Annotated in this window: 50 protein-coding genes and 1 tRNA gene (2 of these 51 running past the window's edge); 20 read left to right on the top strand and 31 right to left on the bottom strand. The window is 69.3% G+C overall.

Annotated features, from left to right (window positions below; translation table 11 throughout):
* The 4 genes from IEY31_RS01365 to mbhE form a co-directional block, all read right to left on the bottom strand.
* Positions 1–1,227: the 5' portion of a proton-conducting transporter transmembrane domain-containing protein gene (locus tag IEY31_RS01365; protein WP_229723242.1), read on the bottom strand. It extends 330 nt beyond the left edge of the window; 1,227 of the gene's 1,557 nt are visible here — the first part of the coding sequence; it begins with the start codon at positions 1,225–1,227; its stop codon lies beyond the left edge, outside the window.
* Positions 1,224–1,673, bottom strand: coding sequence for a Na+/H+ antiporter subunit C (locus IEY31_RS01370; protein ID WP_188968259.1), 450 nt, complete (start codon positions 1,671–1,673; stop codon positions 1,224–1,226). The genes IEY31_RS01365 and IEY31_RS01370 overlap by 4 nt, the downstream gene beginning before the upstream one ends.
* A 139-nt stretch (positions 1,674–1,812) precedes the next feature.
* The gene (locus tag IEY31_RS01375; protein WP_188968261.1) at positions 1,813–2,307 is read right to left on the bottom strand and encodes an MnhB domain-containing protein; all 495 of its coding nucleotides are present in this window, start codon (positions 2,305–2,307) and stop codon (positions 1,813–1,815) included.
* A complete protein-coding gene (gene mbhE, locus IEY31_RS01380; protein ID WP_188968263.1) occupies positions 2,304–4,661 on the bottom strand; it encodes a hydrogen gas-evolving membrane-bound hydrogenase subunit E in 2,358 nt (785 codons plus the stop codon). Before mbhE ends, IEY31_RS01375 begins: the two co-directional genes overlap by 4 nt.
* A 367-nt stretch (positions 4,662–5,028) precedes the next feature.
* On the opposite strand from mbhE, the gene IEY31_RS01385 reads away from it, so the two are divergent.
* Positions 5,029–6,153: a 3-deoxy-7-phosphoheptulonate synthase gene (locus IEY31_RS01385; RefSeq protein WP_188968266.1), complete on the top strand. Its 1,125-nt coding sequence runs from the start codon at positions 5,029–5,031 to the stop codon at positions 6,151–6,153.
* 73 nt (positions 6,154–6,226) lie between these two features.
* On the opposite strand, the gene mglA is transcribed toward IEY31_RS01385, so the two are convergent.
* Both mglA and mglB read right to left on the bottom strand, forming a co-directional pair.
* The gene (gene mglA / locus IEY31_RS01390) at positions 6,227–6,817 is read right to left on the bottom strand and encodes a GTPase MglA (protein ID WP_188968267.1); all 591 of its coding nucleotides are present in this window, start codon (positions 6,815–6,817) and stop codon (positions 6,227–6,229) included.
* Positions 6,818–6,877: 60 nt separating this feature from the next.
* Positions 6,878–7,363 carry a GTPase-activating protein MglB gene (gene mglB, locus IEY31_RS01395; protein ID WP_188968269.1) on the bottom strand — a complete coding sequence of 162 codons (486 nt, stop codon included), beginning with the start codon at positions 7,361–7,363 and terminating at the stop codon, positions 6,878–6,880.
* A 125-nt stretch (positions 7,364–7,488) separates the two neighbouring features.
* Between mglB and IEY31_RS01400 the strand changes: the two genes are divergently transcribed.
* Positions 7,489–9,507 carry a phosphodiester glycosidase family protein gene (locus tag IEY31_RS01400; RefSeq protein WP_308424300.1) on the top strand — a complete coding sequence of 673 codons (2,019 nt, stop codon included), beginning with the start codon at positions 7,489–7,491 and terminating at the stop codon, positions 9,505–9,507.
* A gap of 110 nt (positions 9,508–9,617) precedes the next feature.
* Positions 9,618–10,859: a S8 family peptidase gene (locus tag IEY31_RS01405; protein ID WP_188968271.1), complete on the top strand. Its 1,242-nt coding sequence runs from the start codon at positions 9,618–9,620 to the stop codon at positions 10,857–10,859.
* Positions 10,860–10,878: 19 nt separating this feature from the next.
* Here IEY31_RS01405 and IEY31_RS01410 read toward each other — a convergent pair whose 3' ends face one another.
* The 5 genes from IEY31_RS01410 to IEY31_RS01430 all read right to left on the bottom strand — a co-directional run bounded on the left by IEY31_RS01410 (position 10,879) and on the right by IEY31_RS01430 (position 13,748).
* Entirely contained in the window at positions 10,879–11,421 is a 543-nt protein-coding gene (locus IEY31_RS01410; protein ID WP_188968273.1) for a 3'-5' exonuclease, read from the bottom strand.
* Between the two features lie 67 nt (positions 11,422–11,488).
* Positions 11,489–12,406 (bottom strand): UV DNA damage repair endonuclease UvsE, encoded by a 918-nt coding sequence (gene uvsE, locus IEY31_RS01415; protein ID WP_188968275.1) that lies wholly within the window; start codon positions 12,404–12,406, stop codon positions 11,489–11,491.
* Positions 12,403–12,582 carry a DUF2256 domain-containing protein gene (locus IEY31_RS01420; RefSeq protein WP_188968277.1) on the bottom strand — a complete coding sequence of 60 codons (180 nt, stop codon included), beginning with the start codon at positions 12,580–12,582 and terminating at the stop codon, positions 12,403–12,405. Before IEY31_RS01420 ends, uvsE begins: the two co-directional genes overlap by 4 nt.
* Positions 12,572–13,069 carry a gluconokinase gene (locus IEY31_RS01425; protein WP_188968279.1) on the bottom strand — a complete coding sequence of 166 codons (498 nt, stop codon included), beginning with the start codon at positions 13,067–13,069 and terminating at the stop codon, positions 12,572–12,574. The genes IEY31_RS01420 and IEY31_RS01425 overlap by 11 nt, the downstream gene beginning before the upstream one ends.
* A gap of 124 nt (positions 13,070–13,193) precedes the next feature.
* Entirely contained in the window at positions 13,194–13,748 is a 555-nt protein-coding gene (locus IEY31_RS01430; RefSeq protein WP_188968796.1) for a VUT family protein, read from the bottom strand.
* Between the two features lie 108 nt (positions 13,749–13,856).
* Here IEY31_RS01430 and IEY31_RS01435 point away from each other — a divergent pair, with 108 nt between their 5' ends.
* A complete protein-coding gene (locus IEY31_RS01435; protein WP_229723243.1) occupies positions 13,857–14,423 on the top strand; it encodes a C39 family peptidase in 567 nt (188 codons plus the stop codon).
* Here IEY31_RS01435 and IEY31_RS01440 read toward each other — a convergent pair.
* The 4 genes from IEY31_RS01440 to IEY31_RS01455 form a co-directional block, all read right to left on the bottom strand.
* Positions 14,420–14,944, bottom strand: a complete 525-nt coding sequence (locus IEY31_RS01440; RefSeq protein ID WP_188968281.1) for an AAA family ATPase — start codon at positions 14,942–14,944, stop codon at positions 14,420–14,422. The genes IEY31_RS01435 and IEY31_RS01440 overlap by 4 nt on opposite strands.
* Positions 14,941–16,137, bottom strand: a complete 1,197-nt coding sequence (locus tag IEY31_RS01445) for an AI-2E family transporter (RefSeq protein WP_188968283.1) — start codon at positions 16,135–16,137, stop codon at positions 14,941–14,943. The genes IEY31_RS01440 and IEY31_RS01445 overlap by 4 nt, the downstream gene beginning before the upstream one ends.
* Before the next feature lie 103 nt (positions 16,138–16,240).
* On the bottom strand, positions 16,241–18,364 hold the full coding sequence (locus tag IEY31_RS01450) for a TRAP transporter permease (protein WP_188968800.1): 2,124 nt from the start codon (positions 18,362–18,364) through the stop codon (positions 16,241–16,243).
* Between the two features lie 146 nt (positions 18,365–18,510).
* On the bottom strand, positions 18,511–19,488 hold the full coding sequence (locus IEY31_RS01455; protein ID WP_188968285.1) for a TAXI family TRAP transporter solute-binding subunit: 978 nt from the start codon (positions 19,486–19,488) through the stop codon (positions 18,511–18,513).
* Positions 19,489–19,690: 202 nt separating this feature from the next.
* Between IEY31_RS01455 and IEY31_RS01460 the strand changes: the two genes are divergently transcribed.
* Positions 19,691–20,455 (top strand): amino acid ABC transporter ATP-binding protein, encoded by a 765-nt coding sequence (locus IEY31_RS01460; RefSeq protein ID WP_308424301.1) that lies wholly within the window; start codon positions 19,691–19,693, stop codon positions 20,453–20,455.
* A gap of 39 nt (positions 20,456–20,494) precedes the next feature.
* On the opposite strand, the gene IEY31_RS01465 is transcribed toward IEY31_RS01460, so the two are convergent.
* Positions 20,495–23,434: a tetratricopeptide repeat protein gene (locus IEY31_RS01465; protein ID WP_229723244.1), complete on the bottom strand. Its 2,940-nt coding sequence runs from the start codon at positions 23,432–23,434 to the stop codon at positions 20,495–20,497.
* Positions 23,435–23,611: 177 nt separating this feature from the next.
* On the opposite strand from IEY31_RS01465, the gene IEY31_RS01470 reads away from it, so the two are divergent.
* The 4 genes from IEY31_RS01470 to IEY31_RS01485 all read left to right on the top strand — a co-directional run bounded on the left by IEY31_RS01470 (position 23,612) and on the right by IEY31_RS01485 (position 26,680).
* Positions 23,612–24,319 (top strand): tetratricopeptide repeat protein, encoded by a 708-nt coding sequence (locus tag IEY31_RS01470; protein ID WP_188968287.1) that lies wholly within the window; start codon positions 23,612–23,614, stop codon positions 24,317–24,319.
* Positions 24,320–24,473: 154 nt separating this feature from the next.
* The gene (locus tag IEY31_RS01475) at positions 24,474–25,376 is read left to right on the top strand and encodes a PhzF family phenazine biosynthesis isomerase (RefSeq protein ID WP_188968289.1); all 903 of its coding nucleotides are present in this window, start codon (positions 24,474–24,476) and stop codon (positions 25,374–25,376) included.
* Between the two features lie 100 nt (positions 25,377–25,476).
* On the top strand, positions 25,477–26,271 hold the full coding sequence (locus IEY31_RS01480) for a Cof-type HAD-IIB family hydrolase (protein WP_188968291.1): 795 nt from the start codon (positions 25,477–25,479) through the stop codon (positions 26,269–26,271).
* A 19-nt stretch (positions 26,272–26,290) separates the two neighbouring features.
* Positions 26,291–26,680, top strand: coding sequence for a DUF1622 domain-containing protein (locus IEY31_RS01485; protein WP_188968293.1), 390 nt, complete (start codon positions 26,291–26,293; stop codon positions 26,678–26,680).
* A gap of 36 nt (positions 26,681–26,716) precedes the next feature.
* On the opposite strand, the gene recQ is transcribed toward IEY31_RS01485, so the two are convergent.
* Positions 26,717–28,972 carry a DNA helicase RecQ gene (gene recQ, locus IEY31_RS01490; RefSeq protein WP_188968295.1) on the bottom strand — a complete coding sequence of 752 codons (2,256 nt, stop codon included), beginning with the start codon at positions 28,970–28,972 and terminating at the stop codon, positions 26,717–26,719.
* Positions 28,973–29,105: 133 nt separating this feature from the next.
* On the opposite strand from recQ, the gene IEY31_RS01495 reads away from it, so the two are divergent.
* Positions 29,106–31,319 (top strand): MMPL family transporter, encoded by a 2,214-nt coding sequence (locus IEY31_RS01495; RefSeq protein ID WP_188968297.1) that lies wholly within the window; start codon positions 29,106–29,108, stop codon positions 31,317–31,319.
* A gap of 7 nt (positions 31,320–31,326) precedes the next feature.
* On the opposite strand, the gene map is transcribed toward IEY31_RS01495, so the two are convergent.
* Complete coding sequence (gene map / locus IEY31_RS01500; RefSeq protein ID WP_188968299.1) at positions 31,327–32,070, bottom strand: type I methionyl aminopeptidase; 744 nt, start codon at positions 32,068–32,070, stop codon at positions 31,327–31,329.
* Positions 32,071–32,145: 75 nt separating this feature from the next.
* Between map and IEY31_RS01505 the strand changes: the two genes are divergently transcribed.
* The gene (locus IEY31_RS01505) at positions 32,146–32,754 is read left to right on the top strand and encodes a GNAT family N-acetyltransferase (protein ID WP_188968301.1); all 609 of its coding nucleotides are present in this window, start codon (positions 32,146–32,148) and stop codon (positions 32,752–32,754) included.
* A gap of 86 nt (positions 32,755–32,840) precedes the next feature.
* Here the strand turns inward: IEY31_RS01505 and IEY31_RS01510 are convergent, their stop codons facing one another.
* The 3 genes from IEY31_RS01510 to hpf all read right to left on the bottom strand — a co-directional run bounded on the left by IEY31_RS01510 (position 32,841) and on the right by hpf (position 35,019).
* Positions 32,841–33,215 carry a hypothetical protein gene (locus IEY31_RS01510; RefSeq protein WP_188968805.1) on the bottom strand — a complete coding sequence of 125 codons (375 nt, stop codon included), beginning with the start codon at positions 33,213–33,215 and terminating at the stop codon, positions 32,841–32,843.
* 40 nt (positions 33,216–33,255) lie between these two features.
* On the bottom strand, positions 33,256–34,344 hold the full coding sequence (locus IEY31_RS01515; protein WP_188968303.1) for a butyrate kinase: 1,089 nt from the start codon (positions 34,342–34,344) through the stop codon (positions 33,256–33,258).
* Between the two features lie 108 nt (positions 34,345–34,452).
* Positions 34,453–35,019, bottom strand: coding sequence for a ribosome hibernation-promoting factor, HPF/YfiA family (gene hpf / locus IEY31_RS01520; RefSeq protein ID WP_188968807.1), 567 nt, complete (start codon positions 35,017–35,019; stop codon positions 34,453–34,455).
* A 293-nt stretch (positions 35,020–35,312) separates the two neighbouring features.
* Here hpf and IEY31_RS01525 point away from each other — a divergent pair, with 293 nt between their 5' ends.
* From IEY31_RS01525 to IEY31_RS01535, 3 genes are all read left to right on the top strand, one after another.
* The gene (locus IEY31_RS01525) at positions 35,313–35,996 is read left to right on the top strand and encodes a TetR/AcrR family transcriptional regulator (RefSeq protein WP_188968305.1); all 684 of its coding nucleotides are present in this window, start codon (positions 35,313–35,315) and stop codon (positions 35,994–35,996) included.
* A 123-nt stretch (positions 35,997–36,119) separates the two neighbouring features.
* Positions 36,120–36,716 (top strand): Holliday junction branch migration protein RuvA, encoded by a 597-nt coding sequence (gene ruvA / locus IEY31_RS01530; RefSeq protein WP_188968307.1) that lies wholly within the window; start codon positions 36,120–36,122, stop codon positions 36,714–36,716.
* Between the two features lie 46 nt (positions 36,717–36,762).
* The gene (locus IEY31_RS01535; RefSeq protein ID WP_188968309.1) at positions 36,763–38,082 is read left to right on the top strand and encodes a low temperature requirement protein A; all 1,320 of its coding nucleotides are present in this window, start codon (positions 36,763–36,765) and stop codon (positions 38,080–38,082) included.
* Here IEY31_RS01535 and fni read toward each other — a convergent pair.
* Positions 38,043–39,062 carry a type 2 isopentenyl-diphosphate Delta-isomerase gene (gene fni, locus IEY31_RS01540; protein WP_188968311.1) on the bottom strand — a complete coding sequence of 340 codons (1,020 nt, stop codon included), beginning with the start codon at positions 39,060–39,062 and terminating at the stop codon, positions 38,043–38,045. The two genes, IEY31_RS01535 and fni, sit on opposite strands and share 40 nt — an antisense overlap.
* A 160-nt stretch (positions 39,063–39,222) precedes the next feature.
* On the opposite strand from fni, the gene IEY31_RS01545 reads away from it, so the two are divergent.
* A tRNA-Met gene (locus IEY31_RS01545) sits at positions 39,223–39,299 on the top strand.
* Between the two features lie 104 nt (positions 39,300–39,403).
* Positions 39,404–39,904, top strand: coding sequence for a DUF456 domain-containing protein (locus tag IEY31_RS01550; protein ID WP_188968313.1), 501 nt, complete (start codon positions 39,404–39,406; stop codon positions 39,902–39,904).
* Here the strand turns inward: IEY31_RS01550 and IEY31_RS01555 are convergent.
* From IEY31_RS01555 to fusA, 5 genes are all read right to left on the bottom strand, one after another.
* Entirely contained in the window at positions 39,901–40,662 is a 762-nt protein-coding gene (locus IEY31_RS01555; protein ID WP_229723245.1) for a hypothetical protein, read from the bottom strand. The genes IEY31_RS01550 and IEY31_RS01555 overlap by 4 nt on opposite strands.
* Before the next feature lie 45 nt (positions 40,663–40,707).
* Positions 40,708–41,685, bottom strand: coding sequence for a CPBP family intramembrane glutamic endopeptidase (locus IEY31_RS01560; RefSeq protein ID WP_188968315.1), 978 nt, complete (start codon positions 41,683–41,685; stop codon positions 40,708–40,710).
* A gap of 100 nt (positions 41,686–41,785) precedes the next feature.
* The gene (locus tag IEY31_RS01565; protein WP_188968317.1) at positions 41,786–42,799 is read right to left on the bottom strand and encodes a threonine aldolase family protein; all 1,014 of its coding nucleotides are present in this window, start codon (positions 42,797–42,799) and stop codon (positions 41,786–41,788) included.
* A 38-nt stretch (positions 42,800–42,837) separates the two neighbouring features.
* On the bottom strand, positions 42,838–44,277 hold the full coding sequence (locus tag IEY31_RS01570; RefSeq protein ID WP_188968319.1) for a carboxypeptidase-like regulatory domain-containing protein: 1,440 nt from the start codon (positions 44,275–44,277) through the stop codon (positions 42,838–42,840).
* A 159-nt stretch (positions 44,278–44,436) separates the two neighbouring features.
* A complete protein-coding gene (fusA, locus tag IEY31_RS01575) occupies positions 44,437–46,452 on the bottom strand; it encodes an elongation factor G (protein WP_188968321.1) in 2,016 nt (671 codons plus the stop codon).
* Between the two features lie 382 nt (positions 46,453–46,834).
* Here fusA and metG point away from each other — a divergent pair, with 382 nt between their 5' ends.
* Positions 46,835–48,850: a methionine--tRNA ligase gene (gene metG / locus IEY31_RS01580; protein ID WP_188968322.1), complete on the top strand. Its 2,016-nt coding sequence runs from the start codon at positions 46,835–46,837 to the stop codon at positions 48,848–48,850.
* Between the two features lie 78 nt (positions 48,851–48,928).
* Here the strand turns inward: metG and IEY31_RS01585 are convergent, their stop codons facing one another.
* Positions 48,929–49,141, bottom strand: a complete 213-nt coding sequence (locus IEY31_RS01585) for a hypothetical protein (protein WP_188968325.1) — start codon at positions 49,139–49,141, stop codon at positions 48,929–48,931.
* A 386-nt stretch (positions 49,142–49,527) separates the two neighbouring features.
* On the opposite strand from IEY31_RS01585, the gene rapZ reads away from it, so the two are divergent.
* The 3 genes from rapZ to IEY31_RS01600 all read left to right on the top strand — a co-directional run bounded on the left by rapZ (position 49,528) and on the right by IEY31_RS01600 (position 53,219).
* Positions 49,528–50,367 (top strand): RNase adapter RapZ, encoded by an 840-nt coding sequence (gene rapZ, locus IEY31_RS01590; RefSeq protein ID WP_188968326.1) that lies wholly within the window; start codon positions 49,528–49,530, stop codon positions 50,365–50,367.
* Positions 50,368–50,424: 57 nt separating this feature from the next.
* Positions 50,425–51,819, top strand: a complete 1,395-nt coding sequence (locus tag IEY31_RS01595) for a gluconeogenesis factor YvcK family protein (RefSeq protein WP_308424302.1) — start codon at positions 50,425–50,427, stop codon at positions 51,817–51,819.
* A gap of 104 nt (positions 51,820–51,923) precedes the next feature.
* Positions 51,924–53,219 (top strand): glutamate-5-semialdehyde dehydrogenase, encoded by a 1,296-nt coding sequence (locus IEY31_RS01600; RefSeq protein WP_188968329.1) that lies wholly within the window; start codon positions 51,924–51,926, stop codon positions 53,217–53,219.
* Between the two features lie 51 nt (positions 53,220–53,270).
* Here the strand turns inward: IEY31_RS01600 and dxs are convergent, their stop codons facing one another.
* The 3 genes from dxs to lipA form a co-directional block, all read right to left on the bottom strand.
* Positions 53,271–55,175, bottom strand: coding sequence for a 1-deoxy-D-xylulose-5-phosphate synthase (dxs, locus tag IEY31_RS01605; RefSeq protein WP_188968812.1), 1,905 nt, complete (start codon positions 55,173–55,175; stop codon positions 53,271–53,273).
* 26 nt (positions 55,176–55,201) lie between these two features.
* Complete coding sequence (locus IEY31_RS01610; RefSeq protein ID WP_188968331.1) at positions 55,202–55,879, bottom strand: hypothetical protein; 678 nt, start codon at positions 55,877–55,879, stop codon at positions 55,202–55,204.
* A gap of 238 nt (positions 55,880–56,117) precedes the next feature.
* Positions 56,118–56,269: the 3' end of a lipoyl synthase gene (gene lipA / locus IEY31_RS01615; RefSeq protein WP_188968333.1), read on the bottom strand. The gene runs 862 nt beyond the window's last position; the window shows 152 of its 1,014 coding nt (coding positions 863–1,014); its start codon lies beyond the right edge, outside the window; it ends in the stop codon at positions 56,118–56,120.

Genomic DNA, 56,269 nt, shown 5'->3' on the forward strand with positions numbered 1-56,269 from the left:
GGCCAGCGTGGTGCCGCCCTCCAGCCCGGCGCGGACCAGATCGAACTTGGCGACGAAGCCCGCGCTGGGCGGCAACCCCGCCACGGTCAGGGCACACAGCAGAAAGCACGCGGCCAGCAGCGGCAGAAACTCGATAAAGCCGCGTGCCCGCACCAGCCGGGTGCCGCTGGCCCGCTCCGCGACGGCGGCGATCAGGAACATCGCCAGGGTCACCACCACGCTGACCGCCAGGTACGCCAGGCTGGCCCGCAGGGCGTCCGGCGAGTTCAGCCCCAACCCGAAGGCCAGGTATCCCACCGACCCCACCACCGTGAATGACAGGATGCGCCGCCACTCGCGCTGGCTGACCGCCCCCAGCGCCCCGTACAGCATGGTCACGGCGCCCAGCATCAACAGCAGCGTGTTGGGCAGTTCCGGATCCTGGTTGAAGACGGTGGTGAACACCCGGATCAGGGCGTACAGCCCCACCTTGGTCAGCACCGCTGCGAAGAACGCGCCGGTGGCCGGGGGAACCGCCGGATAGGTGCCGGGCAGCCAGAACCCCAGCGGAAACAGCGCGCCCTTGGCCGCGAACACGATCAGCAGCAGCACGCCCACGGCGGTCACGGTGGTGTTTGGCCCCAGCGCCGCGCTGCGCTGTGCCAGATGCGCGAAATTCAGCGTCCCCAGCGTGCCGTAGGTCAGCCCGCAGGCCACCACCAGCAGCGCCGAGGCCGACAGATTCATCACGATGTAGCGGAAACCCTCGCGCAGCTGTTCGCGGGTGGACCCCAGCACGGTGAGGGCGTAGCTGGCCACCAGCATGACCTCGAAGGCGACGAACAGGTTGAACAGGTCCCCCGTCAAAAAGGACAGCTGCACCCCCGCGAACAGGAACGAGGTCAGGGCAAACGAGTGGTGCCGCTCGCGCACCGGGTCCGGCTGCGCGGCCATCAGCCAGACGGTGAACACGCCGCACACGGCGGCCAGCGTGCTCATGAAAGACCCCAGCCGGTCCGCCGCCATCACGATGCCGAAGGGGGCCTTCCAGCCGCCCAGTTCGCTGACCAGCACGCTGCCCAGCGTCGCGTTCATCAGCAGCAGCGCGAAGACCAGCGTGAGCAGGGCCGAAGCCAGCGCCAGCGACACGCGCCAGCCGCGCCGCATCGGCAGCAGCAGCAGCAGCCCCAGCCCCAGCGGCGTCAGGATCGGCGCGAGAGGCAGCGCCGAGAGCAACACGCCGTTCACCGCATCACCCCCCGCAGCCGCTCAAGCTCGGCCACATCGCCGTGGTCCGCTTCCGGCGTGTCGGGGCTGAGGTGTTCGGGGTCGGCGTGCTGGCCGTCGGGGCCGTCGGGGTTGCGGGCCAGATTGTCCCCAAAGGCCGCCACGTCGTCGTGCCCGGCCACCTGATAGGCCCGCAGCGCCACCGTCAGCAGCAGCGCCGTGGTGCCAAAGCCGATCACGATGGCGGTCAGCACCAGCGCCTGCGGCAGCGGGTCCACGTACGGTCCCTCCAGCGTCAGCAGCGGCGGCGACTCCTCGCGCAGCCCGGCCACCGTCAGGATCGCCAGATTGACCCCGTAGGCGATGAAGGTCAGCCCCAGCACCACACGAATGATCGTGCGCGACAGCAGCAGAAAGACGCCGGCCGACACCAGCAGACCGATCAGAACAGCAAAAAGGGTTTCCATTACGTGGCCTCCGGCAGGGCGGCCCGCTGGTTCAGACTGGCGCAGCAGCCGCCAGCCCGGTCCGGCCTTCTCTCGCCACGGATGCACGGCGTCCCGGCCTTGAACTTCTGTACTCTCCTGACGCTCAGAGTCCTGCTCCTCATCCGTCCCCCTCCACCCGTTCGGTGGGCTGCACCTCGATCAGGTCGTAGGCCAGCGAGAGCCCCACGCCCACCACCACCAGAAACACGCCCAGATCGAACAGCAGGGCCGTGGCCCACTCGAACTCGCCGGTCAGGGCGGTGGTGATGTAGCCGTAGTCGGACTTCAGGAAGGGGCCGCCCAGCAGATACGGCACCAGCCCGGTCGTCAGCGACAGGGCCAGCCCCCAGGGAATGACCTTCGTGGGATCGGCCCGCAGGGCGCTGTCGCCGTTGGCGATGCGGTGCAGGATCAGGGCACCCACGGTCATCAGGCCCGCGATGAAGCCCCCGCCGGGGGCGTTGTGCCCGCGCCACAACAGCAGCAGCGCGAACAGGATCACCAGCGCGAAGGCGGCGCGGCTGATGGTCTTGAGGATTGGATCGTTGATCAGCAGATCGCCCGGCCCCGGCTCTGCCTTCGGCGCCTTCTTCGGCACGCGCCGGGGACTCATGGCCGCCTCTTCTGAAGGTCCAGCAGGTCCTGGGTGGCCGGGGCCGTGTCCCTCTCGCTGCGGGCCTCGCCCCGGCGGCCCAGGCGCACCAAGCTGCCCACTGCCAGCGCCACCATTGCCACCACCATGATCTCGCCCAGCGTGTCGAAGCCCCGGAAGTCCACCAGAATCACGTTCACCACGTTCTTGCCACCGCCCGCCTTGTAGGCGTTTTCCAGGTAGTACGGCGAGATCGGCGGCGACAGGAAGCGGATGCTGGCCAGAATCAGCAGCGTGGTTCCAATGCCCGCCGCCCCGGCCAGCCCCACGTCAATCACCTGCCGCACCCGGCCACGCGGCAGGCTGCGAAAGCCCGGCAGGTAACGGAAGACCAGCAGAAACAGGATCACCGTGACCGCCTCGATCAGCAGCTGGGTCAGCGCCAGGTCCGGGGCACGCATCGACAGAAAGGCGACGGCGCTGCCGAAACCGGTCAGGCCGGTCAGGACCACAGCGGTCAGGCGGTTGCGCGACAGCAGCACCCCCAGCGCGCCGGCCACCAGCAACACGGCGATAGGCAGGGTGCTGAGGGGCAAGGCCTCGAACGGCTGAAACACCTGCGGCGCCCGCCATACCGCGTAGCCGCCCATCAGCCCGGCGGCGGCCAGCGTGATGCGAAGCTGGTCCGGCAGCGCTAGCCCCTGCGTGCCTGCGATCAGGCGCGAGGAGAAGGTGTCCAGCCCGCCCAGCAGCGCCCGGTAACCGCGGTTGGAACTCAGGGGGGACTCCAGATGCACCTGGAAAAAGTACACCCGCGCCGCCTGCCACACCAGCAGCGCGGCCAGCCCCCAGGTCAGCACGGTCAGCAGCAGGGCCGGAGTCACGCCGTGCCACAGCAACAGGTGGCCGTCATACTCCGCAAACGCCAGCGCCGCCCCGGCCCGGCGGGCCAGCCACTCGGCGCTGGCGGGCCACACCCCGAACAGCAGCGCCGCCCCGGCCAGCAGCGCGGGCGGCAGCAGCAGGCCGGGGCCCGCCTCGTGAATGGCGGGTTTCAGGGGCTGGCCGCCATCGTCCAGCGGAACCTCGAACCCGCCGAAGAAGATGCGGATCAGCCGCGCGCAGTACGCCAGCGTGAGGGCACTGCCGATCACGGCCACCGCGATAAAGCCCGGCCCGGCGTGCAGCATTGCCTCGTAGAACAGTTCCTTGGAGATAAAGCCGCCCAGCGGCGGTAGCCCGGCCATGCTCAGGGTGGCAAGCAGGGCCACCACGAAGGTCAGCGGCAGTTTGCGCCGCAGCCCCGACAGCCGGAAGGTCTCGCGCGTGCCGGTCTCATGGTCGATGATGCCCACCACGAAAAACAGCGCTGCCTTGAAGGCCGCGTGGTTCAGCAGGTGGGTGGTGGCGGCAAAGCGTCCTTCCGGGTCGGCCAGCCCGTACAGCGCCATCAGCAGCCCCAGCTGCGACACCGTGGAAAAGGCCAGCAGCGCCTTGAGGTCCGTCTGCTTCAGCGCCCGCCACGAGCCCCAGAACATCGTCGCCAGCCCCAGCGGCACGATGATCCCGCCCCAAAGCGCGCTGCCGCCGAAGATCAGGCCAAACTTGGCCACCAGCACCACGCCCGCCTTGACCATCGTGGCCGAGTGCAGAAAGGCGGAGACCGGGGTGGGCGCTTCCATCGCGGTGGGCAGCCACAGGTGAAACGGCAGCTGCGCGCTCTTGGTAAACGCCGCCAGCAGCGTGAGCAGCAGCGCCGGCACGAACATCGGCGAGGCCCGCACCGCCGCCAGGTCCAGTTCGGACAGGTTGGTGCTGCCCCCGGCCACCGACAGCAGCGCCACCGCCGCCAGCAGGCCCAGGCCCCCCAGCGCGCTGACCAGAAACGCCTTGATGGCACCGTCACGCGCCTCGCTGCGGGTGTGCCACAACCCGATCAGCAGGAAACTGGTCACGCTGGTCATCTCCCAGAAGGCGAACAGCGCCACGAGGTTGTCGCTGAGAACCAGCCCCAGCATGGAGCCGCCGAACAGCAGCAGGTACGGGTAGAAGCGCCCGAAGCGCTCGCGTTCCGACAGGTACGCCACCGAGTACAGCGAGGCCAGCGCCCCGATCACGCCGATCAGGACCGCGAACAGCAGCGAGAAGCCGTCGCCCCGGAAGACGAAATTCAGGCCCAGTTCCGGCACCCAGTTCGTGAGCTGGGTCTGCGGGGTACTGCCGACTTCCACGCTGTTTCCGGCCAGCGGCACGGCCAGCAGCAGCGCCGGGACGAAACCCAGGGCCGCCAGATACCCGCTGCGGCGGCCCAGGGTGCCGGCCAGCAGGCCACACACGGCGGCCATCACAAATGGCAGGAGGACGGCGAGGGTCACAGGCGGCTCAGGGAAAGGGGCAGAGGGGCGATCATGCGGGTTCTATGAAAGCACACCGATATGAAGGGCGCATTGCCCGGACCTCCACGGCGTCGGGGCGATTCAGGGCGAACCCCTTTCCGGCCGGCCCCGCTGCCCTGTGTCCTGTGTGAACAGCGCTGTATGGACCGCCCCGCCTAGACCGCCCGGCGGCCGCCCCTCCCCCGCCCCTCTACACTTCATCCCATGTCCTGCCGCGCCGCGCCGTTTTTTTATTGGTTCCGTTCCCACCGGGCCTAGCGTCGCGCTGTTCTTTCCTTCCCTGACCGCCCGGTAGACGCCCCACAAAGGCCGCCGGGCGGCGCTTTTATTAAAAGGAGACCCCCCTATGCCCCAATTGCCCCATCCTGAAGTGCCCAGCGCTCTGTCCAGCCCCGAAACGCACACGCCCCCAAAGAGCCGCACCGAGAACCTGAACGTCTCCAGCTTCACGCCGCTGCCCACGCCGCGCGAACTCAAGACCGCGCTGCCGCTGATGCCGGGGGCCGAGCGCACCGTGGTGGCGGGCCGTCAGGCCGCGCAGGCGATCCTGCGCGGCGAGGACCACCGCCTGCTGGTGGTGGTGGGACCGTGCAGCGTCCACGACTCGGGGGCGGCGCTGGAATACGCGCGCCGTCTGGCCGCGCTGCGGGAACGGGTGGCCGACACGCTGGAAGTGCAGATGCGCGTGTACGTAGACAAGCCGCGCACGACGGTGGGCTGGCGCGGCTTTCTGATGGACCCCGACATGACCGGCGAGAACGACGTGGGCCGCGGGCTGGCCCTGACCCGCCGCCTGATGCTGGACGTGGGCGAACTGGGGCTGCCGGTCGCCACCGAGTTGCTGGACCCTTTCGCGCCGCAGTACCTGTTCGACGCGGTGGCCTGGGCCTGCCTGGGGGCACGCACCACCGAGTCGCAGACCCACCGGGTCATGGCCAGCGCGGTCAGCGCTCCGATGGGCTTCAAGAACGGCACCGGCGGCGGCCTGAAGCTGGCGGTGGACGCGATGGTGGCCGCCGCACACCCGCACGTCTTTTTCACGGTGGACGACGACGGGCGGGCCTGCATCGTGCAGACGCAGGGCAACCCCAACGGGCACCTCATCCTGCGCGGCGGCAAGAACGGGCCGAACTACGCGCCGCAGTTCGTCAGGGAGGCGGCGGACCTGATCGCGGCGGCGGGCCTGCCCCCGGCGGTGATGGTGGACTGCTCCCACGCCAACAGCGGCAGCGATTACCAGCGGCAGGGGCTGATCTGGCGGGACGTGGTCCAGCAGCGCATCGGCGGCCAGCACGCGATTCGCGGCCTGATGCTGGAAAGCAACCTGGAGGCGGGCAAGCAGGGCGTGCCGGCCGACCGGGCTGATCTGAAGTACGGCGTGAGCGTCACCGACGCCTGCGTGGGCTGGGCCGAGACCGAGGCGCTGCTGCTGGACGCGGACGCGGCATTGCGCGGCCAGCAGATTGGCTGACTGAGCGCAAGCATAAGGACAGAAGCAGCCAGGGGCGGAGGTGTGTGCTTCCGCCCCTGGCTGCTTCCTGTCTCTACTTCGTCTGAGACAGCCGTTCCAGCACCAGCCGGCTGACCGTCTTGAGCGTCTCGAACACGCCCACACCCTTGTCGGACATGGCCTCGAACAGTTGCAATTCACCACGGGGGTCGATCACCGCGCGGATCATGCTGGTGGGCAGGGCGTCGGGCAGATCGCGCTTGTTGACCTGCAACACAATCGGCACATCGCGCACGTTGATGCCGTGTTCGGCCAGGTTCTCGCGCAGGTTGCGCATGCTCTCGGCATTGGCGCGCAGGCGGTTGGGGGCGCTGTCCGCGACAAACACGATGCCGTCCACACCGCGCAGAATCAGCTTGCGGCTGGCATTGTAGAAGACCTGCCCCGGCACGGTGTACAGGTGGAAGCGGGTCTTGAAACCCTGCACGCTGCCCAGATCCAGCGGCAGAAAATCGAAGAACAGGGTGCGCTCGTCCTCGGTGGCCAGCGAGACCATCTCGCCGCGCAGGTGGCCGGGCACCCTGGCAAACACCTGCTTGAGGTTGGTGGTCTTGCCGCTCATGCCGGGGCCGTAATACACGATCTTGCAGTTGATTTCGCGGGCGGCGAAGTTAATGGTGCTCATCTCAGATGCCTCCTGTGGGCGGGGTCAGCAGCGGAAAAGTGGGGCAGGCCGGAACGCGGCCTAGCCCAGCAGATCGTCGAGCAGGGCCGTGGCACCCGCGCTAAAGTCCCCGTTCAGCTGCATCTCGGGGATGTCCTTGAGTTCCTCCAGAATCGCCGCAAGCTGCGCCACCGTTTTTCTGGCGTAGACCTTGACCTTGCCCAGCGGCACGCTGGCATCGAAGATCAGGGTCAGCAGCGCCTGATCCCCCACCGATTCCACGTAGAGGGTGCCGTTCTCACCCTGATGAATCTGCTCGCTGAAGGTGCGCTCGCCCAGCATGTTGGCCAGCGCTGCGGTGGCGGCGGCGTTGCTGGCCACCAGCGTCGCCACGCTGTCCAGGGCCGGCGGGCGGGGGGCCCACAGCGCCTCCTTGTGGGATAGCACAAAGCCCTTGCGGTCCACCAGCAGCCCGTAACGCACGCCCGTCACGTCCAGCAGATCCTGAATATGCGCGTCCACACGGGCGTAGGCGTCCCCGTAAAGCGCAAGTGAGGGTTCGATCATGAGACGCAGTATATGAACAGGGCTCAGCACAACAACCTGACGGCGGCTGGAATGAGTGCCAGAAATGCCCCATTGGTCCCGGCGGCCGGGCCCCGTCCGGGGAGGCAGGCGGTAGACTCCCCCGCGTGAAGTTCGGGCAGAGCGTGAAGAGGAACGGGGCGGCGGCCGCAGTGGGCCGGTTGCTGCTGATTGGCGTGGGCCTGCTGGCCGGAACGGCGCTGGCGCGGCCCACGGCCATCGGGGGGCTCCGGCAGAGCGCCGGGGTGGATTCAAGGACGCTGGGCGGCGCCGAGATGCTGGCGGTCTGGACCCTGCCCCGGCTGGGGGTCGCGGTTCGCAATGACCCGCTGGACCTGCGGCTGCTGCTGGGCAAGCGGGAGTTGCGTTACGCGCCGGGCCGGGGCTGGACCGCGCTGGGCTTCACGCTGTCCGGCACGCTGCCCGCCCCCGTGACCGAGGGCGGCAGCCTGCACGTGCCGCTGCGGGCGCTGGAACTGCTGGGGGTCCGGGTGCTGACCGACACCCCGGGCCTGCTGGGCTTCGCCGCGCCCACCAGCGTGCCCACGGCGACCCTGCTGCCCTCGGACGGCGGCCCTGAACGCCCGGTGGTCCGGCCGCCAGCGGCGTCGGCACCGTCTGCTGCCCCCGCTCCTGTCTCAGCCCCTGCGCCCCCAGCGTCTGCTCCCTCACCAGCCGCGTCTCCGACGCCCGCCGCGCCCGTGCCCACTGCGCCGACTCCGGCACCGCCCCTGCCCGTTCTCCCACCCGTCCCGGCACCCCCCTCCCAGACCCCCACCCCGCCGCCCCTGCTGCCCAGCCTCAGCGTGCCCAGGGTGGCCAATCTGGACACGGTGCGCGTCAGCCGGACTCTGTACCGCACGGTGGAGGTTCAGCGGGTGGTGCTGGACCTGAGCGCCCCGGTTGCGCAGACGGTCTCACGCGAGACCGGCGGGCTGGGTGTGTTCCTGCCGGGCGTGACCGTGACCGGCAGCCAGCAGACACTGCCGGGCGGCGACGTCCTGACCCTGGCGCAGACCGCAACCGGCGCGGCCCTGCGGCTGACCACCCGGGGCGGGCGCAGCGAGATCTTTACCCTGGACGAGCCCTTCCGGGTGGTGATCGACACCACCACCTACACCGACGCCAGCGTGCCGCCGCCCCTCAATCCCGACGCTCTGCCGCCCGGCGTGACCTACCACAACAGGGGCCTGCTGCACCTGCTGAGCTTCGATCCGGCGCTGTTTCAGCCGCGCGTGATCAGCGCCCCGCTGGGCCGGTCGCTGGCGGTGGCCGATCTGGTGAAATCGGTGGGCGGCGTGGCGGGGGTCAACGGCGGGTATTTTGACCCCCGGAGCGGCCTGCCTGTCGATCTGGTGGCGACGAACGGCCTGATGACCGCCGGCAGTCTGGAAAAGCGGGCCACCGTGGGCTTCACGGCAGGGGGCGAGGCGCTGTTTGGCTACCCGCGCCCGCGTTACGTCCTGAGCGGCGCCTTTGGCAGCGTCACGGTCAACAGCGTGCGGGCCGCGCCCAACGCCGCGCTGCTGACCGCCTTCGTGGGCGACGGCAGGACGGTGGTGGGCGGCACGGGCCTTACCACCCTGCTGCTGGCCCCCGGCAGCCCCAGCGTGACCCGCGCCGTGACCGGGACGATCATCGCGCCGGCCAGGACTCTGGCCTTTACCTTTGACCCGGCGCGTTTTCCGGCGCTGCCCCAGGCGGCGGGCGCAGCCGTGCAGGTCACCCTCAACTGGCAGGCCACCGACGCCCCATGGGCCAACGCCCTGGACGCCCTGAGCGCCGGGCCGCTGCTGGTGCAGGGCGGGCGGGTGGCGCTCGACCCGCGCCGCGAGGGCTTCAACACCGCCGCCGGCGTGTGGCGTGCCACCCGGCAATCCGCGCTGGGCACCGTGGGCGGGCAGCCCACCATCGCGTATTTCGAGCACGGCACCCCCGAGGCCTTTGCCGCCGCCCTGGCCGGGGCCGGCGTGCGCGACGCCGTGCGGATGGACAGCGGCAGCAGCGCCACCGCCTACCTGCAGGGCGGCTACGCGGGGCTGGGCGCGTATCTGAACACGGTCTGGAGCCAGCCGGTGCCCAACGCCATCGTCTTCGTGCCGCGCGGGGTGGCGGGCAGGAAGTAATTCCTCGCCAGAAACAGAATTCGACTCTGAAATATAGCTAAAGACAGAATTGACTCTCCAGTCGTACACTGGTCTTCAGACCGCCGTTCGCGGGGCTGGAGGGGGGCAGGATGAGGAAGGACCGGTTCATCGTGTTGCGGCAGGCCACCGGAACTGGAGGTGGGGCCGGGATCAGCGGCGCACTGCCTCCCCGCATGGGTGTGGGGCCGGAGGCTGCCGCCGCACCGTCCATGACGCTTGAGGCGCACATGCTCGACGCCCGCGAGGTCCCCAGCCTGCTGCAGGAAAAGAATGTGCGGGCCGTCGCCCCCAGCATGCCCATGCGCCTGATTCGCCCGGTGCGCCGCTCGGACGTGTCCGCCACGGCGCCCGGCCCCACCTGGGGCGTGCAGGCGGTGGGGGCCGACCTCAGCCCGTACAGCGGCAAGGGCGTCACAGTGGCGGTGCTGGACACTGGCATCGACCCCGAGCATCCCGCCTTTGCGGGCATGACTCTGGTGCGGCGCGACTTCACGCTGGAAGGCAGCGACGCCGACGACGGCGTGGACGCCGAGGGCCACGGCACCCACTGCGCCGGCACAATCTTCGGACGCGATGTGGACGGCCAGCGCATCGGGGTGGCGCCGGGGGTGGAACGGGCGCTGATCGGGCGGGTCCTGGGGGCGAACGGCAGCGGCAGCAGCGAGGGCATTGCGCGGGCGCTGACCTGGGCCGTGCAGGAAGGGGCGCATGTGGTCAGCATGTCGCTGGGCATGGACTTTCCGGGGCTGGTGGCCGAACTGATCCGGCGCGGCCTGCCCGCGGAACTGGCCACCTCGCAGGCGCTGCTGGACTACCGCGCCAACCTGAATCTGTTTGCTGCGCTGGCCGCCTACGCCCGCAGCTACGGCGGCGACACCACACCCACGCTGCTCATCGCCGCTTCCGGCAACGAGAGCCGCCGCCAGCAGAACCCCGAGTGGGAGGTGGGCGTCGCGCCCCCGGCCACCGCCGACGGCTTTATCTCGGTGGCGGCGGTGGGCCTGGGACCGGACAGGAAGCCGCGCGAGGGCCTTGTGGTCGCGCCGTTTTCCAACACCGGGGCCACCCTGAGCGGCCCTGGCGTGAACGTCGTCTCGGCCAAACTGGGCGGCGGTCTGGTGCAGTACAGCGGCACCAGCATGGCCACGCCGCATGTCGCGGGGGTGGCGGCGCTGTGGTTTCAGACCCTGATGGCTGCCGGCGACCTGACCCGCCGCAACGTCGAAATCCGCCTTCAGGGCAGCGCCACCCGCACCCCCCTGATCGCGGGCGTGGACCGGTTGGATGTGGGGCTGGGGCTGGTGCAAGCTCCGCAGGAAACGCAGCCGTAGCTCAGCAGGCGCAGAGGCCCTACGCGCCCACCTTCAGCAGTTCCAACAGACGCAGATACGCCTGCGCCGTCACCTGCACGTCACCGTAACTGCGGTGGCGGCCACCAGGGGCAAAGTTCAGGCCCAGACGTTCGGCCAGCACCGTCAGGTTGTGGGCACGCTCGCGGGGAAAGGCCCGGCGCGACAGTTGCACGGTGCAGTATTCCGCTGCCGGTTGCCACACCAGCCCGTGCCGCCGGGCATTGGCCCGCATAAACCCGCTGTCGAAGCCAATGTTGTGCGCCACCACCGCCGAGTCCCCCACAAAGTCCAGAAATTCGGGCAGCACCTCGGTCATGGTGGGGGCGTGGCGGACCATCTCGTTGCTGATGCCGTGGATGCGCTCCACGCGCCAGGGAATCAGCAGCGGCTGGCCGGATTCGCCCACCGGGCGCACCAGGGTCTCGTATTTTTGTGACTCCTCGACCCGGCCATTCACCACCCGCACCGCGCCAATTTCCACGACGGCGTCGCGCTCCGGCGAGAGCCCGGTGGTTTCCAGATCGAAGACGACGACATTCACAGTGGCCAAGGTAGCGCGGGAACCGGGGGACGACGGGCAGATGCGGCAGGGAGTGTGGGAACAAGCGTCATCCCTCAGCCGTTTCCCCCGTTTCCAGCCCCATCAACGCCTCCACCGCCTCCTCCTTGCCCTTGGCCTCCACCTCGATCCACGGCACATCGGCGAAGGCGGCGGGCAGCTGCGTGATCAGGTGGCTGTGGCGGCGGTCCTGCGGGCCCTCGATGCCGTTGGACAGATGCACCACCTGCCACTCGGGCGGGCTCCAGGTGGCGCGGGCCCTGAGCACCCACTCGCGCACGGCGGGGTGGTCCTGATCGGGCAACCTGTCATGGATGACGTGATGGTGGCCGTCGTAGACCATCGGCACGCCCGTCGCCTCGCACACCGGCAGCAGGTCGGCAGGGCCGTAGGCACGTTCGTCGTTTTCCAGGCCCAGGCGCAGGCGGGCTGCGTCGGGCAGGTCAGGAATCACGGCCGTCAGTTCGGCGGCGCGGCCCCCCTTGCCGCCGTGCAGCAGCAGCAGGTTCCAGGGGCTGCGCGTCAGCCCCAGGCCGTCCATTACGCGGGCGTGAGAGGTCAGGGCGTGCACGCTGCGGACCCGCACGTCGGGGGTGTCGCTGTTCAGAACAATGAACTGTTCGGGGTGCATCAGCACGCGGATGCCGTGATCCACGAAGGCCTGCCCCGCCGCCCGCAGCTGGGCCGCCAGCGACGTGAGCACCGCTTCCCCGGTGTCGTCGCCGATCAGGTCCAGCATGGGAAACAGACTGGAGCTCATGCGGTACAGCCGGATGCTGCGCGCCGCGCAGAAGTCGGCGGCCCCGCGCAGTCTGGAGATGTTGTCGGTGTACAGGTCCAGCAGCTTGGCCTCGCGCTCCGATGGCGACAGCGCCCGGTAGCGGCTGAGGGTCACGGTGCGGAAGCGGACCTCCGGCCCCACCGTCAGGCACACCAGCCCGTAGGCGGGGAGGGCAGGCGCGGTCATGACGCCGCCTTTGCCGCCGCACGGCAGCGGTCCGAGCAGTACCGGACACTGTCCCAGTCGCGCTCCCACTTCTTGCGCCAGGAAAAGGGCAGCCCACACACGGGGCAGACCTTGCTGGGCCGCTCGGAGGGTTTGCGGCCACCACCGAACGTCTTCTTCTGCGTCTTAGTAGGCATGGTCCAGCCCCAGTGCCGAGAGCGTGAGCCGCGCCAGACCGGCGGGCGAGTCCTGCCGCGTGACGTGCAAGCTCAGCACGTCGGCCTCGTCTGGCCCCGGCGGTTCCAGGGTCTGCAGCTGCGATGGCAGCAGATCGGCGTGGGCGTAGTGGCCGCCGCGGCTGTGCAGGCGTGAGCGCAGGGTCTCGGGCGGCACCTCCAGATAGACGAACCGCACCCCCGGCACGCGCAGCATGTCGCGGTAGCGGCGGCGCAGTGAGGAGCACGCCAGGATCACCTCGGGCCGCCGCCGCAGTTCGGCGCGCAGCTGCTGCAGCCAGGGCTGACGGTCCGCGTCGCTCAGGCCCAGTCCGGCGGCCATCTTCGCCCTCGCCTCCGGGGTGTGGTAGGCGTCACCGTCCAGAAACGGCCAGCCGGTCCGGGCGGCCAGCGCCTCTCCCAGTGTGGTCTTGCCGCTGCCGGACACGCCCATCAAGATCAGTCTCATCCTCGCCGTTCCATTGGCTCCAGTCTGCCGCAGGGGGCCTGGCGGCAGACAAGAACCCCGCGTACAGACTCTTTATGCAGTCCCGTTTGATGCAGGGTGCACGGAGCGGGTCAGGCCAGCCAGGTCAGGCCAGTGCCCAGCTGGCGTGCCGGAGACGCACGGCGAACAGGGCCGCAATCAGGTACTTCGCCAGGATGTCGGCAAAGATGATCTGCGCGATCTCGCCGCCCGCCATCAGGCCCCAGAAGGCCAGCAGGTTGAACAGCACCGAGTCCAGCGGCACGCTGACCGCGTTGCTGGCCAGCACCCGTGTCCACCAGCTGCGGTGGATCAGGCGCTGATAGACGGCGGTATCGGCCAGTTCGCCGGCCAGGATCGCCAGGAACGACGCACCGATAAAACGCCACTCGGTGCCGGTCAGCAGCGCCGCCAGCGTATTGATCAGCAGCGCGGAGGCAATGGCGATATACACGGCGGGCAGACCGCCTGCGCGGTGGATGCGGTCCCGCAGCGTGAACACGGCGGCAAAGAAGATGGTGCCGACGCTCAGCAGGCCGTACACCGGCAGTGGAATGAACTTGTTGAGCGTGATGTTGGCCGCCAGAATGCTCAGGGCGTACAGCGCGATCAGCAGCAGGGGCAGCGGGGCAGGGCGTCCCCGGACGGTGAACTGGTTCATGGTCTGACCTCCGGCCTGGGCGACTGCAAAGGTCACGGGCCGCCGGCCAGGGTAGCAGACGTGCCGCCTGAAAGACGGCGGTCAGACCCGGCGCGGCACACTGCGGCGGTGCGCTCCTGCCTTCTGCTTTTGCCCCTGCTGCTGACGGCGCCCCCCGCACACGCGGCGGCCCGGACCCCGGCTTCCGGTCTCGTGCTGTCCGGCATGCCGCTGATCCGCCAGAGCTACAACGCCTGCGGCCCCGCCAGCCTGACGCAGGTGCTGCGGTACTACGGCCTGGACGCGGACATGAGGGCGGTCAGCCGCCTGACCCGCCCGTCGGACACCTCGTACATGACGGCGCAGGCAATTCTGGACTTTGCGCCGCGCGTGGGCATGGAAGCGCGGCTGTACGCGGGCGGCTCACTGAATACCGTGCGGGCCGCCATCCGCAGCGGCGTGCCGGTGATCGCGCTGCAAACCTACGTCAGCCCCAGCGGGCGGCCCATTCCCCACTGGCGCGTGGTGGTGGGGTACAACGACAGCACCCGGCAGACCTACCTGATGGACCCGCTGCTGGGTTACGTAGCAATGGACTACGACGACTTTACCCGTGTGTGGGCGGACCACCGGGGCCAGTTCGCGCTGATGTACCCGCCGAAGCTGTCAGCCACCGTGAAAAAGGTGATCGGCTAGGCCAGCAGCAGTTCGGCGGTCTGCTCAAGGCTGAGCTTTGAGGTGTCCAGCACCCGCCACCCCGCAGCGCGGTACCCGGCGGGCGGCATGGCCGGATGCAGGGCCGCGATCATCGGCACCAGATTCTGGGTATCGAAGTCCTTCCCCGTGCGGGCCGCGTTGCGCGCCTGGGTCACCTCCAGCGTGGGGCACAGGAAGACCGGGCGAACGTCCAGTCCGTCCCAGTGGACGCGCATGGCTTCCAGATCGGCGGGCCACAGCACGTCGTCCACCACCACCGCGAAGCCCGCCTCGGCATACAGACGGGCGTGGAAGGCGGCGGCGCGGCGGGCCAGCGTGAACTGCCGGACGGCCTCCGGCGGGTGATCCAGGCTGGGCGGCACCAGCCCCGACACCACCAGTTCGCGCAGGTCATCCACCGGCAGGTGCAGGCCGCGCGGATACTGCCGCAACAGGGCGCGGGCCACGCTGGATTTGCCCACGCCCGGACAGCCGGACAGCACCCACACCGGGCCGCTCACCGCTGCGCCTCCTCCTGCAATTTTTCGGGCACCGCGCCCGCCACGCCCCGGTAGGCCGCGCTGGTCATCCAGTAGCGTTCCAGCCAGCGCTTGAGCAGCGTGGCGGTGGGGATGGCGATGATGGCCCCCACCGGCCCCGCCAGCGCCAGCCCCACCAGCAGCGCGATCAAGATGGCCGCCGGGCTGAGACTGACCACCCGGCCCATGATCAGCGGCCCCAGCACGTTGCCCTGCAACTGGTTAATGACGAAGAACAGCGCCGCCACCAGCGCGATGGTCAGCCCGCCCTGCGGAATGGCCTGCAACATGGCGGCCACGGCGGCCAGCACGATCCCGATGTACGGCACCAGGCTCAGCAGGCCGCTCAGGGCGCCCAGGGCCAGCGCGTTGGGCACCTTCAGCGCCAGCAGCCCCAGGGTGGACAGCAGCGCCCCGGTCAGCATCAGCAGCAGCTGGCCGCGCAGGAAGCCGCCGAAGCTCTGGCTCACGTCCTCGGCCAGTCGGCGTACGTTGGGCTGCGACTGGCGCGGAAAGACCCGTAGCAGGCTGGCCCCCACCCGCTCGTAATCCAGCATGAAGTACGCCGCCAGCGTCACGATAAAGCCCAGCTGTCCCAGCCAGCCCACCAGATTGGACAGGGTGTTCAGCACGTTGGGCCCGGAGTTCAGCAGCCGCTCCAGCAGCGGCCCGGCATTCTCGGTGATGTTGCTGGTCTGATCGTCGATGTAGGTGCTGACGCTGGCCTTGAGGCCCTGCACGCCCGGAATGCTGTCCAGCCGGTCCAGCACGTTAAAAAGGGCGTCTTTCAGGTTCACGGCGATCACCGGAATCCCGGCGATCAGCCCGGCAACCTGCTGGCTGAGGGTCACGATCAGCAGCGTGGTCAGCCCCAGCGCCACCAGAATCAGCAGCAGCACCCCCACCATGCGCCCGACCCTACGGCGCTCCAGCCATTCCAGAATCGGATTGACCAGAAAGGCCAGGCCGTAGGCGGTCAGCACGGTCAGCAGCACGCTGGCCAGCAGCTGGCTGCCCCACAGCAGGGCGCGGACGGCCAGCACGGTCAGCACCGCGTAGAAGATCAGGCGCACCAGCGGCAGGGCCCACAGCCGCCGGATCAGGTCACGCACGTCGCGCGCCGCCCGCCAGTCGCCCGCCGGCGGGCGCGGCGCAGAGGGAGGCAGCTGGGTCATGCCCCCCATCCTGCCACTTCAGCCGGGCCAGCAGACACGTCCCCACCGGAGGGGGCGGGGACGTGAAGAAAGTCTGGAGGGGCGGATCACTCTGGCGTCTGCGTCAGGCGGCGGCCGGCACCGACTTCGGCGGCTCGCGGCGGCTACCCGCCTTCTGCCACAGGTAGACCAGCGCGATCAGGCCCAGCGCGACCAGATTGACCAGCACATGCGTGGGAATAATCAGCATGAACGAGGCCACCAGCAGCAGCAGCGCCTGCAGGGGATTGGTCTTGCGGTGCAGGAAGCGCATGGTGGCGGCGCTGAAGGCCACCAGCCCGATAAAGGCGAACAGAATCATGAAAATTGCGTCGCCGAAGCCCAGCCCGCTCAGCCGGTTGTTGGCGATCAGCAGCAGCTGCGGGTTAAAGAACATCATGTAGGCCAGCAGCGCCGTTCGCAGCTCGTACTTGAAGGCCTGCACGCCCGTCGCCACCGGGTTGCCGCCGCTGATGGCCGCCGCCGCGAAGGCCGCCAGCGCCACGGGGGGCGTGCTGTCGGCCATGATGCCGAAATAGAACACGAACATGTGCACCGGGAGCATCTGCACCGGATTGCTGTTGTCCAGCCCCGCGATCTTGGCGATGATCGGCACGATCAGGGCGCTCATCAGGATGTAGTTGGCGGTGGTGGGCAGGCCCATGCCCAGGATCAGCGCAATCAGCTGCGCCATCATCAGCACGATCAGAATGGCCCCGAACCCGGCCACAGCGGTGGCGTCCAGCCCCGGAATCAGGCCTGCCACGCTCAGGATGAGGTTGCGGACACCGTCGCTGGCCAGCTGAACGATGTCGGCCAGCCCGAAGCCCAGCCCGGTGATGGTCACGATGCCGACGATGATCCCGGCGGCGGCGGTGGCGATGGCGATGCCGATCATGCTCCTGGCCCCGCCCTCGAAGGCCTCGATCAGCTTCCGGCCACCGTCCAGCAGCCCCTGTCCCACGCTCAGGCCCTTGCGGCTGCCGAAGTAGACCTCCTGAATGAACATCATGACGATCATCATGAACACGGTGTTCAGCGCCACCCGCTCTGGCGTGGCCTCCGGGTTGATGGTCAGCGTGCCGATCAGGTACACCAGCGGAATCAGGTAGTACCAGCCTTTCAGGAGGGTCTGGCGCACGCGCGGCAGTTCGTTCCTGGGCAGGCCCTTAAGGCCCAGCTTCAGCGCCTCCAGATGGACGACCACCAGCAGCGCGCCGTAGCACAGGAACGCCGGAATGGCCGCCGCCAGAATCAGCGTGCGGTACTCGATGTTCAGGTTCTGCGCCATGATAAAGGCCGCCGCGCCCATCACCGGAGGCATCAGCTGGCCGTTGCTGGAACTGGCAACCTCAATGGCACCGGCCTTCTCGGCGCTGTAGCCCACCCGTTTCATGGTGCCGATGGTGATGTTGCCGCCCGTGACCACGTTACTGACCGCCGAACCGCTGATGATGCCGTTCAGCGCGCTGCTCAGGACGCTGGCCTTGGCCGGGCCGCCCCGGAAGCCGCCCAGCGCTCCCTGCGCCACGTTCATGAACCAGTCGCCCGCGCCCAGCTTGTCGAAGATGGCCCCGAACAGCACGAACAGAAAGACGATCTGCGCCGAGACGCCGATGGCTGTGCCGAAGATGCCCTCCGTGTTGGCGAACAGCTGGCCCACCACCTGCGGCCAGGTCTGTCCGGCATGCAGCTGCAGTTGCGGCCCCAGGTCGCCCCGGATCAGGCCGCGCGGCCCGGTCAGGGCGTACAGCATGAACACCGACGCCACGATGGGCATGGCGATGCCGATGGTGCGCCACGCGGCCAGCAGCAGCAACACCACCATGGCGCTACCGATCCACACGTCCACGTTGGTCAGGACGCCGCCCTGCACCGTGGCAATCGAGGGATACTGCAAGATCAGGTAGATGGCGGTGCCGGTAGCCAGCAGGCCCAGCACCCAGTCGTACCACGGCACCCGCGTCTGCGGGTTGCCGGGCGTCTTGCGGAAGGGGAACACCAGATACCCCAGGCTGAAGGCGAAGGCCAGGTGAATGGCCCGCAGCGTCAGCAGATCGATGTTGCCCACCTGTGCGGCGTACATCTGGTACAGACACCACGCTACGGCGATCACGGTCACCAGCGTCTTCTGCCCGCCGAACAGCTTGCGGCCCCCCGTCTCGGCGGCCTCCACCATTTCCAGGGCGCGGCGTTCGCCCTCGGTCATCTCGGTGCCCGGCGGCTCCAGGCTGGGGTCACTGCTGATTGGTCTTGTTGGATCACTCACTCTCTGCTCATCTCCTTTCGAAAAGGGAAGGGGTCAGCCTCCCTGCGTGTGTTTGGCTGACCCCCTCCGCTAACCTTTGAGTGATCTTACTTGACGCTGAGCCCCTGCTCCTTGAAGAACTTGACCGCGCCGGGGTGCAGCGGGGCGGGCAGGCCCTTAATCGCCTTGGCGTAGGAGAAGTTGGTGCCCAGGGCCGGGTGAATGGCCTTGAGCGCCTTCTCGTCGCCGAACGCGGCCTTCATGGCCTTGTAGATGGTGTCCTCGCTCTCGTCGCTGGTGGTGACCAGGGTCGCCTGCACCGCCACGCCGGGCACGGTGACGTCGATGCCCCGGTAGCTCTTGGCGGGAATGTTGAAGCGCACGTAGAAGGGGTACTTCTTGAGCAGGCTGGCGGCCTGGTTGCCGGCCACAGGAATGAGTTTCACGTCCACCGTCTGGGCGATCTGGGCGATGGCGCTGGCCCCCACACCCACGGTGTAGAACAGCGCGTCGGCGCGCTTGTCCTGCATCAGGCTGATGCCCTGCGAGGGCGAGACGCGCAGCGCCTGACCGAGGTCGTCGAACTTCAGGCCGTAGGCTTCCATGACCTGCGCGGCGGTCTGCTCGGTGCCGGACCCCAGATCCCCGATCACGACCTTCTTGCCCTTCAGGTCCGCCATGCTGTTGATGCCGGAGTCCTTGCGCGCAATGACATGCAGCACCTCGGGGTACAGCACGGCCATGGTGCGAATCTTCTTGTTGGCCTTGCCCTTGAAGGCGTCCAGACCCGTGCCGGTGTAGGCGTAGTACACCACGTCGTTCTGGGCCACGGCGGCGTTCAGTTCGCCGGTGGTCATGGCGTTCATGTTGAACACGCTGCCGCCGGTAGAACGGGCGTTGGCGCGGATGCCGCCCGCGTCGTTCATCATCTTGGCCATGCCGGTGGCCACCGGAAAGTAGACGCCCGTGGTGCTGCCGGAGCCGATGGTCAGGAAGGTGGTGCCCTGCGCCAGGGCCACGCCGGTAAACAGGGCGGCGGTGCCGAGAACAGCGGCGGTCATGAACTGCTTGTTGCGTATTTGCATGTGAATCCTCCGTGAGAGCGGTCCTGCAGCGGAAGCAGGCCAGATTGGACGTTGAGAGTTGAAAAATCTTAGCACAGGGCATGAATTGGACGCGCTTCCATGAAGCCCGGTCAGCTTCGTCCAGGTTCTGGGAGCCGGGTCTTGCTTGCGCCCTGCGGGCACCGACTCGTTCGGACGCGTGCCCTCGGATAGAGTTGGGGGCATGACCTCTGTCGCCAAATCCAGCCCCACGGGTGCGCCGATCATCCAGGCCGAGAATGTGCAGAAAAGCTTCGGCAGCTTCCAGGCCCTGAAAGGCGTCAACCTGAGCGTGCGGGCGGGCGAGGTGGTGGTCATTATCGGGCCGTCGGGCAGTGGCAAGAGCACCTTTATCCGCACCATCAACGCGCTGGACCCGCACGACGGCGGGCAGATCACGGTGGACGGCATTCCGCTGAACGGCAAGGGCAACCTCGACGCTATCCGCCGGGAGGTGGGCATGGTGTTCCAGTCGTTCAACCTGTTTCCGCACCTGACCGTGCTGGAAAACATCACCCTGGCCCCCACCCGCGTCCGCAAGACCAGCAAGGCCGAGGCCGACCGACGCGGCCTGGAGCTGCTGCGCCGGGTGGACATCGAGGAACAGGCCCACAAGTACCCGGCCCAGCTGTCGGGCGGCCAGCAGCAAAGGGTGGCCATTGCCCGCGCCCTGGCCATGGACCCCAAGGTCATGCTGTTCGACGAACCGACCAGCGCCCTGGACCCGGAGATGATCAAGGAAGTGCTGGACGTGATGAAGGACCTGGCGCGCGGCGGCATGACCATGCTGGTGGTGACCCACGAGATGGGCTTTGCCCGTGAGGTGGCCGACCGGCTGCTGTTCTTCGATGGGGGCAACGTCGTGGAGGACACCACCCCCGAGGAGTTCTACAACAACCCCCAGCACGAGCGGGCCAAGCAGTTTTTAGGGAAGATTCTGGGGCACTGAGGGGCACTGGCACCGCCGCCTGAGCAACCCAGGAGATATTTAATCCCACGCTTCCGGCAGCCCACTGCCCTCCTCCCCCAGCTCCAGCAGCCACAGGGCGTCACCGGGGCGCAGGTGGGTCAGGGCATCGGTGCGTGGGCCATGCAATTCCCGCAATAACGCCCATCCCTTCTCATCTTCCTCCAGAGCCCGCCCCAGCGCCCGCCACACGCCCGCGTGGAAGGGGGCCAGGGCCGGGTCCGCCAGGGCTGCCCGCAGCCAGCGCAGGGTCTGGGGGCCATCGTCGGCCAGGGTGGCGGTGGCCTCCAGGGTCAGCAGCTGTGCCTGCAACCCAGGATCGGGGGCGTCACCCAGCCCCGGCTGAACGCGGCGCAGCAGGGCGTGGGCGCGGTTCAGCTCGGCCAGGGCGTCGGCGGGGCGGCCCAGGCGCACCTGCACTTCGGCACGCATGGCGCGGGCCTGGGCCTGCTCGTAGGGGTGGGCGGCCAGGGCCAGGGCGCGGTCCACTGAGGTCAGCGCCACCGCCGGATCGGGGTCCGCCAGTGCCCGGCTCAGGTGCATGTCGAACAGCAGGATGCCGTCACGGTCACTGCTGGTGACGGGCTGGTCGATCAGACCATCGAGCAGGCTGCGGGCCTGCCGCAGATCAGGATGGTCGCGCGCCGGGCCCAGCAGCGGTTGCAGGTACGCGCCGCCCAGCCCGCGCGTCAGGTAGACCAGGGCCACCCGGTAGCGGGTGCGGCGCTGGCGGTACTGCACCTCGGCGGGGCGGGCGCTGCGGCCGCCAAGCAGGGCCAGCGCCTGCACTGAAGCCGCCAGCGCGTCGTCCGGGCGGCCCAGCGCCAGCAGCACCGGCAGGGCCTCCGAGAGCAGGCGGGCGCGCGGCACGTGATCGGCATGGCGGCGCGGATCGGGGGGCAGCAGCGCCAGGGCGCGGCCCAGGGTGACGTGCGCCTCCTGCACTCGGCCCAGGCGGCGCAGGGCGGTGGCGCTGCGGGCCAGCACACGGGCCCGTTCCTCGTCACCCGCCCCCGCCGTTTCCAGCCGGGCTGCAGCGTCGCGCAGGGCGGTCAGGGCGGCGGCCGGCTGGCCCAGGCGCAGCCGCAGGTCACCTTCCTGGTAGCGGGCGCGCGCCGAGAGCAGCGGGCTGGAAGGCGGCACCGAGGCCAGGGCACCCAGCGCCTCGTCCCAGCGCCCGGCGTCCTTGGCGATCAGCCCGCGCCACAGCCACGCCCGCGGCCCGCCTACCGCTGCCCGCGGATCGGCACTATCGCGGGTGGCAGCGTCCAGATCTCCGGCCCAGCGGGCCAGGGCCGCGCGCAGCAGCAGCGCGTCGGCGCAGGCGGCCACGGCCCACGGCCCCCGGGCGGGCGCGGCCGCCGAGAGCAGGCCGGACACGTCCGGATGGGCCAGCTGTTCGGCGGCGGCGTCCATGTTTCCAGCTTCCAGGCTGCTCTCGGCCAGCTTGACCCGCGCCCAGGCCCGCACCGTGGGCCGCGCGGCCTCCAGCAGCGTGAACAGCGCGTCGCGCAGGCCCGAATCGTGGTACTCGCCCCGGCCCGCGTGATGCCGCACCACCGCGCCGGCCAGATCGTCGCGGGCCTCGTCCGCCGCGCCGTGGCGGATGGCCGGCCACAGCGGCGGCAGCCAGCGCGCGTCGTCCGGGTGCGCCCGCACCTGGGCCGCCAGCGCGGGCCAGTCCTCCAGGGCCGCCAGCGCGGCGAGACGAACGGGCCGCCCCTCCCCCTCCCCGGCGGCCGACAGACCGGCCAGTCGCGCCAGCGCCCCGGCCCGCGCCGCCCGGCCCACCCCGGTCCAGGCGGCGCGCAGGGCCGGCGTGGGGGTCCAGCCCAGCGCGTCGGAACCGGCCAGCAGGGCGCGGGCGTGCGGGGGCAGCTGCCGCAGTTCGGCCCCCAGCGCCGCCCGCAGCAGCTCGGGGGACCACGCGGCAGCGGGCGCGTGTGGCGTGCTGGCCTCCAGGGCTGCCGTCGCCGCGGCCAGCCGCCGGATGTCGGGGTCCGTCAGCAGCTGCGGGCCGTCCGTCCCGGCCCCGCCACCACGCAGGCGCACCAGCAGGCTCAGGCGGTCCAGATGGCGTCCGGTCTCGGCCACCAATAGATCGGCCTCGGCGCGCGGCACGCCCAGGCGGGCCATCAGGTACCCGCGCGCCTCGGCGGGGGTGGGCGGGTGCAGCGCGATAACCTCGGGAGGAGGCGCAGCGGGAGACACCGCCCGCAGATCGTCGGCCGAGGCCAGTTCCAGTGCCAGCAACACCGCCAGCCCCGGCGGCGCGGCGTGCAGCAGGTGTTCGGCGGCCCAGCGCGCGGCAGACACCGCCGAACCGTCGGCGCTGCGGGGCGGGCCTCCGGCGAAGGCCAGATCGTCCGTGACCCGCACCAGCAGCGTGCCGGACGCCGGAAAGGCGCGGCGCACGGCCTGCGACTGCGCTGCCGCCAGCTGCGCGTAGGAGGTGCCGGGCGCGGCTTCCAGTCCCAGCAGTCCGGCCACGTCACCGGACAGGAAGAGCCTTTTGACCACAAGCCCCGACTCGCGTAGCGTCACGTCCAGGCTGTCGAGCAGCACGGTCTTGCCTGCGCCTGCCCGGCCCGTCACGATCAACCGGGGTGCCCGGCCCGCCCGCACCCCGGCCAGGAACTGCCGGTAGGCGCGTTTCTTGCTGCGGCCCAGCAGTTCCAGTTCGGCAGGCAGCGGGGTGGAGGCAGGGGCAGCCGGGGCGGCGGGCAGCGGGCGGCCCACCTCGGCGGCCAGTTCGGCCAGGATGGCCCTAAGGGTCTCGCGGTCCGCCGCCGTGCCGATGTCGCGGTAGATGATGTTGCGGACCGCCGTGGCCCCGGCCCCACGCGCCCGCATCTGGGTTTCGAGCCAGCGCAGGCTGCCGCGCCGCACCCCGGCCGCGCCGCCGCCCGCGCCGGGGGGCAGGTGGGCGCGCAGGTCAGCCAGCACCGCTTTGTAATCCACGATGCCTCCCACGGTAGCACCCCCCGGCAGACAAAATAGACCCGGTCTAGAAAAGGGCCGCGCTGGCGTACCTGACGGTTTCATCAGCAACCCCACGCGGGGCTGTGTATACTCGGCGCAGCCTTCAAATCCATCCCCCACCTGCAGGCCACCCGTGTGGCCCCCCGGAGAACCCGTATGCGCAAATCCATCCTGACCACCCTTACCCTGAGCGTTGCCCTTGCGGCAACCGCCGCCCACGCCCAGAGCCAGCAGGCCGCCCAGGCCCTGTACGACTCGGGGAAGTGGCAGGAAGCGGCCCTGGCCGCCGCCGCCCTGAACACCAGCGCGGGCCTGGCCCTGGCTGCCGAGGCCACCACCGGCGGGGCCAGCCTTGTGGCCGACGCCCAGAAAAAGGCCCTGTTCCAGAAGGCCCAGGAGTACGCCACCAGCGCGATTGCCAAGGACAGGAACAATGCCGAGGCCTACTTTGAGCTGGCCCGCGCGCAGGGCCGTCTGGCGCAGTTCTCGGGCATCCTGCAGAGCCTGGGGCTGGCCGGCGACATGAAGAAGAACCTGGATCAGGCCATCGCCCTGAACCCGAAGATGGCCGGGGCCTACGTGGCCCTGGGCCTGTGGCACGCCAGCCTGGACGAGAAGGGCTTTATCGCCCGCCGCGCCACCGGAGCGGACCGCAACCAGATTGCCCCCAACTTCGAGAAGGCCATTGCGCTGGAGCCCAACGTGGCGGTCCACCGCATCGAGTACGCCAACGCCCTGATCCTGCAGAAGAAGCCGGCCGAGGCCGCCGCGCAGCTGCAGAAGGCCGTGACCCTGCCCGCCGAGACCTTCTGGCAGAAGCGGGACCTGGAAAGCGCGAAGAAGACGCTGGCCGGCCTGAAGTAAGGCACAAACGGGAGAAACAGCCGGGGCGCGGGACGCGGTGGGAGTGTTTTCCCCGGCGTCCCGCGCCCCGGCTGCTGGGGCAGCAGTGTCGCCTGCCGGCCTCCCGCCCCCCGGTTCCTCACGCCGCACGGCCCGGCACGCTAAATTGAGGCCCATGATCGCCTACAGCGAGGTCAGCGCCTTCACGCGCACGCCGGGCCAGGGCAACCGCGCCGGGGTGGTGCTGGACGCCGCCGAACTCAGCGAGGCCGAGATGCGCGAACTCGCCGCCTTCCTGGGCGCGTCCGAGACCGTGTTTGTTACCCGCCTGGGCCGCTCCGCCGTGCAGGTCCGCTACTTCACGCCCACGCAGGAGGTCGAGTTCTGCGGCCACGCCACGCTGGCGCTGGGGCTGATGCTGGCCCAGGCCGGGCACTGGCGCGGCGGGGCCCTGGAACTCGAGACCCTGGCGGGCCGCGTGCCGCTGCGCCTGATCAGCGAGGCGGGCGTGCCGCATCAGGTGTGGATGCAGCAGCAGCGGCACGAGACCCGCCCGCTGCCCACCAGCCTGCGCGCCGAACTGGCCGAGGCGCTGGGCATCGACGCCCGCATGATCCACCGCGGCCTGCCGATGGCCGCCGCGAGCACGGGGCTGTGGAGCGCCTTTGTGCCGCTGCTGGACCCGCTGATTCTGGATGCCCTGGAACCTGATCTGGAGCGCATCGCCCTGCTCAGCGGGGCGCTGGAGGTGGGCAGCGTGTACGCCTACGCGCCAATGGGTGTCAACCGCTTCGCGGCGCGGGACTTTGCCCCGGCGCTGGGCATCCCAGAAGACCCGGTGACCGGCAGCGCGGGCGGCGCGTTGATGGCCCTGCTGGCGCACGGGGGCCGCCTGCCGGTGCGCGCCGGGCGGGCCTGCGGCGTGATCTACCAGGGCCACGCCCTGGGCACTCCCGGCGAGGTGGAGGTGGAGATTGAGATGCGCGGCGACGCGGTGGTGGCCGTGCATGTCGGCGGATGCGCGGTGCTGGAGCGCGAGGGCCTGTGGAAGCGCCGGAGCGGCCGGCAGCCGGACTGAGCCACTCAGCGGGGGAAACTGCGCTGCATCCCCGGCCAGTGCCGCCCGCCGTCTATCCGCCGCCGCCCCGGCCCGCCGCCCAGCCCCTAGACTGCCGCCCATGCTGGGACTGATTTGCGTGGATGTGGACGGAACCTTGATCGGCACGGACAACACCGTGCGGGATGACGTGTGGGCCGCGCTGGCGGACGCCCGGGCGCGGGGGGTCCGCATCGCGCTGTGCAGCGGACGGCCCGCCATCGGCAACGCGCTGGAATACGCGCGGCGGCTGGACCCCGACGGCTGGCACGTGTTTCAGAACGGAGCCAGCGTGGTGCGTGTGGACTCGGGCGAAAGTCTCTCCGAGGCCCTGCCGGAAGGTGCCCTGCCTATGCTGACCGCCCGCGCCCACGCCGAGGACCGCCTGCTGGAGGTCTACACCGACACCGAATTCGGCGTGACCAAACCCGGCACGCTGGCCGCACGCCACGCCGCGCTGCTGGGCGTGCCGTACCACCCTCGCACCCCCGAGTCGCTGGTGGGCACACGGGTGCGGGCGCAGTGGGTGGTGCCGCGCGAGCAGGAAACGGCGGTGACGGCTGAGCCGCATCCAGGCCTGGACCTGCACCCGGCAGGCAGCCCGGCCATGCCCGACACCATGTTTATCAGCATCACGCGGGCAGGCATCAGCAAGGGCAGCGCGGTGCGGCGGGTGGCAGCGGAATACGGCCTGGGCATGGACCGCGTGATGATGGTGGGCGACGGCGAGAACGACGTGAGCGCCATGCGCGTGGTGGGCCATCCGGTGGCGATGGGCAACGCGGACCCGCCGGCCCTGGCCGCCGCCCGCTACACGGTGGGCCACGTCGACGCGGGCGGTCTGCTGGAGGCCGTGGGCTTGGCACTGACGCTGTAAACGACTAGATTTGCGGGAAATGCTGGAGACCGCCCAACAGACCGTCGAGCTTGGCGCGCGGGCCATCGCCTCGCTGGCCGAGTTCTCGGCAGCGGTTGTGATTGCCGCCGCGATTGTCCAGGCGCTGTGGCGTTCGGTCCATGCCCTATTTCTGCCGCGCGACGCGGCCGCCAACGACGAGGTCAAGCAGAACCTGCGCCTGCAACTCGGCCGCTGGCTCGCCATTGCGCTGGAGTTCCTGCTGGCCGCCGATATCCTGCTGACCGCCATTGCCCCCACCTGGGAGGACATCGGCAAGCTGGGAGCCATCGCGCTGATCCGCACCGCGCTCAACTACTTTCTGGAACGGGAGATCGATGCCAGCCGCCGCACCAGGGACCAGCTCAAGGCGGGTGAGGATGGGGCGTAGGGCGGCCTGCTTAGAGAGCCTGATCCAGTTGGACTTTCAGGCAATCCCTCCGTTCAACACGCTTTGCACGGTCTCCACAATCCGCTGGCCGTAGGTGTCGATGCGCTTTGGCCCCATGCCGGGTAAACCCTGCAGCTCCGCCAGGGTGCGCGGGCGGGCGGTGGCCAGGGCGTCCAGCGTGGCGTTCGGGAAGATCACGAAGGCGCTGTTGCCGGTTTCACGGCTCAGCTCGCGGCGAAGTTCACGCAGGGCTTCAGCGAGGTCTGGGGGATTGGAGCTGCCCCCCGGCGTGGCGGCTGGGGCGGGCAGCAGTGGTTCAGGCGGGGCCGCCCGTGCGGCTGGCGTCCGCGCCTCTCCCCCGCCGCGCAGCAGGCCCAGCACCGCGCTGTTTTCCCGCGCCCCACGTTCGGCGGGCAGGGCGGGCCGCACCCTTTCACTGCCAGAATGTTCGCGCACGATGTCCAGCACGTCCTCGCCGTACTCAGCCAGTTTGCGCTGGCCCACGCCGCTGACCGTGCCCAGCGTGGCCGCGCTGCCGGGGCGCAGCTCGCAGATGGCCTTGAGGGTGGCGTCGCTGAAAATGGCGTAGGGCGGCACTGCCTTCTGGCGGGCCAGCTGAAGCCGCCACGCCCGCAGCGCCTCGAACAGCGGGGCGTCCTGGGCGTCCACCGGGGCGCGGCCAGGGCGCGAGGCGTCGCGGTCGCGCTTCCTGACCCGCTCACGGGGCAGCAGACTGTCCTCACGCAGCATCAGCGTCGTCTCGCCCCGCAGCAGAGCGCGGGATTTGCCCGTGGCACTCAGGCCGTGGTGTTCGCCCGCCTCCAGGTGCCCCAGGCTGACCAGCTGGCGAATCAGCCCGCGCCACGCCCCCTCGTCGTGCCCCTTGCCGACACCGAAGGTGGGCAGCAGGTGGTGGCCCATCCCGACGACCTTTTCGGTGGGCTGGCCCAGCAGCACGTCGGTCAGGTGGGCCGCGCCGAAGCGGTTGCCGGTGCGGATGGCCGCAGACAGGGCCATCTGCGCCTCGCGGGTGGCGTCGCGCACGCGGGGCGGGTTCAGGCAGATGTCGCAGTTGCCGCAGGGTTCGTCGCGCTGTTCTCCAAAATAGGCCAGCAGCAGCTGGCGGCGGCAGGTGGCGGCCTCGCAGTAGGTGAGCAGGGCGTCGAGCTTGGCGGCCTCTACGCGCTTGACGTCGTCGGGCGCGTCGCTCTGCGAGAGCATCCGCTTGACGTTGACCACGTCGGCCAGCCCGTAGACCATCCAAGCGGTGCTGGGCAGGCCGTCGCGGCCGGCGCGTCCCGTCTCCTGGTAGTAACCCTCCATGCTCTTGGGCAGGTCCAAGTGGGCCACGAAGCGCACGTTGGGCTTGTCGATGCCCATCCCAAAGGCGACAGTGGCCACCACCACGACGCCCTCGTCGTTCAGGAAACGTTCCTGGGCGTGGTTGCGCTCACGCGGCGAGAGGCCCGCGTGGTACGGCACAGCGTCGATGCCCTGGGTGACCAGCCACTGCGCGGTCTGGTCCACCGACTTGCGCGACAGGCAGTACACGATGCCCGCGTCACCCCGGTGCTCGGCGTGGATAAAGTCCAGCAGCTGGGTCTTGGGACCTTCCTTGTTCGCCACCCGGTACTGGATGTTGGGGCGGTCGAAGCTGGAGATGAACTGCGCCGCGCCGCCCAGGTCCAGCACACGCAGAATGTCGGCGCGCGTGCGGTCATCGGCCGTGGCGGTCAGGGCCACGCGGGGAATGTCGGGAAACCGCCCCGGCAGCACGCCCAGCTGCCCGTATTCAGGCCGGAAATCGTGGCCCCACTGCGAGACACAGTGCGCCTCGTCGATGGCGAACAGGGCCACCGGGGCGCGTTCCAGCAGGTCCAGGGTGCGCCCCAGCAGCAGGCGTTCGGGCGCCACGTACAGCAGGTCCAGTTCCCCGGCCAGCAGGGCGGCCTCCACCTCGCGCACGCCCTCTGCAGGCAGCGAGGAGTTGAGGAAGGCGGCCCGCACCCCAAATTGCCGCAGCGCGTCCACCTGGTCCTTCATCAGCGCGATCAGCGGCGAGACCACAATGCCGGTGCCGGGCCGCAGCAGGCTGGGCACCTGATAGCACAGGCTCTTGCCGCCGCCGGTGGGCATCAGCACCAGCGCGTTGTCCCCGTCCACCACCGTCCGCACGATGTCGGCCTGCACGTCCCGGAACGCCCCGTAGCCCCACACCCGGCTCAGGACTTCCAGGGCGCGGGCGTCGGTGTCGGCGGGAGGCTGGGTGGGGTGGGACGCGGCAAGAGACATTCCTGCCAGGATAGCGCGTTCTGTGTGGGGCGTAATGGAAGTCAGCGACAGCTTCGCCCAGCATCCACACTCGGCCCCCACACCGGACGAACGGTAGAGGTTCCGCCCTGCCGGATGCTCTACAGTCCGGGGCGTGCAGTTCCTGGCCCGCCTTGCGTCCCGACATCCCTGGGCAGTGCTGGCGGTGTGGGTGCTGGCCGCCGCGCTGAGCCTGCCGCTGGCCGCCCGCGCCCCGGCGGCCCTGAACGCCGATCCGGCCGGCGGCCTGACCACCTCGGAGGCCAACACGGTGTCCACGCTGCTGCGCGAACGCTTCGGCGAGCGCGACACCAACACCGCCATTCTGGTCACGCGCAGCACCCCGCCGCTGACCACCCCGCAGGGCCAGCAGGTGTATCAGGCGTTTCTCGACGGGCTGGAAACGGTGGCCGGGGTCTCGCGCGTCGTGGCGGCCACCCCCGGCGGCCCGGTGCCCACGCGGGCGCAGGACGGCGTGCTGGCTCTGACCGTGGCCCAGATTCCGCTGGAAGAGGGCGGCACCGAGGCGCTGTCCAACGTGCGCCGTTACGTGCGCGGCGTCCAGGGGGGGGCCCTGGCCATCCGCGTGACCGGCGGGCAGGCCATTGCCGACGACTTCACCGAGTTTGCCGAGGCTGACACCAAGCGAAGCGAGTTCACGGCGCTGCCGCTGATTGCCGTCCTGCTGCTGCTGATCTTCGGCGCGCTGGTGGCCACCGTGCTGCCGCTGGCGGTGGGCGTGCTGAGCATCACCGTGGCCATGGCGGCGCTGTACGGCCTGACCCTGCTGATGCCGGTCAGCACCTTTGCCCAGAGCGTGGTGACCCTGCTGGGCCTGGGCGCGGGCATCGATTACGCCCTGCTGATGGTCAACCGCTTCCGCGAGGAGCTGAAGCACGGCACGGATTCCCGCGCCGCCGCCGCCCGCACAGTCATGACGGCGGGGCGCAGCGTGGGCTTCAGCGGCATGACTGTGGGCATCGCCATGGCGGGTCTGATCCTGCCCCCGGTGGCCTTTGTCCGCAGCATCGGCATCGGCGGGGTGCTGGCCGTGATCCTGACGGTGCTGGCCAGCCTGACCGCGCTGCCGGCCCTGCTCGCGCTGCTGGGCGAACGGGTCAACAGCCCCAGGCTGCTGAAGGTGACCTGGGCGCAGAGCGGCTCGGCGTCGGCGGCGTGGACGGCCTTTGCGCGGCGGGTAACGGCCCGGCCCGTCGCGGGCGTGGTGCTGTCCACCGCCTTCCTTCTGGCGCTGGCTGTGCCTGCCCTGGGTCTGAAAACCGGCTACGCGGGCGCGTGGGGGCTGGTGCCCGGCGTGCCCAGCCGCGACGCCCTGAGCGACGTGCGCGAGCTGGGAGCCGGCGGCCTGCTCAGCCAGTTCGAGGTGATTCTGGATTTGAAGGGGCAGCGCTACACCCCGGCAGACCGGGACCGCTTTCAGGGGGTGGTGACGGACCTGCGTGCCCTGCCCGGCGTGAAGGCCGTCATCAGTCCCTTCCTGACACCTGCCGATCTGACCGGGGCAGGAACCGGGGGCCTGGAGGCCCTGAGCCTGCTGACCCGCCGCTCGTTCAGCGCGGACCGCGAGTTGCTACGCGTGACGGTGGTGCCGGCCGACACCCTGCGCGCCCAGGACATCGCCGCCTTCGAGGGCCGGGTGCGCGCCGCCCTGGACGCCAGCGGCTACGCCTACCTGCTGGGCGGCGCTCCGGTGGGCGGAGAGGAATTCAGCCGCGCCATCATCGGCACGCTGCCCAGCGTGATCGCGGTGGTCTTTACCGGCACGTTCCTGCTGCTGATGGTGGCCTTTCGCAGCCTGCTGATTCCCCTCAAGAGCATCGTGATGAATGCCCTGACGGTGGGCGCCGCGGTGGGGGTAGTGACGCTGGTGGTGCAGGACGGCTTCCTGGCCGGGCCGCTGGGCATTCCCAGCGACGTGGGGGTGCTGGACGCCTCGCTGCCGGTACTCCTGTTCGCGGTGATGTTTGGCCTGAGCATGGACTACGAGATCTTTCTGCTCTCGCGCGTGCAGGAGGAGGTGCTGCGCGGCAAGAGCAACGATGAGGCGGTGGTGCTGGCGGTGGGCCACACCGCGCGCATCATCACCAGCGCCGCCGTGATCATGTTCATCGTGTTCGTGGCCTTCATGTTCGGGCGGGTGGTCGCCACCAAGAGCATCGGCCTGGGGCTGGCGGTGGCGGTGGCCCTGGACGCCACCCTGGTGCGGCTGGTGCTGGTGCCCGCCTTTCTCAAGCTTGCCGGAAAGTGGAACTGGTGGCTGCCCGCGTGGCTGGACCGACGACTACCGCATATTCGATTGGAGCATTGAAGGAGGCTCAGGCCGTCAGAATCAGCGGCCTGCCCCCGGTGATCATGACGGTGTGTTCAAAATGGGCGGCCAGCCCGCCGTCGGTGGTGCTCAGGGTCCAGCCGTCACGCAGCGTCCTGACCCGGTGGGAACGGCCTGCTGAGACCATCGGCTCGATGGCGATGACCAGCCCCCCGTGCAGCTTCTTGCGGTCTGCAGGTCGAAAATAGTTGGGGACATTGGGTTCCTCGTGAATGGCGCGGCCCACGCCGTGGCCAAACAGCTCCCGCAGCACCGTGAAGCCCCGGCGCCGGACCTCCGCTTCCACCGCCCGCCCGATGGCGTGGACCGGCTGGCCTGCCCTTGCGGCGGACACACCCGCCTCAAGGGCCGCCCCGGTGCATTCGATCAGCCGCAGCGCGGCGGGCGATGCGGGCGGCACCGCGACGGTGACTGCCGCGTCGGCGACGAATCCGTCCACGAACGGCGTGACATCCAGACTGACCACGTCCCCGGCGGCCAGCGGGCGGCGCGTCGGCAAGCCGTGAACGATGTCGTCGTTGACGCTGATAAAGACATTGACCGGCGCGCCGTAGGTCATGCGCGGGGCCGACGTGGCCCCGTGTTGCCGGAACACCTGCCCGGCCAGCGCATCGAGTTCGGCGGGCGTGACGCCCGGCTGCACGGCAGCTTTCAGCGTGCGGAGCGTCTCGGCCACGACGAAGCCCGCACGTTTCATGCCCTGAAGTTCGGCCTCGGTGGTGATGGTCATGGGCCAGTTTAGGTCACCAGGGCCTGCCGTCTCCCCCATCTGTCTCCACCTGCCCCGATCTGCTTGAATGCCCCCATGTTCACCATCCGCCCAGCCCGGCCCAGTGACCGTGACTCGCTCTACCGCATCTGCCTGGAAACGGCAGACAGCGGCGCGGACGCCAGCCACCTCTACCGCGATCCGCTGCTGGTGGGCCACATCTACGCCGGGCCGTATCTGGCCCACGCACCCGACTTCGCCTTCGTGCTGGAGGCCGGCGAGGAGGCCTGCGGCTACGTTATTGGCGCACCCGACACGCGGGCCTTTGAGACCACGCTGGAACGCCAGTGGTGGCCGGCCCTGCGCGCCCGGTACGCCGATCCCACCAACCTTCCTGCTGCCGGGCGCACCCCGGACCAGCGCCTGAGTCACCTGATTCACCACCCGCACACGGCCCCGCAGCGCATCCTGGAGGCGTACCCCTCGCACCTGCACATTGACCTGTTGCCCCGTGGCCAGGGCGGCGGCAACGGACAACGCATGATGGGGCGGCTGCTGACCGCGCTGCGTGAGGCCGGCTCTCCGGGCGTGCATCTGGGCGTGGGGGGGCGCAACACGCGGGCCATCGGCTTCTACCGCCACCTGGGCTTTCAGGAGCTGTCGCAGGGCAGCGGCGGCTCGCTTACGCTGGGACTGAGGCTGTAACTGCCGATCAGCGCAGCTGTCCATCTGTCTGGCATCAGCCAGCCTCCGGGTTCGATCAGAGATGAACGATTCTTTTCACAGAAACTCTAGCGCTGCTGATCGCGCACCGCTGCCAGCGTTTCCTCGAACTCGTCGAGAAACTCGTCTTCCAGCTGGCGGTCACGCACCAGGGCGTCCTGCTCGGTGGTGGCCTGCTCGCGGGTCCAGCGCACGCGGGCCTGCCGCGCCCCACTGACGTTGCCCTTCCCGGCGATGAACCGCGCGGCATGCCGGACGGCCTCCAGCGGGTCGTCGGTGGGCGCGGTGATGCTCAGGTTCCGCAGCCCGCCCTGATCGTTGACCAGCGACGAGGTGACCTCCACCCGCATGCCCCGGCGGGCCAGGAACACCTGATCCACGCGCCACATGCTGGTGGCCCGGATCGGCTCGTTGGCGGGACGGACGGGGCGGCGGCGGGGCATCAGCGGCGCACGCTCATTTCCAGACATATCCCTCTGAACCTCACAGTTCCGGGGCCGCCGCCTGCGGGTGCCGCCACTCGCGGGCAGTGTCCAGGCCCAGCAACACGCGGCCTGCGCCCTCGGCCAGGGCCTCAAGTTCCAGCTCGCCAGGAACGACCAGCACCGGGGCGATCCACGCCACCCGGCGCTCAATGCGGTCCACCAGCTCGTCCCAGCGGGCAATGCCGCCGGTCATCACCAGGGCGTCGGGGCGGCCCGTCAGCGCGCCGGTCTGCTCGCCCAGCGCCTTACACACCTGATGCACGAAGGCGGCGGCGGCTGCCTGCACCGCGGGATCACTGACCATCCGCGCCTCCAGGTCCTTGAGATTGGCACTGCCGGTCAGTGACAGGAAACCGCCGCCGCCGTACAGGTGGTGCAGCGCCGCCGCCTCGCCCTCCTCGCGGGCCAGCCGCAGCAGCATGCGGGCGGGCAGGGGGCCGCTCTGGAGGGCACCCAGCGGGCCGCCGTCCGGGCCAGTGCCGGTGGTGTCCACCGCGCGGCCCTTCTCGAAGGCCGTCACGCTGGTGGTGGCGCCCAGATGGGCCACCACGATGCGGGCGTCCTGCAGGCGCTTGCCGACCTCGTGGGCGGCGTGGCGGGCCACCACGCGTACGTTCAGGGCGTGGAACTGGGCGTGGCGGCGCAGCCCCTTTACACCTGTCTCGCGGGCCTCGGGCAGCAACTCATCCACGCTCTGGGGGTCCACCACGAAGGCGGGCACGCCGTAGTGCCGGGCCAGCCCCAGGGCCAGCGGGCCGCCCAGGTTCGGCGGGTACTGGGCACCGTCGCCCTGCACGGCAAATTCGGCCATTTCCGGGGTCACTCGGTAAGTGCCGGCCTCCACCCGTCCGATCAGCCCCCCGCGCCCGACGATGGCGTCCGGGGCCGCCCAGTCCGCCGTCAGCGCCTGAAGCTGCCGCGCCAGACCCGGCAGATCAGCCGCAGTGGGGGGCGTCTCCAGACCCAGTTCAGCGCGGATCAGGGTCAGCTGCAACTGCCCCGGCAGCGCCGAATTCAGACTCGGTTCGATGCTGGCGCAGGCGAGCTTGATCCCGCTGGTTCCTGGATTGATCACGTAGGCGATCACGACGCCGCAGAGTATCAGAGGCCCGCCGCCCGATGTTCCCGGCATGAGCAGGGGGTGAGGCCGGAACTCCGGCCCCACCCCCTGCCCTGACGCCTGCTCAGGCGCGCCTCAGGTGTTGGGCTCGATCAGTCCGTAATGCCCGTCCTTGCGCCGGTAGACCACGCCGGTCAGGCCAGATGTCATGTTGGAGAACACGTAGAAGTCGTGATCGAGGGCCTCCATCTGGGCCACCGCGTCCTCGGGGCTCATGGGGCGCAGATCAAAGCGCTTCTGGCGAACGATCTCGGGTTCGAAGTCGCCGGCGTCGTCGGTCCCGGCGTCCACGGCCGCCTCGGCGGGGCCGGGCGCGGGCACCGGCACGGCCTCATGGCGGGCCTTCATGTAGCGGGTCTTGAATTTGCGCAGCTGCCGCTCCAGCACGTCGCTGGCCTTATCGATGGCGGCGTACATGTCGGCGTGGTGTTCCTCGGCGCGGATAATGCCGTTGGGCACATTGAGCTGCACTTCCACGCGGTTACGGCGCGTCGAATCCCGGACATCCCGTACTGTCAGCGTCACCCGCGCGTCTGTGATGGAGTCGTTGTAACGGTCCAGTCGCGTAAGTTTTTCCTCGACGTAATCACGCATGGCGTCTGTGACGTCGACGTTTCGGCCTGACAGTTTGTAGATATGCACGGCTTTCACCCATCCTTTGCCCGGAAGGGAGAAATAGGGCCTTCCGGTCCTCCTCACTCTAGCCCCCTGCCCCTGCATTTGTCCGGCGGAGTCTTCATGGCGCCTACACCCACGCTGGGGGTATGTTGAGGGGCGGGAGACGACAGGCAGCGGCGCAGACGGCAGGTATCGGCACAGGCAGCCGGCGGCAACCCCCCCAACTCCATGAAGGGCAACCCCGGAACGCGGCGGCCGATCAGACCATTTGGGCCGCCCTGGGGGCAGTATCATGACCCCATGACGGTGGATCGGCCATGAAAGTGGATCGGCAGGAGCAGGATGAGGCCCGGCGTGAGCGCATCGCCCGCGCCGCCTTTGAACTGTTCGCCCGCAGCGGTCTGGAGGCCACCAGCGCCCAGGACATCGCCCGCGCGGCCTTTGTGAGCCGCACCAACCTGTACCGCTACTTTCCCAGCAAGATCCACATGCTGCTGGCCCACTTCGACAAGGCCGTGCAGGCCAGCCTCGACGACGCCCTGGAACGCCTGCACGCCGGGGCCAGCCCGCAGCAGGTGTGGGACAAGGTGATGTCGCGCATGGCCGATCTGGGCGTGCGCTACCGCCACCTTGTGGGCGCGGTGGGACAGGCGGTGCTGGGCGCGTCGCCGCTGGGCGAACCAGGGCAGGGAGAGGGCCAGGCGGCCGAAGCACCGTTGCCGTTTCCGGCCCGCCTGGCCCCCGCCGACGGCCTCAAGACGGCGCTGATGCTGGGCGCACTGGTGCAGCCCATGCTGCTGGCCATGCAGGCCCAGGGCCGCCTGCGCCCGGACGTGAACGTCGTTACCCTGAGCGCCCTGCTGGTGGATGCCTGCCTGCTGGCCCTGCTGCACGGCGGTCACCGCGATCAGCGCGAGGTGCTACGCGACTGGCAGGACCGCTTCAGCCTGCTGATGTACGGTGCCCTGGCCCCGGTGGCGGCCGAAAGCACCCGCGACTGAGGGCAGGGGCGCTTAAACCCAGGGGCAGGCCGCCCGGCGGCTGCAGCTCCGCTCTTGCCAAGCACAGGCAAATGCTGCCCCCTCCCACAGCTCTCCTGCCCGTGACCCACTAGAATCGGCGGCGTGATTGCTTACCTGTCCGGCGTGGTGCGCGAGGTGCGCGAGAACAGCGCCGTGGTGGTGGCCGGCGGCGTGGGCTACGAGGTTCAGTGTCCAGCCGGCACGCTGGCCAAACTGGTGGCGGGCCAGCCGGCCGAGCTGAACACCCGCTTTATCGTCCGTGAGGACGCCCAGTTGCTCTTCGGGTTTGCCGACACCGACAGCGTGCGGCTGTTTGACCTGCTGACCGGCGTGAGCGGCGTGGGACCGAAGCTGGGGCTGGCGCTGCTGTCGGCCATGCCCGTCTCGGCGCTGGCGCAGGGCCTGCTGAGTGGCGACGCCAAACTGCTGTCCAGCGTGTCTGGCGTGGGCAAGAAGACCGCCGAGCGGCTGGTGCTGGAACTGCAGGGCAAGGTGCCTGAACATCTGGCCGCGCCGGCGGTGGGCGGGGTCAAGGCGGCGAAAGTGGCCACCACGGCGGGCCGCGACGCGGTGGACGCGCTGCTGGCGCTGGGCTTCCGCGAGGCCGGGGTGCGCGCGGTGGTGGCCGAGCTGCTGTCTGCCGAACCGGACCTGAGCGCCGACGCCCTGATTCGTAAGGGCCTGGGGCGGCTCCGGTGAGGGCCATCCCCGGGGACGCACCGTCCCGTCAGGTCCGCACCGCCGGATGACGCACGGTCAGCCCGACAGTGTGGACATTGGCCGGGCGGACGAGGCTGCCTCCGGGCCTCAACAGCCGGAGGCCTCGGTCTATCAGGAGCAGAAGGTCTCGTGGCTGGAGCTGTTCTTTGACCTGATCTTCGTGGTGGCCTTTGACCAGCTGGCCAAGCGGCTGGGGCAGTCTCCGGACACGGTCAGCCTGCTGAATTTCGGGCTGCTGTTTGTGGCGGTCTGGTGGGCCTGGGCCGGCAATGCCACCTTTGCCGCCCGCTACGGCAACGAGAGCCGCACCTACCGCTGGGGCACGCTGGCGCAGCTGGTGTCGCTGGGCATGATCGCGTTGACGCTGCGCGGCGACCTGACCGACACCGGCCCGGCCTTTGCGCTGGCGTACGGGGCCAACCGGGTGATTCAGACGGCGCTGTACGTGGCGGTGGCGCGGCGCGGCCAGGACGTGGCCGCCTTCGCCGGGCGCATGGCGCTGGCCTTCGGCGCGGCGGCGGCGCTGTGGCTGGTGTCGGCGGCGTTTCCAGGCGGGTCGGCGGCGCAGATCGGGCTGTGGTGCGCCGCGCTGCTGCTGGATGTGCTGGCCCCGGTGGTGACCCGCAACCACAGCCGCCACGCCCTGCCGCACGAGGGCCACCTGCCGGAGCGCGTGGGCCTGCTGCAGATCATCGCGCTGGGGGCCATCGTGACCGAGATCGTGGGCGGCAGCCGGCAGCAGGAACTCAACGCCAATAACCTGATCCCGGCGCTGGCGGCCATCGTGACGGCGGTGGCGCTGTGGCGGCTCTACTTCGATCAGGCCCGCTCGTTGCCGCTGCTGGGCGCGCGGGTGGACCGCCAGGTCGAGGCCATGCTGGCGTGGCTGTACGGCCACCTGCCCTTCACGCTGGCGGTGGTGGTGCTGGGCGTGGGGCTGGGCCACGGGCTGTCTGCCGCCGGAACAGCCGAATCCGCCGCCGACCAGCGGCTGGTGGGCGCGTCGCTGGCCCTGGCCCTGCTGACGCTGGCCTTCCTGCGCTGGAACTCGCTGCGGGTCACGGGCCGTTTCTTTGCCGACCGCAGCCTGCCCGCGCTGCTGCTGGGGGTGGGGCTGGCCGTGGGGCTGCTGTTCATCGACCTGGACACCCAGGGGACGCATCTGGCGGTGGCCGCACTGACCACGCTGCTGGCCCTCACAAGCGCCACCGATCCGGTCACGCGGCGGCTGGGGCGGCTGGAGGAAACGGTGCTGCAGCGTCTTGAGGCGGGCGACCAGCCGGAGTCGGTGGCAGACGCCCTGGATCAGCCGCCCGCAGCACGGACCGACGGCACGTCGCCGTAGCCGCCGACAAACAGAGCCACGCGCAGTTCATGGATGAAGTTCGCCAGCCAGTCCTCCACCGCCTCGGCGCTGTCCAGCGCGGGCGCGAGCAGCGGGCGGGCCACCGCCACCACCCCCGCCCCCAGCAAGAGGGCGCGGGCGGCGTCCAGCCCCGTGCGAATGCCCCCGGAGGCAACCAGCGGCATCTGCGGCGCGGCGGCGCGGGCATCCCGCAGGGCCTGCGCCGTCGGCACGCCCACCTCGCACAGGTCCGGCGTGGTCACGGCGCCGCGCTCCACCAGCTGTTCCACCCGCGCCCAGCTGGTGCCCCCGGCCCCGGCCACGTCCAGCGCGGCGAAGCCCAGACCCGACACCGCCGCCACCGTCCGCGCGTCCAGGCCGTGGCCCACCTCCTTCAGCATCACCGGAAACGGCAGGTCCGGCAGCAGTTCGGCCAGCCGCACGGTCAGGCCGGCCCAGCGGGTGTCGCCGCCGCGCTGCAGGGCCTCCTGAAGCGGGTTGATGTGAATGGCCAGCGCATCGGCGCCCACCGTCTGCACCGCGCGGATCGCCTGCTGTGCGCCGTAGCCCAGCAGGAACTGTGCCCCGCCCAGGTTGCCGATCAGCAGGATATCGGGGGCAGCCCTGCGGATCTGGAAGGTGGCGGCGGTGTCGGGGCGCTCCAGCATGACGCGCTGTGACCCCAGCATCAGGCCCAGGCCCAGCCGCTGCGCCGCCTGCGCCAGATGGGCATTGATGCGCCCGGCCCGCTCGGCGCCGCCGGTCATCGCGCCGATCAGCACCGGGGCCTTCAGGCGGTGGCCCAGAAAGGTGGTGCCCAGGTCCACGTCCCCCAGGTTGCGCTCCGGCAGGGCGCGGTACGGCCACGGCACAGCCTCCAGCCCGGTGGTCACGCCCGCGTACTGGCTCTCGGGCAGCAGGCACGCGTCCACGTGGCGCAACTTACGCGCCGTGATGTCGGGGGGCAGCGCCGGGGTCATGGCCACAGCCTAGCGCCCGCCACCAGGGGCCAGAGCGTGAATTCCCGCACTGCGCCGTGCTTAGCAACCTCATGCACAGTTGACAGCCCGCGCAATCGGCTGTACTATTCCCAAGCGCTGAGAAGAGAAGGACGGCGTGAGGCACGAGGAAAGAAGGTTACGCAGGGTAGAGCAGTCTGGTAGCTCGTCGGGCTCATAACCCGGAGGTCGCAGGTTCAAATCCTGTCCCTGCAACCAAAATGAAAGACCCCCACCCCACGGTGGGGGCTTTTTCGTGCCCTGTCGGCTGCCGGCCTGTGTCACGGAACCCTGTCCCACGGCAGGCCGTACTGTGGGACAGCATGAGTCTCGCCTTTCTGATTTTTCTGATGGCCTGGGTCGTGGGCATGGCCGCCACCTTCGTGCCGGTGCTGCCCGCCACGCTGATCATCTTTCTGGGGGCGCTGGGTGCCACGCTGCTGGACGGCTTTCAGGTGTGGCCGGACCTGCCGTTCCTGCTGACCTTCGGGGCCATCACGGTGCTGATCGGCTTCGTGGACAACCTGGCCTCGGCGTGGGGGGCGCGGCGCTACGGCGGCAGCAGGCAGGCGGTGTGGGGCGCATTACTCGGCGGGCTGGCCGGGCTGTTCATTCCCTTCGGGCTGCTGGTGGGTCCGCTGGCCGGGGCGCTGCTGGCCGAACTGCTGCTGGTACGCAAGAGCCTGCCCGACGCGCTGCGCTCGGCCTGGGGCACCCTGGTGGGCCTGCTGACGGGGCTGGCGGCCAAACTGGTGCTGCACCTGCTGATGGGCCTCTACGAGCTGTGGCGGCTGTGGGACCCGGCGCGCAGCGTCTTCGGCTAGCGGGCGAACAGCAACGGCGAGACCCCAATCAGGCTGATGACCAGCGCGGGCAGCAGCGGCAGCAGCGTGCCCATGACCGCCTGAACAGGCCGCTCGGTCAGGTGGCGAAAGGCGGCGTAGACGAAACCGAACTGCGCCGCCGTGCCCAGCAGCGTGACCACCACCAGCCCGAACCCGGCGGAGGTCTGGGCCATGACCGCCAGTGCGGCGCGCTCCAGCACCCTAGGGTCCGTCCCCAGCGCGCCGGCACGGGCGACGTCCGGCATGAAGGCGGCGGCGGGCGTCAGCAGCGTGATCGCGATCACCAGCAGGTACAGCGGGGGCATCAGCGCGAAGCTGGCCCCGTAAACCTCGGCGGCGCGGCCCCGGAACCCGGAGCCCACCCGGCCCAGCCCCCACATCAGCACAAAGATAAACACGCTCAGAAAGGTCGTCCCCAGCGTGTTGACCGCGTAGCTCGCAACGTTGGGGGCCGCCGCGTCGCTGTGGGCCGCCGCAAACATGTTGGCATGACGCACCAGCAGCGTGTAGGCCAGCCCACCCAGCAGGCCCGAGACCACCGGCACCCAGACGTAGCGCCACCAGACCAGCTCCACCTCCTGCAGTTGCGCGGCGAAGCTGCGTGGGCTGGTCAGCAGCGTGGCGGGCGTGGGTGGGTCAGGCAGCGGCGCGGGGGCGCTGACCTTTCGGCGGGTCTGCCTGGCCCCGGTCTTGCTGGACGTGGTCTTGCTGGTGCTGGACTTGCGGGGAGGGGCCATAGACCCGGCCATGCTAGCGGCTGGGGCGCGGGACGCAACGCGGGATCAGAACAACGCGTTTCGCAGGTCCGACACCCACAGGCCCACCTGTGGGAAGGTCAAGGCCACCGCCACCGCGCCGAACAGCGCAATCACCACGTAGGACAGGCTCAACCACGGGCCGGGGGCGCAGCGCTCCTGCGGGTCCGGCCTGGGGGTCAGCCACAGGTGCAGCACCACCATCACCACGGTACCGAACAGCAGCGCCCCAACCGCCAGCGGAAGCTTGAGGGCCGGATTGCCCAGCAGTTCACTGGCCTGCGCCGGATCGCCCAGGTCCTTTCCGGCCAGCAAGGCGCCCAGCCCCACCGCCAGCGTGTTGTTCAGCGCGTGGACCACAACGCTGTCCCACAGGCTGCCGCTGTGCTGGGCAAGGCGCGCCAGCACGTAGGCCAGCGGCAGAATCCCGGCGATGCTGGCCGGCACGCCGTGTGCCAGCGAAAAAACGAGGGTGGAGGTCAATGCCGCCACCGTGAAGCCCGCCGCCCGCTCGTGGCCGCGCATCAGCAGGCCCCGGAAAGCGACTTCCTCGGCAAAGGGAATCAGCAGGCCTGCCGCCAGCAGCAGCACCCATACGTCCGGCCCACTGCTCAGGAACTGCGGCACCGCGTCCACCCCGCCGGGAAAGAAGGTGATGTACGCCAGCACAAAGGCCCGCGAGGCCAGAAAGGCCAGCGCAAAGGCGGCCAGCGCCAGCCCCCATGACGGCGGCGTGCGCCAGCGCGTGTCCCGGCCCAGGGCCTTCACCGTGGGACGAAAAAACAGGAAGGCGGCGGCCACCACCACCGCGAACGAGCCCAGCAGCGCCGTTCCCAGCGGCACGCGCTGGGCGATCAGCAGCGCCGAGACCACGTTCTGGATCACCAGCAGGCTCAGCGCGGCGCGGTTGCCGTCCACCGCCCGGATACCGGGGGCAGGCCTGAGAGGCTGCGCCTCGTCCGGCCAGGGCGGGGAGGCGGGAGGGTCGGTGTCCGGCGCAGTCATGGTGTAGAGGGTACTGCGCTCCCCCGGCCCGCGCCTCCGCTGAAAGGGGGAGCTTCCTTGAGGTTGGGGCCGGGGACACAGGCAAGTTCTGGAGTTCGCTCTACGCGGTCAGCACCCCAATCGCCCTGGCCAGAGCCTCATCTCCGGTCTGGTGATGCAGCACGAAGCGCACCGAGTCCGGCCCCAGGGCGCTGCCCAGCACGCCGCGCTCAGCCCAGCTCTCCACCTGCGCGGCGGCGTCCGGCAGCGTGACATAGATGATGTTGGTCTGCACGGCGGCGAGGTTCACGTCGAAACCCGCATTTGCCAGCGCCTCGGCCAGTTCGCGGGTGCGGCGGTGGTCCTCCCTGAGCAGGGCCGGGCCGTCGCGCAGGGCCACCAGCGCGGCGGCGGCCAGCACCCCGGCCTGCCGCATGCCGCCGCCCAGCATCTTGCGGTAGCGGTGGGCCTGCCGCATCTGCTCGGCGCTGCCCACCAGCACGCTGCCCACCGGTGCGCCCAGTCCCTTGCTGAGGCACACGCTGACGGTGTGAAAGTGCCGCGTGATCTCAGTGACGGGCACGTCCAGTGCCGCCGCCGCGTTGAAAACCCGTGCGCCGTCCAGATGCAGGGGCAGGCCCTCGGTGTCGGCCACTGCGCGAATCTGCTCAATGACTTCCAGCGGAATGACCGTGCCACCCGCCTTGTTGTGGGTGTTTTCCAGGCTGATCAGGCCGGTGGGCGACTGGTGAATGCTGTGGCGCACCGCCAGCCGCACGTCCCCGGGGGCCGGCACCCCCAGCGGCGCGGGCACGAAGCGCGGGACCACACCAGAGAAAGCCGCCATCATGCCCAGTTCCCACTCGTAGATGTGGCTGCCCTCGGCGCAGATGACCTCCTCGCCCCGGCGGGTGTGCAGGGCAATCGCCACCTGATTGGTCATGCTGCCGGACGGCATGAACAGGCCCGCCTCGTGGCCGGTCAGGCGGGCGACTTCGGCCTGCAACTCGTTGACGGTGGGGTCCTCGCCGTACACGTCGTCGCCCACCGCCGCCGACGCCATCGCGGCGCGCATTTCGGGGGTGGGCGTGGTGACGGTGTCGGAACGGAGGTCGGCAATTACAGGACGGGCCATGTCCACCATGCTAGCGAACTGCGCCCCAGACTTCGCGTTCAGTCCCGCACGAACACCTTCATCTGCTTGATGCCGCCGCCGATGTAGCTGGCCGGGTTGAAGTCATCCCAGGGCACCCAGCGCACGGTGACGCTGCTGTGCTCCACGTCGTCTGCGGTTAGGCCCAGCTTGAGGGGCTTCTGGCGGCCGTCTGGCAGGGTGGCGGTGACGGTCAGGGTGTAGCGGCCCAACGGCAGGTCATTGAAGTTGGTGCTGTGGTACTGCCATCCCTGGCCCAATGTTGTGCGGCCCCCGCCGTTGGGGTCAGTATAAGGATACCCACCGGGAGGGGCGAGCGGCGCGGCCTTGAAGGTATAAACGACAGGTTTTCCCGTGCTGCCGTCCACCAGCTTGCCCTGGGGCGTGAAGGTTGCCGTGATGGTGCTGCCGCCGGGGGCCGCGCCGGGCGTCACAGCACTGTACTTCTCGGCGCAGTACGCCTTGGCCGGCAGGCCGCAGTAGCTGAAATCAACGCTTGAACCGTAGAAATCATCGTACCGATTGGCCCCGGCGCCACTGCCCGCCCGCAGGCCGGACAGCTTCCAGCGGAAGTTGAGGTTGCCGCCCTCGCTGGAGTCCACGCTGGTGCTGGGGTTGCCGCTGGCCGGGTCCATAAAGAACGAGAAGGTCTGACCTTCAAACGTGGTGGTGTACGAGGCCTTGGCCTGATACCGCCCGTCCGGCACGCGCAGGCTGTAGGTACCGTCCGCCTTCGTCTCGGTCTCGAAATTGGTTTTCTGGCCCTGGGTGAAGGTGGTGCCGCTGATGAAGACCCGCGCGCCCGCCAGCGGCCGGCCCTGGGTGTCCAGCACCAGCCCGCTGACGTAGCCGGGTTTGGTGGTGGGCGGTTTAGCGCTGGCCGCGGGCGCAGCGGGCTTGGCGGGGGCGGGCGCGGGCGCAGGTTTGGCTGGGCTGGCCGCCGGTGCAGCAGGCTTGGCGGGGGCCGGCGCGGGTTTGGGAACACTGGCCGCCGGTGCGCTGGGTTGCAGCGCAGGAGTGGGCTTGGCCGGGGCTTTGGCCGCCACTGGCTTGAGCACACACCAGGCCAGCACGGTTGCTCCCTCGGCTTCCAGCCACAGTCCGGCCAGCGCCTGCTGGGGGCCGCTCAGCGCAAACGCCACGGCCCGGCCATCTTCATCGTCGCTGCTGTCCAGCACGCGGTAGGTGTAACCCAGGGCCTTGACCCCGCCGTTGAAGGTTTCCTCCAGCCCCTCTTCAGGCTCGGTCCACACCACGTATTCGCTCTTCGTGCAGCTGCTCCCGGCGGCGCTGGCCGCGTCGCGCAGGCTTGAGGCCAGATCATCGACGGCGGCGCGGTCAGTCACGATCACCGCGCCCTCGTTGAACGAGGCGGGCACCAGGGTGCTGCTGGGGCCAGCGGCCAGCGCCGAAAACGCACCACACAGAAGAAACGACAGCAGGCGAACGGTTCCCTTCATACGACACCTCATCAGGTCTGCGACGGGGCTTATGCGGCCACTATGCTTTCGGAGCCTTCGAATTGAAGATTTGGTTGGATGGAGAGAGGCATTCAGTCTAAGCAGACCGGGGTCAGGTTTCCAGCCCTCACCCCCATCGCCACCCGCACGGTCCTGCCCCTACCCCGCCGCCACCTCCGCCCGCCGCTCCTCGATGATCCGCTTCGCCAGATGGTCCGGCACATCCTGGTAGCCGTGCGGCTTGACGGAAAAGGCCCCCCGGTCCCCGGTCAGCGAGCGCAGGTCGGCGCTGTAGTTCTGCAACTCCGCCTGCGGCACCACGGCGCTGATGGTGATGACCGTGCCGCCGGTGTCCATGCCCTGCACGCGGGCGCGGCGCGTTTGCAGGTCGCTGATCAGGTCGCCGGTGAACGAGGCGGGCGCACGCACCTTGAGCAGGACGGCAGGTTCCAGCAGGCCGGGCCGGGCCTGTTCCAGCGCATTTTTCAGCGCCATGCTGCCCGCCATGCGGAAGGCGATGTCCGAACTGTCCACCTCGTGGTAGCTGCCGTCCAGCACCGTCACGTGCACGTCCTGAAGCGGGTAGCCGGCCAGACTGCCCTTCTGCATGGCGTCTTGCACGCCCTTCTCGATGCTGGGCAGGTACTTGCCGGGAATCGCGCCGCCCACCACGGCACTTTTAAAGCCGAAGCCCTCGCCGGGTTCAATACGGATCGTGCAGTCGCCGTACTGCCCGTGGCCGCCGCTCTGCTTCTTGTGTTTGCCCTGGGCCTGCGCGGCGGCGTGAATGGTTTCGCGGTAGGGAATCTGCGGCGTGGTGGTGGTCACGGTCACACCCTGGGCCGCCAGTTTCTCGGCGGCAATGGTCAGGTGCATGTCGCCCATGCCGCTCAGCAGTTGCTCCCCGGTCTGCAGGTCACGCTGGAAGTGCAGCGTCGGGTCTTCCTCCATCAGACGGGTCAGCGCCGCGCCCAGTTTGTCCTCGTCCTGGCGGGTTGCAGGGTGCAGGGCCACCGTGTGTGCCGGGTCGGGCAGCCACAGCGCGTCATACTGGATGGGATGGGCAGGATCGGCCAGCGTGTCCCCGGCGTGCAGGTCACCCAGCTTGGTCAGCACGCCGATCATGCCGGCCCGCAGCTCCGGCACCTCGGTCAGTTCCTTGCCGTTGATCAGGTAGAGGTGGGCCGGTTTGACCTCGGCACCATCGCGTGAGGTGTTCAGCACCGTGTCGCCGGGCCTGAGGGTGCCGCTGTACACCCGGATGTACGCCAGCTTGCCCACAAAGGGATCGATGCTGACCCGCCACACGCGGGCGCTGAAGGGAGCGTCGGGCAGCGGCTCGCGGTTCTGGCCGTCCTGCCCGGTGGTGGGGCCACGCTCGCGGGCGCTACGCAGGCCCGTGACCAGCAGGTCCAGCAGCTGCGCCAGCCCCACACCCGTCGTGGCGCTGACCGGAAGGACCGGGTACAGGGTTCCCGCATGCACGGCCCGCAGAAAGGCGGCGTGCAGGTCATCGACGCCGATCTTCTCGCCTTCCAGAAAGCGTTCCATCAGCGCGTCGTCGGATTCAATGATGGCGTCGGTCAGGCTGTCCCGCGCTTCTTTCAGCACCGAGCGCAGGTCGGAAGGCACCTCTGCCCCATCCCCGGTTTCCCCGGTCAGGACGTTCACCACCCCCCGGAAGTCCGCCCCCTCGCCGACAGGCAGATACAGCGGGGCGACATTGCCCGGCAGGCTGGAGCGCAGGTCCGCCAGCACCGCCGAGAAGTTGGCCCGCTCCCGGTCCATCTTGTTGACGGCGATCAGGCGCGGCATGTTGAAGCGGTCAGCGGTGGCCCACACCCGTTCGGTGCCCACCTCCACGCCGCTCACGCCGCTGACCACCATCAGGGCGGCGTCGGCGGCGCGGATGGCCCCCCGGATCTCGCGCACGAAGTCGGCGTAACCGGGGGTATCCAGCATGGTGATGTCGGTGCCGTCATGGCTCAGGCGCACCACGCCGGTGGTGATGGAAAAGCCGTGCGCCTTCTCGGCGTCGGTGTGATCGCTCTGGGTGGTGCCGTCCTCGACTTTGCCAGGACGTGAAATGGCCCCGCTGTGGTGCAGCAGGGCTTCGCAGAGCGTGGTTTTCCCGGCGCCGCTGTGCGCGGCGAGACTCACAATACGAACGGGCATTCTTGAACCACCGATCCTTTTCTGGTTAAAAAGAGGGGGCGGGGCGAACGGCCTCCGGCGCGGACGTGATTTTGGTGGAACCAATGTACACCTGATCTGCGGCGCCCAACCCAACGCTGTGGCGGTCGCCTGTCTCTGCGCCATTTCCCGAATTCCCTTTTTTCCTCACCCAGCCCTACATTGCTCCCATGACCTGCCCCCAGCCCGTGATGATGCGAACGCCCCTGCGCCCCTGAGTGGCTGGGGGCCTGAAGGCGGGATGCGTTCCGTCCAAGAGCCGCAACCCGCCTTCACTTTTTCCGTATCCTGTAGAGGTTGTCCGCCCCGCCTCTCATCAGGGCGTGGTGCCTGTCGGGTACAGGGCGGAGAGGAAGGAAACAGCATGAGCGACCACCAACAGAACAACGAATTCATCATCACCACCGCCATCGATTACGCCAACGGCGAGCCGCACATCGGGCACGTCTACGAGAAGATTCTGGGCGACGCCATCGCGCGTTACCAGCGGCTCTCGGGGCGCGACGTGACCTTCGTGATGGGCACCGACGAGCACGGCGAGAAGATCAGCAAGGCCGCCGCCAAGGCCGGGGTCACGCCGCAGGAACTGGTGGACGACCTGAGTGACCGCGCCTTCCGGGGGCTGTGGGACCGGCTGGACATCAGCTATGACGCCTTCATCCGCACGACCTCCCAGCGCCACAAGAAGTTCGTGCAGGACGTCTTGCAGCGCGTGTACGACGCCGGGGACATCTACTTCGCCGAGTACGAGGGCCTGTACTCCGTGGGCGCCGAACGCTACGTGACCGACAAGGAACTGGTAGAGGGGCCAGACGGCGTGCGCCGCTACCCCGGTGACCCCCAGCCGCCGGAGCTGAGGCGCGAGGCCAACTACTTTTTCAGGATGGAAAAGTACCAGGACTGGCTGCTGGAGACCCTCAAGGCCAATCCCACGCTGATCCAGCCCGCCGGGTACCGCAACGAGGTGCTGGAAATGCTCTCGGAGCCGATCGGCCCCCTGAGCATCAGTCGCCCGAAAAGCCGCGTGCCGTGGGGCATCGAGCTGCCCTGGGACGCCGATCACGTGACCTACGTGTGGTTTGACGCGCTGCTGTCGTATCTGACGCCATTTGTGGCGGGCGGCCGTGACCCGGCGACGGTCAGCGGAGTGGCGTGGCACGTCATCGGCAAGGACATTCTCAAGCCGCACGCGGTGTTCTGGCCCACCATGCTGAGGGCGGCAGGTTATCCGCTGTACCGCAAGCTGGTGGTGCACAGCCACATCCTGGCCGAGGACGGCCGCAAGATGGGCAAGTCGCTGGGCAACGCGATCAACCCGCAGCAGCTGGTCAAGGACTTTCCGGTGGACGCCATCCGCTACACCCTGCTGCGCGAGGCCTCGCTGGGCGCGGACAGCCCCTACGGCGAGGGCATTCTGGTATCCCGCCTGAACAGCGACCTGGCCAACGATCTGGGCAACCTGCTGTCGCGCACCGTCAGCATGATCCACAAGTACCGGGGCGGCGTGCTGCCCACCGCCGCCGAGCCGGGTGACCGCGAACGCCGAATCGAGGCGGCGGCGCTGGCCCTGCCGGGACAGATTCTGGCCCTGGTGGATGACCTCAAGATCAACATGGCGATTGAAGCCGCCATGAACTTCGTGCGTGACCTGAACCGCTACATCGCCGAGAGCGCGCCGTGGAATCTGGCCAAGTCCGACGACACCGCCCGTCGGCTGGACACCGTGCTGTACACCGCCGCCGAGGGGCTGCGCGTCGCGTCGGTGTGTCTGGAGGCCGTGATTCCCGGCAAGGCCCGCGAGCTGCGCGCCCAGCTGGGCCTGGGCGGCCAGACCTACACCCTGACCGGCGCCTGGGGCCTGATTCCGGCGGGCACCCGCGTGCCGGGCGGGCCAATCCTGTTCCCGAAACCAGAACTGCCCCAGCCGGAGCCGGAAGCGGGCACGGGAAAGCCGGGCAGGCCCCAGAAGCCCGCCCAGAAGGAGAAGAAAGCCATGCATGCCATTGCTGAACCCGCCGCACCTGTGGCCAGCGCCACCCCCGCCGAGACCGAGGCCCTGATTTCCATCGACGACTTTGCCCGCATTGACCTGCGCGTGGCCGAGGTCATCGCCTGCGAGGCAGTGGCGAAGGCCGACAAACTGCTGAAGCTGACTGTCAGGATGGGCGAGGAAACGCGCACGGTGGTCAGCGGGATTCGCAAGTGGTACGAGCCCGAAGCGCTGGTGGGCCGCAAGGTGATTCTGGTGGCCAACCTCAAACCTGCCAAACTGCGCGGCATTGAATCTCAGGGCATGATCCTGGCCGCCGAGGACGACGCGGGCAATCTGGATCTGGTGGGCCTGACGCTGGACCTGCCCAGCGGAACAAAGGTGCGCTAAGGGCTTCAGCCGCATTGACAAGCTGCCGGAGGGATGTTCGCCTCCGGCAGCTTTGCTTTTCAATGAACGCTCAGGCAATCAAGTAGGTGATTTGCAGGGCCGGCTGGTTGGTGGCTCACCCTGCCTCAGGTAAGCGAGGTCCGTATTGCCGTCCCCATCGGTCAGCTTGGCGAAGCGCAGGCGGTACTGCGAGCGGGTGCGGTTGTTGGCCCGGTCGTCTTGCAGGGCGCTCAGGACGGACTTGCCGTAGGTGCCCGCGACGTTGACATTCCTGACAACTCCGGTGGCCACGCTGGCCGGCGTGATGGATCGATGGACACGATGGATGGGGCGGTGGTGTCGGCCGGGGCACCGATGTTGACCGTCACGGTCTGGGTGGCGTCATTGGTGTTTCCGGCAGGCGGGGGGGTGCCTCCGCCTCCGCAGGCGGGGAGACAGACTCAGGGCGGTGGTCAAAAGCAGGGCAAGATTCAGTGGCTTCATGGTGCTCTCCTGCGAGGGCGGGAAGCCCGACCAACCGCCGGCCAGACGCCTTTCCTTCGCTTGAAAGCACCTTAAAGAACGCGCCGTGACCGGGCCGTGATCAACCGTGACCGGCAGGTGCCCGGACCGTGATCGGCCAGTCACAGGCTGGCATCCGCGGCCGGAGGGCGCGGCGGCCCTATAGACTGGGCCGTATGCCGTTTATCGTGGTTTCGGGACTGTCAGGCAGTGGTAAGAGCACGGTGCTGCGCACGCTGGAAGACGCGGGGTTCTTCACCACCGACAACCTGCCGCCCGAGCTGTGGGGGGCCATGCACGATCTGGCGACGGCGCGCGGCATCACCCGGCTGGCGGTCAGCACCGACGCGCGGACCCGCGACTTTCTGGCGGCGCTGGAATCCAGCCACGAGCGCCTGTCGCGCCGCCGCGAGGACCTGCGGGTGCTGTTTCTGGAGGCCACGGGGGAGGTGCTACTGCAGCGTTACAACCTGACCCGCCGCGAACACCCGCTGGGCGACACCCTGATGGTGGATTTCGCCCGCGAACGCGAGCTGCTCGCGCCGCTGAGGGCCATCGCCGACACGGTGATCGACACCACCTCACTCTCGGGCAAGGAGCTGGCCGGGCGGGTGCTGCAGTTGTACCGGCTGGAACAGGACTTTCACCTGCGGTTGGTGTCGTTCGGCTTCAAGCACTCGCCGCCGCGCGACGTGGACATGGTGGTGGACGTGCGCTCACTGCCCAATCCGTACTACGACCCCCAGCTGCGCCCCCGCACCGGCCTGCAACCCGACGTGGCCGGGTACGTGTTCCAGGACCCGGCCTCCGAGACCTTCTACGACGAGGTGCGCGCGTTCGTACGCACGGCCGCCGAGCGGGCGCGGGCCAGCGGCCGGCACGGGTACACGGTGGGCATCGGCTGCACCGGCGGGCAGCACCGCAGTGTGGCGGTGGCCGCCCGCCTGGCCGAGGACCTCAGCGACCTGAACGTGGACGTGACCGATCACCGCGACATGAAACTGGAGGCGAGCTGATGTGGGCAGACTGAGCCGGATCTGGTCGGCACCGCAGGCGGGGACGGGGGAGCCGGCATGAGCGACCCGCCCCGGCACGCTGCGGAGCCTCCCCTGGCCGAAGATCTGCACAGCACCACGCGGCAGCGGGCCGTGGAACGAGGGCAGCACGCCACCCGGCGCGCGCGCATGTGGCTCACGCCGGGCATGGGCATCAAGCGCTGGCTGCTGCTGTTTGTGGCGTGCACGCTGGTGGGGGCGGTGGGGTTCCTGCACTTCACCTGGACCGGGCCGCTGCACTTCACCGCCACGCGCTGGATCCTGTACCTCAATGCCCTGACCTCTCCCGAGATCATGCCGCTGCACGTGGTCGGCATGGGGGTGATGGCGGCGGCGCTGGTCGGGGCCTTTTTCAGCATCGCCATGCTCAACCGCTCGGTGCTGCGCGGCGTCGGCACCCTCCCTGAGACGGCGATGGATACCATCTACGCGCGCCGCCACCTGTCGCGCGGGCTGCGCGTCGTGGCGGTGGGGGGCGGCACCGGGCTGTCCAACCTGCTGTCGGGCCTGCGCCCCCACACGGCCCACACCACCGCCATCGTGACTGTGTCGGACGACGGCGGCAGCAGCGGGCGGCTGCGCGAGTCGCTGGACATGATCGCCCCCGGCGACCTGACCGACTGCTACGCCGCCCTGAGCGACAGTCCCGTGATGGCCCGGCTGCTGCTGCACCGCTTCAGACGCGGCGACGGCATCCAGGGCCACACCTTCGGGAACCTGATGCTGGCCACCCTCAGCGAGGAGGAAGGCGGGCTGGCCGAAGCCATGCAGGACATCCACGAGGTACTCAGAATCCGCGGCCACGTGTTTCCGGCCACCACCGCCCCCGCCACCCTGGTGGCCCACCTGAGCGACGGACGCACGGTTCGTGGCGAGAGCAAATTTGCCCCCTCGGTGGGCAGCGCCCGCATCCTGAGCGTGACGCTGGACCCGCCGGACCTGCCCGCGCTGCCTTCCGTGCTGGAGGCCATCGGAAGCGCCGAACAGCTTGTGCTGGGGCCGGGCAGCCTGTTTACCAGCATCATCCCCGGCCTGCTGGTGCCGGACATTGCCCAGGCGATCCGGGCGTCGGCGGCCCCATTGATCTACGTCGCCAGCCTGATGACCGAGCCCGGCGAGACCGATGGCCTGAGCCTGGATGACCACGTTCAGGCCATCTTCCGCCATCTGGGCCGCGCCCCCGACTGCGTGCTGGTCAACAGCGACCTCCTGCCGCCCGAGGTCGCCCAGCGTTACGCGGCGGCGGGCGCGCATGTGCTTGACCTGAACGGCGCCCCCCAGGCGCTGCACAGCTGTGCCCTGAGGGTGCCGCTGTTGCACCCCGGCCATGAGGCCCGCCACGACCCGGCGGCGCTGGCCCAGGCGCTGCTGACCCTGGCCCCGCGCCGCCGCCCTCAGAACCAGCCGGGGTGAACCCAGCCAGGGAACATTGACCTGGGCACCCAAGGCAGGCGGGGCACCCAGCCCGTCTACCCCTGCTCACCGCCATGCCGGAGGCCGCCTGTTACGCTGAAGGCATGACGGCGCAGCCAGACACACCGCTTCAGATCAGCGTCCGGGAGATGGGCGTGCGGGCCAGGGCAGCGGGCCGGGCGCTGCGGGCGCTGCCCACCGCCCGCAAGGTGGCGGCCCTGCAAGCCATCGCTGCCGAACTGCGGGCCGGCAGCGGCGCAATCCTGGCGGCCAATGACGCGGACGTGCAGGCCGCCGCGCACGCGGGCCTGCCCCCCCACATGATCGCGCGCCTGAGCCTGGACGCCGCGTCCCTGGAAACCATCGCCGCCGACGTGGAGGCCGTGTCGCGTCTGCCTGATCCGGTGGGGGAAACCACAGCCCCGCAGACCCAGCCGAGCGGAATCCGCGTCTCGCAGCGCCGGGTGCCGCTGGGGGTGCTGGGCGTGATCTACGAGTCTCGCCCCAACGTGACAGTGGACGTGGCGGCGCTGGCCTTGATGAGCGGCAACGCCGTGATTCTGCGCGGCGGCAGGGAGACGGTGCACAGCAATGCGGCGCTGGAGGCGGCCATCCGCACGGCGCTGGAGGCCCAGCACCTGCCAGGCGACGCCGTGCAGGTGATCCGCGACCCGGACCGTGACCGCATGCGCGAACTGCTGCGGCTGGACGATCTGGTGGACGCCATCATCCCGCGCGGCGGGGCCGGGCTGCACCGCTACTGCGTGGAGAACGCCACCGTTCCCGTGATCGTGGGCGGCATCGGCGTGGTGCACATCTATCTGGACGCCAGCTTCATCCGTGACCCGGCAGATGTGCGCCGGGCCGCCGAAATCGTCGTCAATGCCAAGGTCCAGAAGCCCAGCGCCTGCAACGCCCTGGACACGCTGTTGATCGACCGGCAGGCGCTGGCCGCCCTGACCGACATCGCCCGCGCCCTGCTGGAACATGGCGTGGAGGTGCGTGCCGACGCCGAGGCGTGGGGCACGTTGCAGGACGCGGGGATTGTGGTCACACCCGCCGCCGAGACTGACTACGGCACCGAATTCCTGGCCCTGACCGCCAGCCTCAAGATTGTGTCGGGGCTGGAGGAGGCGCTGGATTTCATCGCCGCCCACGGCAACCACACCGACGTGATCCTGACCCGCGACCCCGATCAGGCCGAGCGGTTCATTCAGGATGTGGACAGCGCCGCCGTGATCGTCAACGCCAGCCCCCGCTTCAACGACGGCGGGCAACTGGGCCTGGGCGCGGAAGTTGCCATCAGCACGCAGAAGCTGCATGCACGGGGGCCGATGGGCCTGCGCGAACTCACCACCACGAAATGGGTGGTGGTGGGGGAAGGCCAGACGCGGGGGTAACCCAGAAGAGGGGAATCAGCGTCAGAACTGTCTCCCCTCGCTTCGTGTGCGTCAGACGCCCAGAGGCACGTCCACCCCAAGCTCGGCCAGCACGGTGCGAATCGCCTGCGCGTCGATGCCGGCGCGGGCATGGACGCTCTCGGCGGTGGCGTGGTCCTGGAACTCGTCGGGGATGCCCAGCGTCCGCACGGGAACGCTCAGGCCCATGCTGTTCAGGGCTTCCAGCACGGCGCTGCCGAAGCCGCCCACCAGCGTGTTGTCCTCCACGGTGATGATGGTGCGGGCACTGCCGGCCACCTCACGCAGCATCGTCAGGTCCAGAGGTTTGACGAAGCGGGCGTTGACCACACCGACGCCCGGCAGGTCGCCTGCCGCCGCCACCGCGTATTCCAGCGCCTTGCCGCCCGCCAGGATCACGGCGTCCGAGCCGTCCTTGAGGCGCTCCCACGTGCCCCATTCCAATGTGGGCCACGTGCCCTCGGGCACCTTGACCGTGTTGCCGCGCGGATAGCGGATGGCAAAGGGACCGTCGTGTTCCTGGGCGTATTTCAGCATGCCGCGCAGTTCGCTGGCGTCCTTCGGCAGACCGATCCGCACGTTGGGAATGCTGCGCAGGTAACTGAGGTCGAACACGCCGTTGTGCGTCGAGCCGTCTGCCCCCACGATCCCGGCACGGTCAATGGCGAAGGTGACGTTCAAGTTCTCAATCGCCACGTCGTGCAGCACCTGATCGTAGGCGCGTTGCAGGAAGGTGGAGTAGATCGCCACGATGGGCCGCAGGCCCTGCAAGGCCATGCCGGCAGCGGTGGTCACGGCCACGTCCTCGGCGATGCCCACGTCCAGATAGCGGTGCGGGTGCACCTTGCTGTAGCCCACCAGCCCGCTGCCCTCGCGCATGGCGGGGGTGATCACGAAGGTGCGCGGGTCCTGCCTGGCCAGCTCGGTCACGGCGTCGCCGAAGGCCGCGCTCCACGAGTACGCGTTGCTGGGCTTGAAGTCGCCGGTCTCGGGATCAAATTTGCCGGGGCCGTGCCAGTAGATCGGGTCCGCCTCGGCGTAGCTCAGGCCCTTGCCCTTGCGGGTCACGACATGCAGGATCGTGGGGCCGTCCAGGTCCACCAGCCGCTCCATCAGCCACACCAGTTCCTGAACGTTGTGGCCGTCCACCGGACCGACGTAGCGCACGCCCATGGTGGCAAACGGGTTGACGCTGGCCGGGTCAAAGAAGTGGCGGGTGCTGCTCTTGGCGCGGCTCATGAAGTCGGCCAGCGGCTTGCTCAGGGACTGCACCGCCTTCTTCCCGGCCCCCTCGCCCTCCTGAAACCACTTCTGCACCTGCAGCCCGCGCATGAACTTGTTGATCGCGCCCACGTTCTCGGAAATGCTCATCTCGTTGTCGTTCAGAACGATCAGCATCTTGCGGCGCAGGTCACCGATGGTATTCAGGGCCGCCAGCGCCATGCCCCCGGTCAGCGAGCCGTCGCCGATCACGGCGGCCACCTGATAGTCCTGACCCAGCGCGTCGCGGGCCATTGCCATGCCCAGCGCGTTGGCCAGGCTGGTGCTGGCGTGGCCCACCGTGATCGCGTCGTGTTCGGACTCGCTGACCTTGGTAAAGCCGCTGAGGCCACCCTCTTTTTTAACGGTGGCCATCTGGTCGCGCCGCCCGGTCAGCATCTTGTGGGCGTAGGCCTGGTGACCGACGTCGAAGAGAATCCGGTCCCGGGGGCTGCTGAGCACGTAGTGCAGCGCCACGATCAGGTCCGTGGCCCCCAGCGAGGACGCCAGATGCAGCCCGCCCACCGAGCAGACCCGCACGATCTCGTCGCGCAGCTCCTGGGTCAGTTCGGGCAGCTGTTCGCGCGAGAGCTTCTTGAGATCATCCGGCCCCTGAATCCGGTCCAGCAGCGGCGTGCCCCGGAACACCAATTCCGTGCTGCCCAGTTCACCCGCCATTCCATCCGTCTGTTTGAGCTCGGTCATCAGCGGCCTCCCTTGAAGTTGCGTCCCACCAGCAGCAGGCCCTCAGGCGTGCGGACCTCGCCCACAAACGGCGTGAACCACAATTGTTGCGTGGCCGGGAACAGGCCGCCCACCGTGTCACTCACCTGACGGGTCACCACCCAGACCTCGAACTTCCCGGCGGGCGTGTCCTGCTGCCGCTTTTCCTGAACGGTGTAGCTGTAATTCAGCGTGCCCTGCGCCTGCACCCTGCCGTCGTCCCCGCTGATGGCGATGTTGCTCTGGCCCTGCCAGGTCAGCCCCACCTTCCAGGCATTTTCTGCCGGGTATTCCAGCCACGGCGGGTCCAGGCGAACGTTGACCCCGGGCTTGCGCAGCCCCAGCAGTCTGACCCCGTCTGCCGAGAAGCTCCGGTACCACGTCTGGTCCGCGCCGCGCCCGGCCAGTTGCAGCGCCTGCACAGTCTGTCCGGCGTAGATGCTTGGCCCCAGCGTCCGCAGCACGTAGGGCACGCCCGACGCCGGCTCGCCTTCCGGCAGGTAGGACCACGCCAGCCCGGCCTGACTGGGATAGAACGAAACCGCTCCCACGGGCGTACTGCTCTGCACGGTGGGTGCAGGACCACCGGTCCGCGGGGCACAGGCGCCCAGACCCAGCACCAGGGCCGGACCAAAGGCGAAGAAAAAGATGGGACGCATGATCCCCAGAGTAACGCGACCCATTGACCGCATTCTGTCAGCTAAGCGGAGGTCAGGCGTCCCGCTTTTGGAGGAGGCCGGAGAGAAATGCCGTGTGGAACGGTAGGCAGGGCGGATTTATGAGGCATGATTTATGGAGATGGCCACGGACAACATTGGCACACAGCAATTCAGTGCTTCTGGCCAGTAAAAGGGGCCGCAGCCTTCAAGCTCCGGCCCCTCATCCTCCCTGCTCCGCTCAGATCAGGCTGAGCTGGTCCCCGTCCGCAATATGGGTCAGGTGTTCGGGCAGGCCGCGCGGGTGGTCCATCACGATCTGCTCGGCCTTGTAGCTGCTGCGGACCAGCGGGCCAGAGACGATTTCCAGAAAGCCCAGTTGCATACCTTCCT

The sequence above is a fragment of the Deinococcus aerolatus genome, assembly GCF_014647055.1.
Classification (GTDB): domain Bacteria; phylum Deinococcota; class Deinococci; order Deinococcales; family Deinococcaceae; genus Deinococcus; species Deinococcus aerolatus.

What these genes read in the sequence shown, in the direction of transcription:
- IEY31_RS01425 (WP_188968279.1), bottom strand. Translation starts at nt 13,069, where the DNA reads ATGAGACTGATCTTGATGGGCGTGTCCGGCAGCGGCAAGACCACACTG.
- metG (WP_188968322.1), top strand. Translation starts at nt 46,835, where the DNA reads ATGAGCGACCACCAACAGAACAACGAATTCATCATCACCACCGCCATC.
- IEY31_RS01600 (WP_188968329.1), top strand. Translation starts at nt 51,924, where the DNA reads ATGACGGCGCAGCCAGACACACCGCTTCAGATCAGCGTCCGGGAGATG.
- IEY31_RS01385 (WP_188968266.1), top strand. Translation starts at nt 5,029, where the DNA reads ATGCCCCAATTGCCCCATCCTGAAGTGCCCAGCGCTCTGTCCAGCCCC.
- fusA (WP_188968321.1), bottom strand. Translation starts at nt 46,452, where the DNA reads ATGCCCGTTCGTATTGTGAGTCTCGCCGCGCACAGCGGCGCCGGGAAA.
- IEY31_RS01510 (WP_188968805.1), bottom strand. Translation starts at nt 33,215, where the DNA reads ATGCCCCGCCGCCGCCCCGTCCGTCCCGCCAACGAGCCGATCCGGGCC.
- rapZ (WP_188968326.1), top strand. Translation starts at nt 49,528, where the DNA reads ATGCCGTTTATCGTGGTTTCGGGACTGTCAGGCAGTGGTAAGAGCACG.
- uvsE (WP_188968275.1), bottom strand. Translation starts at nt 12,406, where the DNA reads ATGACCGCGCCTGCCCTCCCCGCCTACGGGCTGGTGTGCCTGACGGTG.
- IEY31_RS01450 (WP_188968800.1), bottom strand. Translation starts at nt 18,364, where the DNA reads ATGACCGAGGGCGAACGCCGCGCCCTGGAAATGGTGGAGGCCGCCGAG.
- IEY31_RS01375 (WP_188968261.1), bottom strand. Translation starts at nt 2,307, where the DNA reads ATGAGTCCCCGGCGCGTGCCGAAGAAGGCGCCGAAGGCAGAGCCGGGG.
- IEY31_RS01470 (WP_188968287.1), top strand. Translation starts at nt 23,612, where the DNA reads ATGCGCAAATCCATCCTGACCACCCTTACCCTGAGCGTTGCCCTTGCG.
- IEY31_RS01525 (WP_188968305.1), top strand. Translation starts at nt 35,313, where the DNA reads ATGAAAGTGGATCGGCAGGAGCAGGATGAGGCCCGGCGTGAGCGCATC.
- IEY31_RS01480 (WP_188968291.1), top strand. Translation starts at nt 25,477, where the DNA reads ATGCTGGGACTGATTTGCGTGGATGTGGACGGAACCTTGATCGGCACG.
- IEY31_RS01535 (WP_188968309.1), top strand. Translation starts at nt 36,763, where the DNA reads ATGACGCACGGTCAGCCCGACAGTGTGGACATTGGCCGGGCGGACGAG.
- recQ (WP_188968295.1), bottom strand. Translation starts at nt 28,972, where the DNA reads ATGTCTCTTGCCGCGTCCCACCCCACCCAGCCTCCCGCCGACACCGAC.
- IEY31_RS01595 (WP_308424302.1), top strand. Translation starts at nt 50,425, where the DNA reads ATGAGCGACCCGCCCCGGCACGCTGCGGAGCCTCCCCTGGCCGAAGAT.
- IEY31_RS01370 (WP_188968259.1), bottom strand. Translation starts at nt 1,673, where the DNA reads ATGGAAACCCTTTTTGCTGTTCTGATCGGTCTGCTGGTGTCGGCCGGC.
- IEY31_RS01405 (WP_188968271.1), top strand. Translation starts at nt 9,618, where the DNA reads ATGAGGAAGGACCGGTTCATCGTGTTGCGGCAGGCCACCGGAACTGGA.
- IEY31_RS01445 (WP_188968283.1), bottom strand. Translation starts at nt 16,137, where the DNA reads ATGACCCAGCTGCCTCCCTCTGCGCCGCGCCCGCCGGCGGGCGACTGG.
- dxs (WP_188968812.1), bottom strand. Translation starts at nt 55,175, where the DNA reads ATGGCGGGTGAACTGGGCAGCACGGAATTGGTGTTCCGGGGCACGCCG.
- mglA (WP_188968267.1), bottom strand. Translation starts at nt 6,817, where the DNA reads ATGAGCACCATTAACTTCGCCGCCCGCGAAATCAACTGCAAGATCGTG.
- mglB (WP_188968269.1), bottom strand. Translation starts at nt 7,363, where the DNA reads ATGATCGAACCCTCACTTGCGCTTTACGGGGACGCCTACGCCCGTGTG.
- IEY31_RS01555 (WP_229723245.1), bottom strand. Translation starts at nt 40,662, where the DNA reads ATGGCCCCTCCCCGCAAGTCCAGCACCAGCAAGACCACGTCCAGCAAG.
- map (WP_188968299.1), bottom strand. Translation starts at nt 32,070, where the DNA reads ATGACCATCACCACCGAGGCCGAACTTCAGGGCATGAAACGTGCGGGC.
- IEY31_RS01455 (WP_188968285.1), bottom strand. Translation starts at nt 19,488, where the DNA reads ATGCAAATACGCAACAAGCAGTTCATGACCGCCGCTGTTCTCGGCACC.
- IEY31_RS01610 (WP_188968331.1), bottom strand. Translation starts at nt 55,879, where the DNA reads ATGCGTCCCATCTTTTTCTTCGCCTTTGGTCCGGCCCTGGTGCTGGGT.
- IEY31_RS01550 (WP_188968313.1), top strand. Translation starts at nt 39,404, where the DNA reads ATGAGTCTCGCCTTTCTGATTTTTCTGATGGCCTGGGTCGTGGGCATG.
- fni (WP_188968311.1), bottom strand. Translation starts at nt 39,062, where the DNA reads ATGACCCCGGCGCTGCCCCCCGACATCACGGCGCGTAAGTTGCGCCAC.
- IEY31_RS01570 (WP_188968319.1), bottom strand. Translation starts at nt 44,277, where the DNA reads ATGAAGGGAACCGTTCGCCTGCTGTCGTTTCTTCTGTGTGGTGCGTTT.
- IEY31_RS01460 (WP_308424301.1), top strand. Translation starts at nt 19,691, where the DNA reads ATGACCTCTGTCGCCAAATCCAGCCCCACGGGTGCGCCGATCATCCAG.
- IEY31_RS01565 (WP_188968317.1), bottom strand. Translation starts at nt 42,799, where the DNA reads ATGGCCCGTCCTGTAATTGCCGACCTCCGTTCCGACACCGTCACCACG.
- IEY31_RS01505 (WP_188968301.1), top strand. Translation starts at nt 32,146, where the DNA reads ATGTTCACCATCCGCCCAGCCCGGCCCAGTGACCGTGACTCGCTCTAC.
- IEY31_RS01475 (WP_188968289.1), top strand. Translation starts at nt 24,474, where the DNA reads ATGATCGCCTACAGCGAGGTCAGCGCCTTCACGCGCACGCCGGGCCAG.
- IEY31_RS01420 (WP_188968277.1), bottom strand. Translation starts at nt 12,582, where the DNA reads ATGCCTACTAAGACGCAGAAGAAGACGTTCGGTGGTGGCCGCAAACCC.
- IEY31_RS01560 (WP_188968315.1), bottom strand. Translation starts at nt 41,685, where the DNA reads ATGACTGCGCCGGACACCGACCCTCCCGCCTCCCCGCCCTGGCCGGAC.
- IEY31_RS01430 (WP_188968796.1), bottom strand. Translation starts at nt 13,748, where the DNA reads ATGAACCAGTTCACCGTCCGGGGACGCCCTGCCCCGCTGCCCCTGCTG.
- IEY31_RS01485 (WP_188968293.1), top strand. Translation starts at nt 26,291, where the DNA reads ATGCTGGAGACCGCCCAACAGACCGTCGAGCTTGGCGCGCGGGCCATC.